General features: G+C 66.0%; 53 protein-coding genes (1 of these 53 only partly in view). 22 read left to right on the top strand and 31 right to left on the bottom strand.

Translation table 11 applies throughout. From position 1 onward, the window contains the following. From tssF to tssA, 5 genes are all read right to left on the bottom strand, one after another. Positions 1-1,072, bottom strand: the 5' portion of a protein-coding gene (tssF, locus tag IB232_RS11705) for a type VI secretion system baseplate subunit TssF (RefSeq protein WP_192398822.1). 719 nt of this gene lie to the left of the window's left edge; the window shows 1,072 of its 1,791 coding nt (coding positions 1-1,072); its start codon is at positions 1,070-1,072; its stop codon lies off the left edge, out of view. Between the two features lie 88 nt (positions 1,073-1,160). Beyond that, on the bottom strand, positions 1,161-1,568 hold the full coding sequence (tssE, locus tag IB232_RS11700; protein WP_021702434.1) for a type VI secretion system baseplate subunit TssE: 408 nt from the start codon (positions 1,566-1,568) through the stop codon (positions 1,161-1,163). A gap of 6 nt (positions 1,569-1,574) precedes the next feature. Next, positions 1,575-3,050, bottom strand: a complete 1,476-nt coding sequence (gene tssC / locus IB232_RS11695; RefSeq protein WP_192398821.1) for a type VI secretion system contractile sheath large subunit — start codon at positions 3,048-3,050, stop codon at positions 1,575-1,577. Positions 3,051-3,073: 23 nt separating this feature from the next. After that, on the bottom strand, positions 3,074-3,571 hold the full coding sequence (gene tssB, locus IB232_RS11690) for a type VI secretion system contractile sheath small subunit (protein ID WP_192398820.1): 498 nt from the start codon (positions 3,569-3,571) through the stop codon (positions 3,074-3,076). Between the two features lie 39 nt (positions 3,572-3,610). After that, positions 3,611-5,173, bottom strand: a complete 1,563-nt coding sequence (tssA, locus tag IB232_RS11685) for a type VI secretion system protein TssA (RefSeq protein ID WP_192398819.1) — start codon at positions 5,171-5,173, stop codon at positions 3,611-3,613. A 503-nt stretch (positions 5,174-5,676) separates the two neighbouring features. Here tssA and IB232_RS11680 point away from each other — a divergent pair. From IB232_RS11680 to IB232_RS11670, 3 genes are read left to right on the top strand one after another with little or no spacing between them, the layout of a single operon-like run. Continuing rightward, on the top strand, positions 5,677-6,183 hold the full coding sequence (locus IB232_RS11680) for a DUF3617 domain-containing protein (RefSeq protein ID WP_192398818.1): 507 nt from the start codon (positions 5,677-5,679) through the stop codon (positions 6,181-6,183). Between the two features lie 51 nt (positions 6,184-6,234). Next, positions 6,235-6,801 carry a LemA family protein gene (locus tag IB232_RS11675; RefSeq protein WP_192398817.1) on the top strand — a complete coding sequence of 189 codons (567 nt, stop codon included), beginning with the start codon at positions 6,235-6,237 and terminating at the stop codon, positions 6,799-6,801. 2 nt (positions 6,802-6,803) lie between these two features. Further along, entirely contained in the window at positions 6,804-8,732 is a 1,929-nt protein-coding gene (locus tag IB232_RS11670) for a DUF2207 domain-containing protein (RefSeq protein WP_192398816.1), read from the top strand. Positions 8,733-8,785: 53 nt separating this feature from the next. Here IB232_RS11670 and IB232_RS11665 read toward each other — a convergent pair whose 3' ends face one another. Continuing rightward, entirely contained in the window at positions 8,786-9,139 is a 354-nt protein-coding gene (locus IB232_RS11665; protein ID WP_192398815.1) for an NADH:ubiquinone oxidoreductase, read from the bottom strand. A 70-nt stretch (positions 9,140-9,209) separates the two neighbouring features. Here IB232_RS11665 and IB232_RS11660 point away from each other — a divergent pair, with 70 nt between their 5' ends. Continuing rightward, on the top strand, positions 9,210-10,172 hold the full coding sequence (locus IB232_RS11660) for a CobW family GTP-binding protein (protein ID WP_192398814.1): 963 nt from the start codon (positions 9,210-9,212) through the stop codon (positions 10,170-10,172). Here the strand turns inward: IB232_RS11660 and IB232_RS11655 are convergent. The 3 genes from IB232_RS11655 to IB232_RS11645 form a co-directional block, all read right to left on the bottom strand. Further along, the gene (locus IB232_RS11655; RefSeq protein WP_192398813.1) at positions 10,169-10,522 is read right to left on the bottom strand and encodes a hypothetical protein; all 354 of its coding nucleotides are present in this window, start codon (positions 10,520-10,522) and stop codon (positions 10,169-10,171) included. The genes IB232_RS11660 and IB232_RS11655 overlap by 4 nt on opposite strands. Before the next feature lie 81 nt (positions 10,523-10,603). Continuing rightward, complete coding sequence (locus tag IB232_RS11650; protein WP_192398812.1) at positions 10,604-11,437, bottom strand: plasmid partitioning protein; 834 nt, start codon at positions 11,435-11,437, stop codon at positions 10,604-10,606. Positions 11,438-11,602: 165 nt separating this feature from the next. Beyond that, on the bottom strand, positions 11,603-12,454 hold the full coding sequence (locus IB232_RS11645) for an alpha/beta hydrolase family protein (protein ID WP_192398811.1): 852 nt from the start codon (positions 12,452-12,454) through the stop codon (positions 11,603-11,605). A 226-nt stretch (positions 12,455-12,680) separates the two neighbouring features. Between IB232_RS11645 and IB232_RS11640 the strand changes: the two genes are divergently transcribed. Continuing rightward, on the top strand, positions 12,681-14,441 hold the full coding sequence (locus tag IB232_RS11640; RefSeq protein ID WP_192398810.1) for a DUF1302 domain-containing protein: 1,761 nt from the start codon (positions 12,681-12,683) through the stop codon (positions 14,439-14,441). An 11-nt stretch (positions 14,442-14,452) separates the two neighbouring features. After that, positions 14,453-15,802: a DUF1329 domain-containing protein gene (locus tag IB232_RS11635; protein ID WP_192398809.1), complete on the top strand. Its 1,350-nt coding sequence runs from the start codon at positions 14,453-14,455 to the stop codon at positions 15,800-15,802. Positions 15,803-15,825: 23 nt separating this feature from the next. Here the strand turns inward: IB232_RS11635 and IB232_RS11630 are convergent, their stop codons facing one another. Further along, the gene (locus tag IB232_RS11630) at positions 15,826-16,446 is read right to left on the bottom strand and encodes a TetR/AcrR family transcriptional regulator (RefSeq protein ID WP_192398808.1); all 621 of its coding nucleotides are present in this window, start codon (positions 16,444-16,446) and stop codon (positions 15,826-15,828) included. A gap of 179 nt (positions 16,447-16,625) precedes the next feature. Between IB232_RS11630 and IB232_RS11625 the strand changes: the two genes are divergently transcribed. From IB232_RS11625 to IB232_RS11615, 3 genes are read left to right on the top strand one after another with little or no spacing between them, the layout of a single operon-like run. Next, entirely contained in the window at positions 16,626-17,426 is an 801-nt protein-coding gene (locus IB232_RS11625) for an alpha/beta fold hydrolase (protein WP_192398807.1), read from the top strand. Positions 17,427-17,480: 54 nt separating this feature from the next. Beyond that, positions 17,481-18,362, top strand: a complete 882-nt coding sequence (locus tag IB232_RS11620; protein ID WP_192398806.1) for an alpha/beta fold hydrolase — start codon at positions 17,481-17,483, stop codon at positions 18,360-18,362. Position 18,363: 1 nt separating this feature from the next. Then, positions 18,364-18,750 carry a hypothetical protein gene (locus IB232_RS11615; RefSeq protein ID WP_192398805.1) on the top strand — a complete coding sequence of 129 codons (387 nt, stop codon included), beginning with the start codon at positions 18,364-18,366 and terminating at the stop codon, positions 18,748-18,750. Here the strand turns inward: IB232_RS11615 and IB232_RS11610 are convergent. Next, on the bottom strand, positions 18,732-19,136 hold the full coding sequence (locus IB232_RS11610; RefSeq protein WP_192398804.1) for a DUF3301 domain-containing protein: 405 nt from the start codon (positions 19,134-19,136) through the stop codon (positions 18,732-18,734). The two genes, IB232_RS11615 and IB232_RS11610, sit on opposite strands and share 19 nt — an antisense overlap. Before the next feature lie 132 nt (positions 19,137-19,268). On the opposite strand from IB232_RS11610, the gene IB232_RS11605 reads away from it, so the two are divergent. The 4 genes from IB232_RS11605 (at position 19,269) to IB232_RS11590 (ending at position 22,903) form a co-directional block, all read left to right on the top strand. Then, entirely contained in the window at positions 19,269-19,796 is a 528-nt protein-coding gene (locus IB232_RS11605; protein WP_192398803.1) for a zf-TFIIB domain-containing protein, read from the top strand. An 8-nt stretch (positions 19,797-19,804) separates the two neighbouring features. Continuing rightward, a complete protein-coding gene (locus IB232_RS11600; RefSeq protein ID WP_192398802.1) occupies positions 19,805-21,043 on the top strand; it encodes a hypothetical protein in 1,239 nt (412 codons plus the stop codon). 62 nt (positions 21,044-21,105) lie between these two features. After that, positions 21,106-21,471 carry a DUF2946 family protein gene (locus IB232_RS11595; protein WP_192398801.1) on the top strand — a complete coding sequence of 122 codons (366 nt, stop codon included), beginning with the start codon at positions 21,106-21,108 and terminating at the stop codon, positions 21,469-21,471. A 55-nt stretch (positions 21,472-21,526) separates the two neighbouring features. Further along, complete coding sequence (locus IB232_RS11590) at positions 21,527-22,903, top strand: PepSY domain-containing protein (protein WP_318652259.1); 1,377 nt, start codon at positions 21,527-21,529, stop codon at positions 22,901-22,903. A gap of 41 nt (positions 22,904-22,944) precedes the next feature. Here the strand turns inward: IB232_RS11590 and IB232_RS11585 are convergent, their stop codons facing one another. Further along, on the bottom strand, positions 22,945-23,427 hold the full coding sequence (locus IB232_RS11585) for an acyl-CoA thioesterase (protein WP_192398799.1): 483 nt from the start codon (positions 23,425-23,427) through the stop codon (positions 22,945-22,947). Positions 23,428-23,610: 183 nt separating this feature from the next. On the opposite strand from IB232_RS11585, the gene IB232_RS11580 reads away from it, so the two are divergent. After that, a complete protein-coding gene (locus IB232_RS11580; RefSeq protein ID WP_192398798.1) occupies positions 23,611-24,333 on the top strand; it encodes a tetratricopeptide repeat protein in 723 nt (240 codons plus the stop codon). 4 nt (positions 24,334-24,337) lie between these two features. Here the strand turns inward: IB232_RS11580 and IB232_RS11575 are convergent, their stop codons facing one another. Further along, positions 24,338-25,318: an AraC family transcriptional regulator ligand-binding domain-containing protein gene (locus IB232_RS11575; protein WP_192398797.1), complete on the bottom strand. Its 981-nt coding sequence runs from the start codon at positions 25,316-25,318 to the stop codon at positions 24,338-24,340. A gap of 70 nt (positions 25,319-25,388) precedes the next feature. On the opposite strand from IB232_RS11575, the gene IB232_RS11570 reads away from it, so the two are divergent. After that, complete coding sequence (locus IB232_RS11570; protein WP_192398796.1) at positions 25,389-26,246, top strand: sterol desaturase family protein; 858 nt, start codon at positions 25,389-25,391, stop codon at positions 26,244-26,246. Next, positions 26,243-26,833 (top strand): NADPH-dependent FMN reductase, encoded by a 591-nt coding sequence (locus IB232_RS11565; protein ID WP_192398795.1) that lies wholly within the window; start codon positions 26,243-26,245, stop codon positions 26,831-26,833. Before IB232_RS11570 ends, IB232_RS11565 begins: the two co-directional genes overlap by 4 nt. Before the next feature lie 162 nt (positions 26,834-26,995). Here the strand turns inward: IB232_RS11565 and IB232_RS11560 are convergent, their stop codons facing one another. Beyond that, positions 26,996-28,363: a glutamine synthetase family protein gene (locus tag IB232_RS11560; RefSeq protein WP_192398794.1), complete on the bottom strand. Its 1,368-nt coding sequence runs from the start codon at positions 28,361-28,363 to the stop codon at positions 26,996-26,998. A gap of 13 nt (positions 28,364-28,376) precedes the next feature. Next, entirely contained in the window at positions 28,377-29,768 is a 1,392-nt protein-coding gene (locus IB232_RS11555; protein WP_192398793.1) for an aspartate aminotransferase family protein, read from the bottom strand. A gap of 121 nt (positions 29,769-29,889) precedes the next feature. Here IB232_RS11555 and IB232_RS11550 point away from each other — a divergent pair, with 121 nt between their 5' ends. From IB232_RS11550 to IB232_RS11530, 5 genes are all read left to right on the top strand, one after another. After that, complete coding sequence (locus tag IB232_RS11550; protein WP_192398792.1) at positions 29,890-30,660, top strand: SDR family NAD(P)-dependent oxidoreductase; 771 nt, start codon at positions 29,890-29,892, stop codon at positions 30,658-30,660. Positions 30,661-30,854: 194 nt separating this feature from the next. Further along, entirely contained in the window at positions 30,855-31,517 is a 663-nt protein-coding gene (locus IB232_RS11545; protein ID WP_192398791.1) for a GntR family transcriptional regulator, read from the top strand. Positions 31,518-31,621: 104 nt separating this feature from the next. Then, entirely contained in the window at positions 31,622-33,220 is a 1,599-nt protein-coding gene (locus IB232_RS11540; RefSeq protein ID WP_192398789.1) for a tetratricopeptide repeat-containing response regulator, read from the top strand. Next, a complete protein-coding gene (locus IB232_RS11535) occupies positions 33,217-33,897 on the top strand; it encodes a sensor histidine kinase (protein WP_192398787.1) in 681 nt (226 codons plus the stop codon). Before IB232_RS11540 ends, IB232_RS11535 begins: the two co-directional genes overlap by 4 nt. Positions 33,898-34,105: 208 nt before the next feature. Further along, positions 34,106-35,491, top strand: a complete 1,386-nt coding sequence (locus IB232_RS11530; protein ID WP_225592279.1) for a pectinacetylesterase family protein — start codon at positions 34,106-34,108, stop codon at positions 35,489-35,491. A gap of 2 nt (positions 35,492-35,493) precedes the next feature. Here the strand turns inward: IB232_RS11530 and IB232_RS11525 are convergent, their stop codons facing one another. From IB232_RS11525 to uvrD, 10 genes are all read right to left on the bottom strand, one after another. Beyond that, positions 35,494-36,135, bottom strand: coding sequence for a hypothetical protein (locus IB232_RS11525; protein ID WP_192398785.1), 642 nt, complete (start codon positions 36,133-36,135; stop codon positions 35,494-35,496). A 74-nt stretch (positions 36,136-36,209) separates the two neighbouring features. Then, complete coding sequence (locus IB232_RS11520; RefSeq protein ID WP_192398783.1) at positions 36,210-36,617, bottom strand: SMI1/KNR4 family protein; 408 nt, start codon at positions 36,615-36,617, stop codon at positions 36,210-36,212. 233 nt (positions 36,618-36,850) lie between these two features. Further along, the gene (locus IB232_RS11515) at positions 36,851-38,848 is read right to left on the bottom strand and encodes a PhoX family protein (protein WP_192398781.1); all 1,998 of its coding nucleotides are present in this window, start codon (positions 38,846-38,848) and stop codon (positions 36,851-36,853) included. Between the two features lie 105 nt (positions 38,849-38,953). Further along, entirely contained in the window at positions 38,954-39,400 is a 447-nt protein-coding gene (locus tag IB232_RS11510; RefSeq protein WP_192398779.1) for a hypothetical protein, read from the bottom strand. Between the two features lie 93 nt (positions 39,401-39,493). Further along, on the bottom strand, positions 39,494-40,336 hold the full coding sequence (locus IB232_RS11505) for a Tim44 domain-containing protein (RefSeq protein WP_192398777.1): 843 nt from the start codon (positions 40,334-40,336) through the stop codon (positions 39,494-39,496). A gap of 119 nt (positions 40,337-40,455) precedes the next feature. Further along, the gene (locus IB232_RS11500; RefSeq protein WP_192398775.1) at positions 40,456-40,671 is read right to left on the bottom strand and encodes a hypothetical protein; all 216 of its coding nucleotides are present in this window, start codon (positions 40,669-40,671) and stop codon (positions 40,456-40,458) included. Continuing rightward, positions 40,632-41,402: an alpha/beta hydrolase fold domain-containing protein gene (locus IB232_RS11495; protein ID WP_192398773.1), complete on the bottom strand. Its 771-nt coding sequence runs from the start codon at positions 41,400-41,402 to the stop codon at positions 40,632-40,634. The genes IB232_RS11500 and IB232_RS11495 overlap by 40 nt, the downstream gene beginning before the upstream one ends. Before the next feature lie 103 nt (positions 41,403-41,505). After that, the gene (locus IB232_RS11490; protein ID WP_192398771.1) at positions 41,506-42,081 is read right to left on the bottom strand and encodes a TetR/AcrR family transcriptional regulator; all 576 of its coding nucleotides are present in this window, start codon (positions 42,079-42,081) and stop codon (positions 41,506-41,508) included. A gap of 72 nt (positions 42,082-42,153) precedes the next feature. Beyond that, positions 42,154-42,612: a hypothetical protein gene (locus tag IB232_RS11485; protein ID WP_192398769.1), complete on the bottom strand. Its 459-nt coding sequence runs from the start codon at positions 42,610-42,612 to the stop codon at positions 42,154-42,156. 27 nt (positions 42,613-42,639) lie between these two features. Continuing rightward, entirely contained in the window at positions 42,640-44,841 is a 2,202-nt protein-coding gene (uvrD, locus tag IB232_RS11480) for a DNA helicase II (protein ID WP_192398767.1), read from the bottom strand. 228 nt (positions 44,842-45,069) lie between these two features. On the opposite strand from uvrD, the gene IB232_RS11475 reads away from it, so the two are divergent. After that, positions 45,070-47,949: a putative bifunctional diguanylate cyclase/phosphodiesterase gene (locus tag IB232_RS11475; RefSeq protein WP_225592276.1), complete on the top strand. Its 2,880-nt coding sequence runs from the start codon at positions 45,070-45,072 to the stop codon at positions 47,947-47,949. On the opposite strand, the gene yegQ is transcribed toward IB232_RS11475, so the two are convergent. The 6 genes from yegQ to IB232_RS11445 form a co-directional block, all read right to left on the bottom strand. Beyond that, positions 47,924-49,255: a tRNA 5-hydroxyuridine modification protein YegQ gene (yegQ, locus tag IB232_RS11470; protein WP_192398763.1), complete on the bottom strand. Its 1,332-nt coding sequence runs from the start codon at positions 49,253-49,255 to the stop codon at positions 47,924-47,926. The two genes, IB232_RS11475 and yegQ, sit on opposite strands and share 26 nt — an antisense overlap. 81 nt (positions 49,256-49,336) lie before the next feature. Further along, positions 49,337-49,546 carry a hypothetical protein gene (locus tag IB232_RS11465; protein WP_192398762.1) on the bottom strand — a complete coding sequence of 70 codons (210 nt, stop codon included), beginning with the start codon at positions 49,544-49,546 and terminating at the stop codon, positions 49,337-49,339. Positions 49,547-49,607: 61 nt separating this feature from the next. Continuing rightward, positions 49,608-50,036, bottom strand: coding sequence for a hypothetical protein (locus tag IB232_RS11460; protein ID WP_192398760.1), 429 nt, complete (start codon positions 50,034-50,036; stop codon positions 49,608-49,610). After that, on the bottom strand, positions 50,033-54,997 hold the full coding sequence (locus IB232_RS11455) for an RHS repeat-associated core domain-containing protein (protein WP_192398758.1): 4,965 nt from the start codon (positions 54,995-54,997) through the stop codon (positions 50,033-50,035). The genes IB232_RS11460 and IB232_RS11455 overlap by 4 nt, the downstream gene beginning before the upstream one ends. Beyond that, positions 54,994-55,734, bottom strand: a complete 741-nt coding sequence (locus tag IB232_RS11450) for a DUF4123 domain-containing protein (RefSeq protein WP_192398756.1) — start codon at positions 55,732-55,734, stop codon at positions 54,994-54,996. Before IB232_RS11450 ends, IB232_RS11455 begins: the two co-directional genes overlap by 4 nt. Further along, on the bottom strand, positions 55,724-56,232 hold a 509-nt coding region (locus IB232_RS11445; protein WP_412547731.1), incomplete at its 5' end, for a bacteriophage T4 gp5 trimerisation domain-containing protein. The genes IB232_RS11445 and IB232_RS11450, both read right to left, overlap by 11 nt.

Raw genomic sequence — 56,232 nt, 5'->3', positions numbered from 1 at the left:
TGCCGCCCGGTTTCCAGCCGGTCACCCGGTCCACCGAGAACACCCCGCAGTGCTGCGGATCGAGCTCGGCCGGCAGCAGCAGGTACTGGTCCTGCTTGCCGTCCAGGCGGATCGGGATGGCGTCGTGGGCGAACAGGTTGACCACCGGCGTGCAGTACAGGCGCACGTTGTCCAGGGTCGGGCGGATGCGCTGCAGGCCGGTCTTGCGGATGTCGAAGCGCAGCTCCAGGCCGCGGGCACGCTCCAGCACCTCTTGCGGTTGGCGCTGCAGCGCGTCGAGGCCGTTGAGGTCGACGAACAGGAACTTGTCCTGGAAGGCGAAGTATTCCTGCAGGTGGCGATAGCCGCGGAAGGTGTTGTGCGGGTAGGGGATCAGCGCGTGGTCTTCGCTGAAGCCAACCGCCTCGACCTGGTTCGCCGGCAGAGCTATGGCTGGCAACGGCAGGCCGTGTTCACCGGTCAGCGGTTGACCTTCGCCATCCAGCAATACCAGCTGCAGCCCGCCGAGGTGACGCAGCAGGCCGAGGTAAAGCAGCTGGGCGATATAGCGCTCGCCGGCCAGGTGCAGGCGCAGGGTGCTCAGGCCGATTTCGCCTAGATGGCCATCGGCGCTCATCGCCAGGCGCAGGCTGAGCAGCGCACCATCGCCCTTCACCGAGTAGTCCAGACCGTTCAGCGCCAGCGGCAGCACTTCGGTGGCGTAGGCGGTGCGGAAGCGACAGGTCACGCCCTCGACGGCCTTCGCCTCCACCGGCGTATGCCGCGGTACCGGCAGCGCCGGACCGGGGCGCTTGAGCGGATCGAACTGCAGCATGCTGAAGGCCGGCAGCGGGCGCATGTAGTTGGGCCACAGCAGGTGCATCAGCGAATGGGTCAGCTCCGGCAGCTCGTCATCGAGCTTCTGCCGCAGACGCCCGGTGAGGAAGGCGAAGCCCTCCAGCAGCCGCTCCACGTCCGGATCCCGCCCGGCCTGGCCGAGGAACGGCGCCAGCGCCGGGCTGCGCTCGGAGAAGCGCTTGCCCAGCTGGCGCAGGGCGGAGAGTTCGCTCTGGTAATGGTGGTTGAAGGACATATTTCAGCGCCTCATCCCTGGCACCGGCCAAAAGCCGGGCTGGCAGCATCCAGGCTGCCGATAGCGGTCATGCGCATCCCTGTGACTCCTACCTGACCTTCACTTGCCCGCTGCCATCCAGCTGCGCGGCGAAACTGACCTGGCGCTTGATGCCATCGACCTGCAGCAGCCCTTCGATGGCGAAGTTGAGGCTGAGGGGGTCGTGCTCGCGCGGCAGGGAAATGACCCGCACCTGTTTCAGGCGCGGCTCGTATTGTTCGATGAAGCGTTCGATCGCCATGCGTGCCTGCTGCAACGCGTCGTGCAGCGACAGGCGCATGTCATTGAGATCGGGCAACCCGTAGTCGGGCAGCGTCTGCACGCTGCCCGCCCGGGTGCTGAGCATCTTGGCCAGATGGGCAGCCACCGAGGCCATCACGCTCACCTCGTGGTCGAGGCGGGCGCGGCCGACGGTGTCACCGCCGAGGCGCTCGAACAGGCTGCCGTATCCGGTCATTCGCCCTTACTCCTTGTCCAGCTTGCCGACCAAGGACAGGGTGAAGTCGGCACCCATGTACTTGAAGTGCGGGCGCACGTTGAGGCTGACGCGGTACCAGCCCGGCTCGCCTTCCACGTCGCTGACGATCACTTGGGCGGCGCGCAGCGGACGGCGGCTGCGCACTTCCGAGCTGGGGTTTTCCTGGTCGGCGACGAACTGGCGGATCCACTTGTTCAGCTCCAGCTCCAGGTCGGTGCGCTCTTTCCAGGCGCCGATCTGCTCGCGCTGCAGCACCTTCAGGTAGTGCGCCAGGCGGTTGACGATGAACAGGTAGGGCAGCTGGGTGCCGAGCTTGTAGTTCAGCTCGGCGGTCTTGCCTTCCTCGCTGATGCCGAAGAACTTCGGCTTCTGCGTCGAGTTGGCGGAGAAGAACGCGGCGTTGTCGCTGCCTTTGCGCATGGTCAGGGCGATAAAGCCTTCCTCGGCCAGCTCGTACTCGCGACGGTCGGAGACCAGCACCTCGGTGGGGATCTTGGTCTCGATCTCGCCCATGCTTTCGAAGTGGTGCAGCGGCAGGTCTTCCACCGCGCCGCCGCTCTGCGGGCCGATGATGTTCGGGCACCAGCGGAACTTGGCGAAGCTGTCGGTCAGCTTGGAGGCGAAGGTGTAGGCGGTGTTGCCCCACAGGTAGTGCTCGTGGTCGCCGGCGACGTTCTCCTTGTAGACGAAGCTCTTCACCGGGTTCTCCTCCGGATCGTAGGGGTTGCGCAGCAGGAAACGCGGCAGGGTCAGGCCGACGTAGCGCGCGTCTTCGCGCTCGCGGAAGCTCTGCCACTTGGCGAACTGCGGGCCCTCGAAGTGATCCTTGAGATCCTTCAGGTTGGGCAGGCCGGTGAAGCTTTCCAGGCCGAAGAATTTCGGGCCGGCGGCGGCAATGAACGGCGCGTGGGCCATGCAGGCCACCGAGGCGACGTGCTGCATGCACTTGATGTCCGGCGAGCTGGGGTCGAAGAAGTAGTTGGCGACGATGGCGCCCACCGGCTGGCCGCCGAACTGGCCGTACTCGGCGGTGTAGATGTGCTTGTACAGGCCGGACTGGGTGATTTCCGGGCTGTCCTCGAAGTCGTCCAGCAGGTCCTGCTTGGAGGCGTTGAGGATTTCCAGCTTGGTGTTCTCGCGGAAGTTGGTGCGATCGACCAGCAGCTTGAGGCCGCGCCAGGACGATTCCAGGGCCTGGAAGTCGGCGTGGTGGAGGATCTCGTCCATCTGCCGGCTGAGTTTGGCGTCGATCTCCGCGATCATGCGGTCGACCATGGCCTTCTTCACCGGCTCGTTCTGGTTGTGCGGCTTCAGCAGCTCTTCGATAAAGGCCGACACGCCACGCTTGGCGATGTCATAGGCCTCGTCGTCCGGGGTCAGTCGGGTTTCCGCGATGATGCGGTCGAGAATGCCGGCTTCGGCGACATTCCGGGTGGTTTCCACTACTGCACTGGTGCTCATGCTCGGGCTTCCTTGTCGAGGGTTCAGGCGTCTTGCTGGGTCAGGCCCAGTTCGCTCAGCACGCGGTCACGCGAGTCGTCGTCGGCGAGCACGCTTTCGATCGCCTTGCGGAAGGCCGGGGCGTTGCCCAGCGGACCTTTCAGGGCGACCAGAGCGTCGCGCAGTTCCATCAGCTTCTTCAGCTCGGGAACCTGGTCGACCACGGCGGCGGGGTTGAAGTCCTTCATCGAGTTGATGCGCAGCTGCACCGGCAGTTCGTCGGCGCCCTGCTCATCCTGCAGGCGGTTGGCCACGCTGAAGGTCAGGTTGAGTTCCTGCTTGCCCAGCACTTCGTCGAAGTTGTTCTTGTCGATGCTGATCGGCTTGCGGTCCTCGATCTTGCGGTCGTCGGCGCGCTGGGTGAAATCACCCAGAACCATCAACTTGAGGGGCAGTTCGATCTCTTCCTGAGCACCACCGGTCGCCGGTTTGAAGGTGACGTTGATGCGTTCCTTGGGTGCTACCGAGCCTTCTTTGGCCATGGTTGTTCTCCTTTACTGTTAAGCGGAGGCCTTGCGGCCTCAATCCAGCACCACTTCGAGATCGAGGTGGCACAGCCTGCGGTGGATCTCTTCCTTGCGCTCGCGGATCGCATGGTTCTGCGGCAGCAGCTCGTAGCAGTTGTGCAGCAGACGCAGCACTTCCAGGGCGAGATCGGGTTCCCACTCGCCGAGGCCGGAGGCCTGCAGCGTCTGGTCGAGGGATTCGAGTTGGGTCTTGGCCAGTTCGTGCTTCTTCGCCGCGCTGCACAGGCGCGCCAGGGCGAGCTGCCAGAAGAACCGCGCGCGGCCGCCCTGGGCCTGGGCCATGCCCTGCTTGAGCTGTTGCACGGCGGGCTTCAGGCCGTCCTTGCGCAGGCGTGGCAGGGCGGCTTGCAGGGCGATTTCCCAGGCCGGCAGTTCGCCGCTGGCACCGACCTGTACGGTTGGCTCGGCGCTCGGCGGCTGCAGGTGTGGCATCACGCTGGAACCGATCCAGGCGCGGGTCTCGGCATCGGCGAAAGGTACGCCGTCATGGAAGCGCAGCTCGTCCAGGCCGGGCACGCGCTGCAGGAACAGCGCCAGCTGCATCTCCACCTCGACCATGGCGGCTTCGGCGTTCAGCTCCTGCAGGCATTCCCAGACCAGGCGCTGGCCGTCCAGCCAGAAGGGCGCGCGAGCGATGCTGGCTTCCACTTCCACCAGCAGATCGGCGTACTGGCCGGCGGCGAAGCGCTCGGCGAAGCTGGCCAGCTTGTCGGCGGGCAGGCCGCGCAGGGTGGTGATCTGTTCGGCATTGCTCTGCGGCAGGCCGTCGATCGGCAGCCACAGCAGGGTGCGCGCCAGACGCAGGGCGCGCAGGTCGCTGGCCTTCTGCTTCAGCCACCAGGCGCACAGCGGCCGGGCACCGTCCTGCAGGGCGCGCAGCGACTTGTGCGCGTCGCGCTCGTTGTCCAATGGTGCGGTGGGATTGATCACCTGGGCGGCGGCCTGCTTGACCTGGGCCAGGGCGGCGCCGACCACGCCGGGTTCGGCCTGGCCCTGGGTGGCGCGGGCGATCTGTTCGTCCAGGCGGCGGCACAGTGGCAGCAGCAGTGGCGCCTGTTCGCCCAGCTGTGCGGCCAGGCAGGTTTCCAGGCCGCGCAGCAGTTCGGCCAGATTGCGGAACAGCGGCAGCTGGCTGGCGACGGGGATGTCTTCGCCCAGGACTTTTTCCAGACGCGGGGTGAGCCAGGTAAAGGCCGCGGCACGGGTGCGATCCTTGAGCGGATGCAGAGTGCCCCAGTGCTGCTGGCAGAGTTCGAGCAGCAGGCCCAGGCCGGCCTGCAGACCATTCAGGCCTTCGCGCTGGTGCAGGCTCCAGACCAGCCAGCAGGCCACGCGCAGATCCTTGGACTGGTGGCGCAGCAGCGCCTCGCTCTGGTCACGCACCTTGTGCCAGTCGATGGCCTCGGTCTGGTGCATGGCGGCAGCCTTTTCCAGTTCGCCTTCCAAGGCTTCGAATTCGCCGGAATAACGCATGTCTTCACCGGCGAAATTCCCATCGTTAATGGGTGTTTTCGCCAGTTGCAGATAATGCTCGGCCAGGGGTGAAAGTGCAGTCATTCCATTGACTCTATATATACGTCCAGCAACTTGGAAAAACTTCCCATATATATGAGAAGCAAGCGGTTGCTTGGTCCATGTGTGCAACTTTCTGCGCAGCTCTTTGCGCAACTACTTGCACAGCGTCCTTATGCGGTGGGCATCCTAGCCCCAGGATGGGAGGTGGGCAAGGCGGAAAATGTGAAGCGTTAGACAAGCGGGAAGATTGCTGGAAGTTGTTCGTCGGCAGAGCGGCTAGCAGTTTTGGCGCCAATTAAAAGTTGTTATGAGTACGTATTCATATATATGGGAAAGTGCAACTTTCGGTGTAAGAAAATGCTTACCGGTAACTTTGCTCTGCTTCACACTTGGCAGGGTTTATAAGTTCGCTTCTGTGAACTAGCTCGGCAAATCCCGGCCCCTTTTGGCGAAAACGTGACCCGCTTCCGCCTGCCGAACCGGCGCCGAGGCGGTCGAGCTGACCTAAGCTGGCTGGGTCAGTTACCATCCTGAGGAGCCGCACCATGACCATCATCCGCACCCTGTTACTGGGCACATGCCTGCTGCCGGCGCTGGCCGTGGCCGAGCTGCGCCCGGGCCTGTGGGAGTTCACCAACCAGGTACAGAGTGGCGGCCAGGCCATGCCGGACATGCAGGAACTGCTGGCGCAGATGCAGAACATGCCGGCCGAGCAGCGCCAGATGATGGAGCAGATGCTCAAGCAGAAGGGCGTGCAGATGGGCAGTGGCGGCGGTGTGCAGCTGTGCCTCAGCGAGGCCAGCGCTAAGGGGCAGAACATTCCGCTACAGGACCCCAACTCGGGCTGTACCCACGAGATCACCGAGCGCAGCGCCGAGCTGTGGAAGTTCCGCTTCACCTGTCCCAACGGCCAGGGCGAGGGAGAGACCCGCTTCGCCAGCGACACCGCCTTTACTACCACGGTGAAGGGCGTCTATGACGGCCGCGACAGCACCATGAACAGCCAGGCGCGCTGGGTTGGCGAAGATTGCGGAGGCCTGCCCGCGCGCTGACCGGGTCTGCGGTTACACTGCCGCTTCAGTCAGAGGGCCGAGGGCGAAGGAATGCAGGTAATCGGATGGTGGTTGTTCGCTGCGGCCAGCGTGCTGGTGCTGCTAGTCGGCATCCATCTCTACAACCGTCTGGTATTCAACCGGGCGCGGGTGGCCGAGGCCTGGAGCGGCATTGATGTGCAGCTCAAGCGCCGCTCCAGCCTGATTCCGGCCCTGGTCGCCTGTCTGCGCGCCTACATGACCCACGAGAGCGACACCTTGGAGGAGCTGACCAGCCGCCGCGGTGCAGCCCAGGCCCACGAGGACGACACCGCCGCCAACCGCGCTGCGTTCGAGGGCCAGCTGTCTTCCTCGCTGCTGCGCGTGTTCGCCGTCGCCGAGCACTATCCCGAGCTGAAGGCAGACGCGGTGTTCCTCGATCTGCAGCGCAACCTCAGCGAGGTCGAGGACCATATCCAGATGGCCCGCCGTTACTACAACGGCGCCGTGCGTGAACTCAACGTGCTGGTCGAGTCAGTGCCGAGCAACCTGCTAGCCGGCGCCTTCGGCTTTCGCTGCGCCGACTACTTCACCCTGGAAGACCCGCGCGACGGCCAGTCGCCGAAGATGGAGTTCTGACCATGCCGGGACGGCTCAAGCTGCTCTTGCTGTTGTGCTGCCTGTTGCCCGGCATGAGCCTGGCGCAGGAGGTGATCGTGGATTTCGCCGTGGAGCTGCGGGTCGGCAGCGACGGCATGCTCGACGTGGTCGAGCGCATCGTGGTGCAGGCCGAGGGCGACAAGATCCAGCGTGGCATCTACCGCGATATCCCAGTGATCTATCGCCTGCCTGGCGGCCTGCTACGCAAGACGCCGATCGACAGCTTCAGCGCCACCCGCGACGGCGTGCCCGAGCAGGTGCATCGCGAAAGCATCGGCGCCTACCAGCGCTTCTATCTGGGCTCGGCCGATCACTACTTAGAGCCAGGACGTTACCGCTACGAGCTGAGCTATCGCATCGATCCGCAGCTGCTGCAACGACCAGACGAGGACGAGCTGTACTGGAACGTCACCGGCAACGCCTGGGCCTTCCCCATCCTGCATGCCTCGGTGAAGGTGCAGCTGCCGCCCGGGGCGCGTGTCGATAGCGTGTACGGCTACACCGGCGCCAGTGGCGAGCAGGGCCAGGGCTACCGGGAAGTGGCGCGTGTCGATGGTTTCCTGCATCTGGAAACCACTGCGGCACTGCCTCCGCAGCAGGGTTTCACCCTGGCCGTCGACTGGCCGAGTGGCCTGGTCGAGCGGCCGAGCCTGATGAAACGCACCCTGCGCCTGCTGTACGACAACGCCGGCGTAACCTTAGGCGGGCTGCTCTGGATCGCGCTGCTGGTCTACTACCTGCGCACCTGGCGGCGCGTTGGCCGCGACCCGCGCAAGGGCCTGCACATGGTGCATTTCGAGGCGCCGGACGACCTCAGCCCGACCAAGGTCGGCTACCTCTGGCACCGCGGCTTCCGCGGTGCTTTCGACGAGGCGCGCGCCCTGGGCGTGTGCTTCACCGACTGGGCGATCCGTGGGCTGATTCGCCTGGAGGATCGTCCGCGTGCCGATGGCTTCATCCTGCAGCGCGGCAAGACGCCGATCGAGTCGGCACGCGTTGGCGAGATCGAGTGGCTGCGCCTGCTATTTCCGGTCAGCAAGGGTGATGCGCCGCTGGAGCTGGGTAGCAAGTACCAGCCGCGCCTGGCCGAGATGAAGGCGCGCATGGTCGACGGTCTGGACACCCACGGCCGCCTGTGGCACGCCAACAACCGCGGCGCCTGGGCCACCGGTCTGGCCCTGGCCCTGCCGGGCATCCTGCTCAGCGTGCTGACCGGGCTGCAGGGCGAAGATCAGTGGGGCTTGGCCATCGGGGGCCTGATGTTCAGCCTGGGCTTCGGTATCCCTACGGCCGTGATCCTGGTCATGGCGACGCGCCAGTCGAGCTGGGGCAAGAAGATCGGCCTGGGGCTGGTCGCGCTGATGTTCGGCTGGCCGGTGCCGATCGGCCTGTGGATGCTGCTGTCCACCACGTCGGTGCCGGTGGCGATTCTGCTGTTTGCCTATGTGCTGGTGGTGGCGCTGTTCTATCGCTGGCTGGAGGCGCCCTCGGTGAAGGGCCAGCAGCTGCTGGATGTGCTGGTCGGGTATCGCGACTACCTGCAGCTGGCCGAGCGCGAGGTGCTGGAACGTGCCAGTGGGGCGCCGGCCATGAACATCGAGCTGTACGAGCTGCATCTGCCCTACGCCATGGCACTGGGTGTCGAGGAGCAGTGGAGCGCGCGCTTCGCCAGCGCCCTGGAGGCCGGCCTGGTCGACCCGAGCCTGCGCGAGTACCAGCCGGACTGGTACCAGGCGCGCAACAGCTTCAGCTCGCCGTCCACCTTCGGCAGCGCCCTGGCGTCCAGCCTGGTCAGCGCCAGTGCCAGCGCGTCAACGCCGCCGGCCAGCTCATCGTCGTCCAGCGGTGGATCTTCGGGGGGTGGTTCGTCGGGAGGCGGCAGTGGTGGAGGAGGCGGTGGCGGCTGGTAGAACTATCCGCATGTTGCGGAGGATTCCACGTTAAAACCATTCATGTCGCGGACTCAGCGCGCCATCCACACGCCCTTGCTCTGCTGTTCGCAGGCCGGCTTGAGGTAGCGGGCGTCGCTGGCCACGCCGTAGTAGTGGATGTCCTGCTGGTAGGGCGTGCCCTGGACCTTGGCGTTGCGGCATTCGCCGAAGGCGCCGCTGGGGCACTGCTCGACGAAGCTCACTTCGACCTTCTGCCCCTGCAGCTGCGGGGCGCAGAAGCCGGTGCGGAACAGGTTGGTCGGGATGCTGCGGTTCTGCTGGCAGAGCTTCACTTCCACCTGCTTGCCTTCGCTGTGCACCACGCAGGCTTGGGCCCAGGCCTGGCCGGTCAGGCCCAGCAGCAACAGGGCGGCAATCACGCGCATCGTCTCTCTCCTCGAACAAAGCGGCGACTTTAGCCTTTCCCGGCGCCGCGTGAAACCGCACCATAGGCCCATGCTCGCCAATATCCCCACCCACCTGATCGCCGGCCCACTGGGCGCCGGCAAGACCAGCCTGATCCGCCACCTGCTGGCCCACAAGCCGGCGGCCGAACGCTGGGCGGTGCTGATCAACGAATTCGGCCAGATCGGCCTGGACCAGGCCCTGCTGACCAGCGACCAAGACGGCGTCAGCTTGGCCGAGATCCCCGGTGGCTGCCTGTGTTGCGTGGGCGGTGCGCCCTTCCAGGTCGGCCTCGGCCGTCTGCTGCGCCAGGCCAGGCCGGATCGGCTGCTGATCGAACCCTCCGGCCTCGGTCATCCCGCCGAGCTGTTACGCCAGCTGGGCGAGACGCCCTGGCGCGGGGTGCTGGCGCTGCAGCCGGCGGTGCTGGTGCTGGACGCGGCGGCCCTGGCGGCAGGCCAGCCGCTGCCGGAGAGCCAGCGGGAAGCGTTGGAACTGGCTGGCCTGCTGCTGCTGAACAAGGCCGAGGCAGTGGACGCGTCGATGCGCGCGCGCCTGCAGGCGCAGTTGCCGGCGAGGACGCTGCGCTGGACCAGCCAGGGCGTGCTGGACTTCGCCGAGTTGCCTGGCAGCGCTGCGCAGGCGGGGCCGGCGAGGGAGGACTTGGGCGTGCCGCAGGGCAGGGCGCCGCTGGCGAAGGTGTGGAGCGACCAGAGCCAGCCGATCTGCCAGGTGCAGGAGCAGGCCGAGGGCTGGAGCATCGGCTGGCGCTTCCATCCGTCCCAGGTGTTCGAGCTGATGCGCGTGCAAACCTGGCTGGCCGGGTTGCCCTGGCGTCGCGCCAAGCTGGTGCTGCACAGCAATGCCGGCTGGCTGTCGGCCAATGCGCTGGATGGCGAGGCGCCGCACTGGCAGGTCAGCGAGTGGCGCAGGGATTCGCGGTTGGAGCTGATCTTCGCCGCGCCGCAGGACGGGGCGGCGCTGGCGGCGGCATTGGCGGAGTGTCGGCTCTAGCCGGCGAGCAGCGCCTCCACCCCCGCGCCGACCAGCACCAGGAGCAGCAGGCCGACGCTGCAGCGGCGCACGGCGGGCGAGCGGCAGAAGGCGATCAGGCGGTTGTCCCGCGCTTCGCCGAGCTGCAGATGATGATCGTATTCGCTGGGCGCCTCGATGAGCGCCTGCCAGGCCCGCGGGGCGTCGCCGTCATGCGGCAGCAGCAGGGCGTAGCGGTGTCCGCGCGCTTCATCGCCCAGGTCGCAGGCGATGGCCTCGATGCCCTGTGCGTTGAGCCGGTCGCGGAGAAAGTCGATGTAGATGCCGTTGTCGGAGGTACGCAGGTTCTGCAAGACGTGGTCCTTGTCCACGATTGATCGGTCCGGCCGCCGGGCGGCCGGGCTCGATGGTAGCAGAACGCCAGTGTGTGATGCGGTAGGCATTTTTCCCGGTCAGGGGTGAGCGTTGAACCAGGTGAGGATCTTGCCAGGCGAGGCTGCGAACCACTCGTGGCCGCCTAGCGCCTCGGTGTGCCGTGCGGTCTCTACGCCTTGCTGGAGCAGGCGGTCGTAGTACAGGTCCATGCTCCACCAGGGCACCACTACATCGACGAAGCCATGCAGGAACAGGGTCGGCGGATGATCGCTCGGCAGCTCAGGTATCACGCACAGCGGGCCGCTACAGGTGGCGTAGGAGCCGGACTGTATGGCCAGGGCGCGGAACTGGCCGGAGAAGGACACGGCCATTCGGCTGGTGTTGTAGCCGCCGCTGGAGATGCCGGTGGCGTACTGGCGCTGCGCATTGAGCGGGCCGAAGTGCCCGGCGGCGATGGCTGCCAGCACGTTGCCGAGGAAGTCATAGTCGGTGCTCAGCTCGTAGGCCTGGGCCAGGCCGGGGATGTTGGTCTGCCAGAACAGGTCGGCCGGCGCGCTGGGGGCGATCACCGCGTAGCCGTTGTCCAGCAGTGTGCGTACCAGTTTGCCCTCGTAGAAGCCGCCAAACGGCTGGTTGCTGTAGTAGGTGAAGTTGTCCAGCGGGAAGAACGAGCCCTGGTAGATCAGCACCACCGGCCAACCACCGCTCGGCGGTGTGCCCAGGGGCGTCTGGTAGATCACCTGGCGGGCGCCGACCGCGCCGGAGTCGATCCAGGTTGTCTGGTGGCTACAGCTGATCTTAGCGGGCAGTAGCAGAGACTTGGGTCGTTCACTGCAGCGCGAATCGGCCATCGCGGCAGGCAATGTGAAGCACAGGAGCAGGCAGCAGAGCAGGGTGCGGAAAGCGATCATGGGAGTGATCTCCGTCGTTGTTGTTAGGGGCATTGCCTTTCAAATAGAAACAGGAATTCCGATTCCGTCAAGCTATTGAAAGCCGCGTCTGGCGTGGCGTTGGCTCGGGAATGGGTTCGACTCTGCGTGCTAGAGCGGCCCCGCCGTTCGGCGGGGCCGGATCGATCAGGGATGGCGCTTGAACCAGTCGAGGATCTTGCCGGGAGAGGCGGCGAACCACTCATGGCCGCCGTTGGCTTCGCTGTGCATGGCCGTCTCGATGCCCTGGTAGAGCAGGCGATCGTGGTAGGGCTGCATGCTGCTCCAGGGCACTACGCGGTCGGCCATGCCGTGCATGAACAGGGTCGGCGGGTGATCGGCCGGTAGCGACTGGGGGATCTGGCAGCGGGCACCGACGCAAGTGGCGTACGAGGCCGACTGGATGGCCAGGGCCTTGAAGCGACCGGGAAAGGACACGGCCATGCGGCTGGTGTTGTAGCCACCGCTGGAGATGCCGGTGGCGTACCAGCGAGCCGGGTTCAGTTTGCCGAAGCGGCCGGCATTCATGGCGGCGAACAGGTTGTTGAAGAACAGCTGATCGTTGCTCTGCGCGTAATTGTCGGCGTATTCAGGCGCGTTGGTTTGCCAGGCATCGGCGGCGGTCAGGGCGTTGGGCGCTATCACCGCGTAGCCATTGTCCAGCAGCGCGCGGATCAGCAGGCCTTGGTAGTAGCCGCCGAAGGGCATGTCGGCGCTGTAGCTGAAGCTGGTGACCCGCACCATCGAGCCATGGAACAGCAGCGCCACCGGCCAGCCGCCTGCCGGAGCGGTACCGTTCGGTACCTGGAACACAACCCTGCGTTGGCCTTCAGCACCCGAGGCGATCCATGCCGTCTGGGCGCTGCAGGTGACGCTGGCTTCTTGAGTGGCGCTGGCGCTTACGGAAGTGCAGCGCGAGGCTGCCTGGGTCTGGGTGGTAAGGCTGGCAGCTGCCAGGAGGATGGTGCCGAGGATGAGAGAGGTTTTCGCAGTAGGCATGGACTACTCCTGCTATCGATAGAACGCAGGGGAGTAGACGCCCAGGTATCCGGAATATCACGACTAATTGGCGCCATATTCCCGGCAATCGATAGGTGGCGGAGCTAAATGAAAAGGCTAGCGGCAGAAAAATATCGCCGTGTGCCTTGCCAGATTGTGGGTTGGGGTCTATCTTGCATCGGAACCGATGTTCCGATTCCGATAAAAACAACAGCTGGAGGTCATCGTGGCATATCAAGGAAGAGGCCTGGCGGTCGCCGGCCTGGTATTGCTCGGCGCGCTACCCGTCGGGGTGGCGCAGGCGTTTCAGGTGCGTTCCGGGGACTGGACCACCTCGCTCGACACCACCATCTCCTATGGCGTCAGCTATCGCATGGAGGGCCAGGACGACAAGCTGATCGCCCGCGCCAATGGCGGCAGCGGCAGCAACTCGGGGCTGATCAACTCCGACGACGGCAACCTGAACTTCCGCAAGGGCGACCTGTTCTCCGAGATGATCAAGGTCGTCTCGGAGATGGACCTGCGCTATCAGGAGCGCCACGGCGTGTTCATCCGCGGCCGCGCCTTCTACGACTTCGAGCTGGAAGACGACTCGCGCCGGCATCGCGAAATCAGCGACGGCGGCCTGGACGAGGCCGGCTCCAGCATCGATCTGCTGGATGCCTTCGTCTACGGCAGCTGGACGGTCAATGATCGCGACCTCAACGCCCGCCTGGGGCGCCAGGTGATCAACTGGGGCGAGGGACTGTTCTATCAGAACGGCATCGGCGCGACCAACCCGGTGGACATCAACGCCCTGCGTGCACCCGGCTCGGAAGTGAAGGAGGCCTACATGCCGACCTTCATGGTCTACGGCTCCTACGAGCTGCGCGACAACCTCACGGTGGAAGGCTACTGGCAACCCGGCAAGGCCTGGGAGGCCTCGAAGATCGACCCTTGCGGCACCTACTTCTCCACCCTCGATCCGCTCGGCGAGGATTGCGAATACCTGTCCGCCTCGCCGTTGCAGGAGCAGGCCACCGGGCTGGCCGGTCCGGCCATGGCCTTCGACAGCCCGGAGGCGGCCCAGGCCTACGTCGACAGTCTCGGTCCCGGGCTGGTCAATGGCCTGCTGCGCTCCTATATCCCCACCACCTTCATCCCGCGAGCCCAGGACATCGACGGCGACGACTCGGCCCAGTACGGCCTGGCCCTGCGCTGGTTCGTGCCGGAACTGAACGACACCGAGCTGGGCTTCTACTACCTGCGCTACAACATGCAGGTGCCGATGATCGGCCTGACCGTCGGCCAGCCGGTGATCCTGCCGGTGGTGGGCGCGCTGCCCAACGCCAGCAGCTCGCGCTACTACGCCGAATACCTGGAAAAGCGCGACCTGTTCGGCATCAGTTTCAACACCTCGATCGGCGGCGACAGCATCTTCAACGGCCTGTCGCTGGCCGGCGAGCTGAGCTACCGGCCGGACACGCCGATTGCCCTCGGCCTCAACGAGTACTTGCCGATCGCCCTGCTCAATCCCCAGGGCTTGCCGACCGGAACCCACATCGACGGCTACCGCGAGAAGGACATGTTCCAGGCCTCGCTGGCCGCCATCTACAACTTCAACGGCCTGCTCGGCTCGGACTCGGCCGCGCTGTTCTCCGAGCTGGTGGCCAGCCGCGTGCAGGGCCTGGAGTCGGACGTCGACTACTACGAGGCCACCAGCAGCGCCTATGGCGCCCAGGCCAGCCTGCAGCTGACCTACACCAACGTGTTCAACCTGGTGAACCTGGTGCCCAGCCTCGGCTACCAGTACAGCATCAACGGCGTGGCGCCCCAGCTCACCAACGGCCTGGACGAGGAGGCGCAGAGCTGGTCGGTGGGCCTGGACGCGATCTACCAGGAGTCCCTGACGGTCGGCGCCAAGTACGTCGGCTACAGCGGCGGCGGCATCTCCAACAAGCGCACCGACCGCGACTACCTGACCTTCAACGTTAAATACAGCTTCTGAGAGGGAACGCCATGCGTCTGCGAATCACCCTGCTGGCCGCTGCCCTGCTGGCCGCCACCCCGGCCCTGGCCCAGGTTGGCGCCGACCAGGCCGCTCGCCTCGGCCAGGACCTCACCCCGCTGGGCGCGGAGAAGGCCGGCAATGCGGCAGGCACCATCCCCGCCTGGGACGGCGGCCTGGCCCGCGACAGCGCCGCCTTCGATGCCAAGGCCGGCTACAAGGACCCCTACGCCGCCGACCAGCCGCTGTTCAGTATCAGCGCCGCCAACGCCGAGCAATACCGCGCCAACCTCAGCCCCGGCCAGCTGGCCATGCTCAAGCGCTATTCCGCGAGCTGGAAGCTCAACGTCTACCCGAGCCGCCGCTCCGCCTCCTACCCGGACAAGGTGTACGCGGCGATCAAGGGCAATGCCACCAGCGCCAAGCTGATCGAGAACGGCAACGGCATCGCCGACTTCAAGCTGGCCACGCCCTTCCCGATGCCGCAGTCGGCCCTGGAAGTGTTGTGGAACCACCTGGTGCGCTACCGCGGCGACAGCGTGAAGCGCTACTACGCCCAGGCGGTGCCGCATGCCAGCGGCGACTACTTCATGACCCAGATCGAGGACCTGTTCCTGTTCAACCAGGACGCCGGCGACTACGCCAAGGACAACGGCAACGTGCTGTTCTACTTCCGCCAGTCGGTGCTGGCACCGGCGCGCCTGGCCGGCACCGAGTTGCTGGTCCACGAGACCGTCAACCAGGTCAAGGAACCGCGCCTGGCCTGGCTCTATGCCGCCGGCCAGCGCCGCGTGCGGCGTACGCCGAATGTCGCCTACGACTCGCCCGGCACCGCCTCCGAGGGCATGCGCACCACCGACAACTTCGACATGTTCTCCGGCGCGCCGGACAAGTACGACTGGCAGTTGGTGGGCAAGGAAGAGCTTTACGTGCCCTACAACAGCTACCGCTTCGCGGCCAAGACCAACAAGTACAGCGACATCGTCAAACCCGGCCACGTCAATCCGGACCTGCTGCGCTACGAACTGCACCGCGTCTGGCACGTGCGCGCCACCCTCAAGGCCGGCCAGCGCCACCAGTACAAGCAGCGCGACATGTACTTCGACGAGGACAGCTACCAGATCCTGGTGGTGGACCACTACGACAACCGCGACAACCTGTGGCGCCTCGGCGAGTCCTACACCATCAACCTGTACGACCAGCCGCTGGTATGGACCAAGGGCGACGCCGTATATGACCTGATCGGCGGCCGCTATGTGATCGGCATATTGTCCAATGAAGAACCGGCGGATCAGTTCGATATCGCCCTGCGCCCGACCGACTTCACCCCGGCGCAATTACGCCGCGACAGTCGTCGCTAAGTTAGACGGATATATAAGCGAGTTTAACTTTGCGCAACTTGCAGGTAGTTGCAGACCAGCCGGGAAAGTTCTGCAGGAAGAACTTCCCGGGGCGTCACGCCGAGGCTGCCGACCATGGTGAAGTAGTTCAGTCCGGAGAGCAGCAGATGGGCGCTGAGGTCGGCGGCCTGTTCCGCGGCGGGGTGCTGCAGGCTGTCGCGATGGCCCAGCACGATACGACCGAAGGCCTGGCCGATGTAGGCATTGAGCTGGTGGAAACGCTCGCGGAACTGCGGGTCCATGGAGCTGCGGCGGATCAGTGCGCGGAGCAGGCCTTCGCTGCCCTCGAACAGGCGCACCACGCCACGGATGAAGGCCTCCACCTGGGCATCCAGCGGCAGCGCCTGGCGTGTCAGGTCCGCCACCAGGGCGTCGACGGCGGCGCGGCTCTGTTCGACGAAGCGCTCGTGCACGGCGTACAGCAGTACGTCCTTGTCACCGAGCAGACGGTAGAAGGTGCCGACCGAGGACTCGGCCAACTGGGCGATCTGGGAGATGCCGGTCTCTTCGAAATGATTGTTGGCCAGCAGATCGGCAGCGACGTTCAGGAAGCGTTCCAGAGCCTTCTTGCTGCGTGCCTGGGTGGGACTGGCAATGCTGTACATGATCAATTCTCGATACGGCGCAGGTCGATTCTAGGGGGTTTGCCAGAGCAAGGCAAATAACGCAAGAGTGCAATAAGCAGGCGCCAGAAAGTTATTCGGCCGAGCAACTTATTTAATTGCCTAAGTGTATGTGGCAAGGGTCGATTATTGTCAGTGAATAATGCAGGGAAGAACTTTTCATGAACTATCTGAACTTGCCCAATGGCCGCTTCGCCTACATCCGCCAGGGCCGAGGTGCGGCGGTGTTGCTGTTGCATGGGCTGGGCTCTTCGCTGCTCGACTGGCAACCGCAGATCGAGCACCTGACGCAGCATTGCGAGGTGGTCGCCGTGGACGTGCGCGGCCATGGCCAGAGCGAGCCGCTGCGTGCCCCGGTGAGCATGGCCGAGCTGGCCGGCGATATCGCCGACTTCATCCGCGCCTTGCAGATCGCGCCATGCATCCTGGTGGGTATCTCCATGGGCGGCATGCTGACCTTCCAGCTGCTGGCCGAGCAGCCCGAGCTGGTGCGCGCCGCAGTGGTGATCAACAGCGCGCCGAGCTTTCCGGTGGACTCCTGGAAGGTGCGCGGGCAGATCTGGCTGCGCCTGGGCCTGGTGCGCCTGCTTGGGTTGCCGACGCTGGCGAAGGTGCTGGCCGGCAAGCTGTTCCCCAAGCCCGAGCAGCAGGCATTGCGCGAGCTGATCGCCGAGCGCATCGCCAGCAACGACCGCACCTCCTACCTGCATGCCATGCGCGCCATCCCCGGCTGGTCGGCGCTGCCGGCCGCGGGCAGGGCGCAGGTGCCGCTGCTGGTGATCAGCGGCGACCGCGATTACACCCCGCTGGACTACAAGCGCGCCTACCTGGGCCAGCTGCACAACGCGCGTTTGGAAGTGATCGGGGATTCCGGCCACGCCACGCCGCTGGATCAGCCGCAGCAGCTGAACCGGCTATTGCAGGCCTTTATCGCCGAGCATTCGGCACCTTTGCCGACCTGACTCGCCCTCGCCGCGCCGCTACACTGGCCGCAGTTTTCCGCTGCGACTTTTTCTATGCAATTGCTCCCCTGGTCCCACGTCACCTCCGCCGGCTTCACCCTCACCGGCTGGCACAGCCCGCCCTCCGGCAAGCCGTTGCTGCACTTCCTGCATGGCAATGGCTTCTGCGGGCGCACCTACGAGCCGATGCTGGCCGACCTGGCCGAGCACTTCGACCTGTGGCTGTGCGATGTGCAGGGCCATGGCGACACCGAACACGGCGGTCGCTTCCACGGCTGGAACCGCAGCGCCGAGCTGGCGGTGGAAGCCTTCGAGGCCGGGCGCGGGATCTTCGGCGAAGTGCCGCGCTTCGCCCTCGGCCACAGCTTCGGCGGGGTGCTGACCAGCCTGATCCTGGCGCGCCATCCGCAGCTGTTCCAGCGCGCCGCGCTGCTCGACCCGGTGCTGTTCAGCAAGGCGATGATGGGCGTGATGGCGCTGTCCGAGCTGGTCGGCTTGCACCGGCGCAACGTCATGGCGCAGAAGTCGGCGGCGCGCCGTCGTCACTGGCCGGACCGCGCCAATGCCTTCGCCCTGCTGCAGGGCCGCGGCATCTTCCGTGGCTGGACCGATGCCGCGCTGCAGGCCTATGTCGATCATGCGCTGAAGGAGGCGGCGGATGGCGGGGTGGAATTGAAGTGCCGGCCGAGTCGCGAAGTGGACATCTTCAGTTCCTTCCCCAGGCGCCTGTGGCCGTCTCTTGGCAAGATCGGCACACCGACCCTGCTGCTGTACGGCAGCAAGACCTATCCCTTCGTCGGCCAGTCGGCCAAGCGGCTCAGCGGGCTGAACCCGGCGGTGGGCATCGCCGAGGTGCCCGGTGGACACTGCTTCATGCAGGAGCATCCCGCCGACACCGCCGCTCGGGTGCTGGCCTTCCTGCAGTCCGAGGCCTGAGATGGGCGCCAGCCGCGAGGATGTGTGGCTGGCGCTGTCGGAGCTGTGGCTGGACAACCAGCTGGACCAAAACGACCACCGCCATATCGCCCGCGTACTGTACGCCAGCGCCCTGCCACTGGCAGAGCTGCAGGCCATCTATCTGGAGGAAGTCGCGCCGTTGCTGTGGGGCAACCATTGGGTGACGGCGGGCGTCTGGAGCGGCTTCGACCCCACATGGCTGGGTGCCGGTTGCCGGGTCAACCAGGCGCGCCGCGCGAGTCGCTGGCATCGCTGGCGCTGCCGCCTGCTGCGCAAGCCGATGACCTACGCGGCCGAGCCGGAGTGGCGACAGGTGTTGCTGTGCCTTCAGGAGCTGCAGGGCTCGGCTCAGTCGACCCGGCGCTGATCGTCCGGGCGCGGGTGGCTGCGGCGCCAGTCGTCGAGCTGGATCACCTTGTCGTCCAGCTGGGGCGGGGCCCGGAAGGGATGTGCCTGCAGCTCGATACCGCCGAACTGGCGGCCATACATGCTGATGCTGCCGGTCAGGCGCTGCTCGCCGGTGACGGTGAACTCGAAATCGTAAATGCGCGCCACCCGGCGCTGGCCGCGGGCATCGCGCACCAGGGCCAGGCGACGGAAGGCGACGTTGCCGTCGAGCAGCTCGACATCCAGCTTGGCGCAGTGCTGCTTGGCCAGGGCCAGCGCGCGCTCGCGAATGCCATGGCCGCGCCACAGCCAGGCGCAGGCGGTGGCGAACAGCATCAGCAACAGCACATCCAGCAGATCGATCATGGGGGCTCCGGCAGTCACAGCCCAAGCTTAACCGATCCGTGACTCCCCGCTCAGCCCGCGCTTGAGCCGGCCGGGCTTCTTGGCTAGGGTCGCGCCCAGTGCTTCATCACCGAGAAAAGGACTTTCCATGCATTGCCCCCCTGCCGCGACTCGCAACTCAAACCGACCAAGCTCGACGATGGCCTGCTGGCCCATGGCTGCGAGCAGTGCTCCGGCGCCCTGGTGGCGCTACTCTACTACCGCGACTGGGCCGAACGTGCCCTGCACACCGAGGTGGCCGAAGCCGGGCTGCATGCCGAGCCGGCCAGCGAAACGCCGCAGGCGCTGACCTGCCCGAAGTGCGCCAAGCTGATGAGCAAGTTCCAGATCAGCGGTACCCGCGGCAATCGCCTGGACCTGTGTACCTCCTGCGACGAGGCCTGGCTGGATGGCGGCGAGTGGCAGCTGCTCAAGGCCCTGGAGCTGAGCCGCAAGATGCCGGCGATCTTCGGCGAGGCCTGGCAGCGCCGGGTGCGCCAGGAAAGCGCCGAGCAGGCCCGCCGCGAACGCTTCACCCGCCTGGCCGGCGCCGAGGCCGTAGCCCGCGCCGACGAGGTCCGCGCCTGGCTCAAGGACCATCCGCAGCGCCGCGAGTTGCTGCACTACATCGGTCACGAGTGAGGCTGGCGATGAAGAGGTGGCAGAAAGTCCTGCTCGGCACCGTGCTCGTGCTGGGCGGGGGCGCCTGGCTGTGGTGGCAGGACGAGCCGCTGCACCCGCAGGCCAAGGCGTGGCTGGACGAGCCGGCGCCCACCGATAGCACCGCCTACTACCAGTTGCTGGGCCTGGATGCGCCCGCCGGCCAGGACCCGCAGAAGGTCGGTCGTCAGCTGGTGCAGGTGCACCGGCAGCGGCGAGCGGCGCATAGCCTCAGCGATCCGATGCCTGCCGCCGCCGCCGACCGTATCGAGCTGCCTGGCAATGAGCTCTGCGCCCTCGGCGAGGCGGGCTGCCTGGAACAACTGCGTCAGGATCGTGCTGCGCTGGCCGAGCTGCTGAACCGTCACGGTGAGCTGCTGCGGCGCTACGAGAACCTCCTGGCGCTGAACGACTACCGCAGCCTCAGCCAGCCGAGCATGGACGAGCCACTGACCAATTTCACCACCCTGGACCGCGCCAACCGGTTGCGTGGCGCCCAGGCTCTGGCGCTGGCCTTGGACGGTCGCGGTGACGAGGCATTGGCCATCCTGCAGCAGGACGTGCGCCAGCTGCGCGCATGGCTGGCGCGGGCCGACAACCTGGTCCTCAAGATGATGCTGGTGAATCAGCTGGGCCGCGACCTGGACACCATCGCCGCGCTACACCATGTCGGCCTGGTGCCGGCGCCCGCCGCCCAGGCGCCGCTGAGCGAGGCGGAGCGCTCACTGGAGGCGCCCATGCAGCGCGAGTTCGCCCTGGTGGGCTCCGGGCTATTGACCCTGGTGGACAGTCCGGAAACTGCTGCCGTACCCAAATGGCGGCTGCTCTTGATGTACAAGCCGCATATGACGGTCAACGACATGCTGTCGGACTACCAGCGGGTGGCCGCCAATTCACGCCTGGAGACCGCGGCCTTCGCTCGTACGCTGGGCACGCCAACGCGGACGGAGCTATCCATCTGGCGCCGCATGCGCAATCCGGTCGGCGCGATTCTCGGCGCCGTCGCCATGCCCGACTTCAACAAGCACCTGGCGCGCCTGCATGACCTGGACGCCAAGCTGGCGCTGTTCAATGCCCTCGGCCAGGCCGTGCCGGAGGCGGACAACCCCTACCGACCCGGCCAGCGCGCGAAGTGGGACGCCAAGCGCCAGGCCTACTGTTTCACCGGCCCACTGAAGGACGAGCAGGGCGTGCGCTGCCTGCCCTGGTCTGCGCCGGCGGCGCAATAGCGGCTATGCTTGCACCCGGGGCGCGTTGGCGCCCCTTCCTTTGCCGAAACGGATAGCCGTCCTTGCCGTCGACCCGCCACCTACAGAGCACCGCGCGCCTGGCCTTGCTGGCCATGTTCCTGCTGCTGGCCGCGCCGTTGCTCTCGCAGGGGCTGGCCAGCGCCGCGCCGACGCCGGCCTGGCTGAGCGAGATGGCCTGCGGCGAGGGTGGCCACGACCAGCTGCCGCATGACCAGCCTCTATGGGCCCAGTGCGGCTACTGCACCCTGCTGCTGTCCAGCCCGGCGCTGACCGGCACCCTACTGGGGCTGGATGGCGCGGCGATCTTCGTTGCAATGGTTCCCGTCACGGCGCTGTCCACAGTGCTGGGCGAATCGGTCACCCCTCACGACGCGCCGCCGCGCGCACCGCCGCAGCGCTCCGTCTGATCCTTTCCACAGGGGCCGCAGAGCCCTTCGATTCGACCATAGCGGAGCATCCCTCGTGAGCAAGCCCAAGGTTTCCTTCTACAACCTGGCCTGGCGCTGGCACTTCTACGCCGGCCTGTTCGTCATTCCCTTCATGATCCTGCTGGCGCTGACCGGCATCGTCTATCTGTTCAAACCGCAGCTGGACCAGCTGATGTACGCCGAGCTGCTCCAGGTACAGCCAGCGGGCACCGCGCTGTCCGCCGACCAGCAGCTGGGACATCTGCAGCAGGCGCTGCCGCAGGCCCAGGTCAGCCAGTACCTGCCGCCGGCATCCGCCGAGAGCAGCGCGCAGTTCGTCGCCCAGCTCGACGGGCGCAAGACCAACCTGTTCCTCGATCCCTACAGCGGCGCGCTGCTCGGCCGGCAGGACGCAGAGAACAACCTGCAGGCCATCGCCCGTTCCCTGCACGGCGAACTGATGATCGGCCCGCTCGGCGATCGCCTGATCGAGCTGGCGGCCGGCTGGGGCATTGTCCTGGTGGTGTCCGGCCTGTACCTCTGGTGGCCGCGCGGGCAGGGCGGCGCCGGTGTGCTGTGGCCACGCCTGTCCGCGCGCGGGCGTCTGCTGTGGCGCGACCTGCATGCGGTGACCGGCTTCTGGGGCAGCGCCGTGCTGCTGTTCATGCTGCTTACCGGCATGACCTGGACCGGCTTCTGGGGCGCGCAGTTCGCTGGTGCCTGGAACCACTTCCCGGCGGCCATGTGGGACGCGGTGCCGCAGTCCGATCTGCAGGCGCGCAGCCTCAACACCGCAGCCGACCAGACCGTGGCCTGGGCGGTGGAAAACACCCCGCTGCCGCAATCCGACCCGCACGCCGCGCACAACGGCCATGCTCCGGCCGCCGCGCCAGCCGCGGCTGCGCGCATCGGTCTGCAGCAGGTGGTCGACAGCGCCAGCCGCCTCGCCGTGCAGCCGGGTTACAGCATCAGCTTCCCGGCGGACGACAAGGGCGTGTTCACCGTCGCCATCTTCGCCGATGACCCGCGCAACGACGCCACCCTGCACCTGGACCAATACAGCGGCAAGGTCCTGGCGGATCTGCGCTGGGCCGATTACGGCCTGGTGGCGCGAATGGTGGAGAGCGGCGCGATGCTGCACGAGGGCAAGATGTTTGGCCTGGCCAACCAGCTGCTGATGCTAGCCGTGTGCCTGCTGATCCTGCTCGGCTCGATCAGCGGTCTGGTGATGTGGTGGAAGCGCCGGCCGCAGGGTCGCATCGGCGTGCCGCCGCTGCGTCACGACCTGCCGCTGTGGAAGGGCGGGGTGGCGATCATGTTCGGCCTCGGCCTGCTGTTCCCGCTGGTGGGAGCCTCGCTGCTGCTGGCGCTGCTGCTGGACTGGCTCGGCCAGCGCCTGACCCGGCGCGGCGCCGAGGCAGTCGCCGGCTGAGACCGGGCACACCCGCCATCGCGGCGGGTGCGCCCGTGTGGTCAGCCCTCGCTGTCCAGGGACTGGTAGCGCTGCTCCAGTTCCTGGCGTATCGCCCGGCGCTTCTGCGCCAGGGCGTAGCGGCGGCGGTCGTCGGGGCTCTCCGGTTGCAGGGGCGGAACCGGGGTCGGCTGGCCCTGGTCGTCCACCGCCACCATGTTGAAGAAGCAGCTGTTGGTGTGGCGCACCGACTTCTCGCGAATGTTCTCGGTGATCACCTTGATGCCGATCTCCATCGAGGTGCGCCCGGTGTAGTTGACCGAGGCGAGGAAGGTGACCAGCTCGCCGACGTGAATCGGCTGGCGGAAGATCACCTGGTCCACCGACAGGGTCACCACGTAGCAGCCGGCGTAACGGGCGGCGCAGGCATAGGCCACCTCGTCGAGGTATTTGAGCAGGGTGCCTCCGTGTACGTTGCCGGAAAAGTTGGCCATGTCCGGCGTCATCAGCACGGTCATGGAGAGTTTGCTGGTTGCGAGTTCCATCGTGTTTCTCATAGGCAGTTTTAAGGTGCTGGCGATGCAGTCCTGCGGGGTCTGCTTGTTGTTATAGGTGCTGCCTGTGTACTTCGCTGTGCCAGCCCGGGGCGCCATGCAAGTTCGCGGCCGCTGCCCGGCAAAACGGCCGGCGGGGCGCTAAGCTTGGGCCTTTGCGCAAGGAGACCGAACATGCGAAGCCACCTGTTGCCCTTGTTGCTGCTCCCTTTCGGCGCACTCTGCACCGCCGAGCAGCAGGCCTGCGACAGCGCCAACGCCTGCAACCAGGCCGGTACCGCCGCCTACAAGGCCGGCCTATATCCACAGGCAATCGAGGCCTTCGAGCGCCAGTTGCGCCGTACCGAGCAGAGCAACGGCGACGCCGGCGGCACCGAGGAGCTGGCACTGAACAACCTGATGCTGGCCAACCTCAAGGCCGGCGATGCGGGCATGGCCCGCGCCTGGCTGGAGGTGGCGCTGGACCGTGGCTTCGGCGGCTCGGCTACCCGCCACAACCTGGGCAAGGTAGCGCAGGCGCTGGATCTGCCGGCGCTGGCTGCCAGCGTCGAGGGCCACTACCTGCGCTACGCCGGCATGGGCATGTGGAGCAGCCTGGACATCCGCCGCAAGGATGGCGGCTACGAGGTGATGTTCGCCCCGCTGCGGGTCGGTCCGCAGGTCGAGGAGTACGGCCCGGCGGCCATTGGCGAGCTGAGTGGCACCATCGCCGGCGCCGGTCCGCACTTCAGCCTGCAGAACACCGGGCTGGATCAGGGCTGCGCCGTGGAGCTGCTGTGGACCGGCGTCGACTTGCGCGTGCTGGAGGCCCATGGCGAAGGCTGCCAGACCTACGGCGGTGCCGGCACCAGTGTCGGTGGGCGTTACTACAAGACCAGCGGCACGGCGCAGTTCTAAGGGCTTAGTGCGGCTCCGCTGGCTGCCAGCGTTTGCGGGCATGCAGGTAGGCGGCGCTGTCGGCATAGCCGAGCTGTTCGGCGATCCGGCTGCGAGTCAGGCCCTGCAGCTCCAGGCTTTGTTCCAGCTCGGCGCGCACCGCGTCGAGTACTTCGCGAAAGCCCAGGCCTTCTTCCTGCAGACGCCGACGCAAGGTGCGCGGGCTCTGGTGCAGGGCTTCGGCGGCGGCCTCCAGGCTCGGCGGTTGCGCGCGGCGCAGATCGCCGCGCACCTGTTCGGCGACCTTGGCCGCCCAGCCGTTGAGTTGCTGCAGGCGCACCAGGCGCCGATCCAGGCTGTCGCAGAGCAGCTCCACCAGCACCGGGTGATGCAGGTGCATGGGCAGTTCCAGGCACGCGGCATCCAGGTACAGGCGATTGTACGGGGCATCGAACTGCACCTGGCCGAACCACGGCTTGTACTGCGCGTGATAGGCCGGGCGGGCGTGGCGGAAATCGGCGCCGAGCAGCTGGAAGGCCTCGCCGGCGCCCAGGCGCAGCATGCTCACGGCCATCACCGAATAGTGCTCGGCGAGGAAGCGCGCCAGGGCATCCGGCGCATCGATCTGCAGCTCGATGACCAGGCGCTCGCCGTCACGCTGCAGGCGTACCTGCTCCATGTCCGAGGCCAGCCGTGCATAGCGCTGCCAGTGTTGCAGCGCCTCGGCGACGCTGGCACTGAACTGCGCCAGGTGCAGCAGTACATGCCAGTCGCCGGGACTGAACTGGGCGAACAGATTGAGGCCTATGGCCGGGTCGAGTTCGGCAGCCTGCAGCCATAGCTGCTCCAGGTGCACCAGGCTGTATTCCTGCTGCGGGTGGTGCTGGCTGAGGAAGCGCTGCAGCACACGCCCCAGCGGGCCACGGTGAAAGCGCAGGGGGCTGGGGCGGGGCGAGTCCGCCGGCGGATTGGCCACTTCGGGCAGATTGTTGTCCGTTTCGCGCATGGTGGCGGCTGTCGACCTGGCATCTGATACAGGCAACCCGGCAGGCCGGGATTTCCAACAAGAGGTTGCCATGAACCCCAGTTCCATCGCCAACAATCCCATCGCCGTGGTCAGTCTGATCTTCCTCGGCTTTATCCTGCTCGAGGTCGTGCTGGGCTGCTTCCGCCAGCCGCGCGGCCAGCGCCGTGATGTGCTGATCGAGATTATCGGCTCCAGCCTGCTGCTGGGCGCGACCTTCCCGTTGATCATGTTCCTCTCTAACTTCGCCCTCGGCGAGCTGGCACCGCAGTGGCGTGGCGCGCTTGCGGGGATTCCCTTCGTCGCCGGCTTCGCCCTGTTCCTGCTGTTCGACGACATGACCCAGTACTGGTGGCATCGCCTCAGCCACAAGGTGCCGTTCCTCTACAACCTGCACCGCGCGCACCACTCGGCGCCGTACATGAGCATCCGCATCGTCTACCGCAACAACAGCTTCTACTACCTGCTGATGCCCGGCATCTGGCTGTCCGCCGCGTTGATCTACCTGGGCCTGGCGCCGGTCTATTACGTCTACCTGATCCTCAAGATGTGCGTGATCTTCGGCGCCCACAGCAGCGTGGCCTGGGACGACAAGCTGTACCGCATCCCGGCCCTGCGCCCGCTGATGTGGCTGCTCGAGCGCACCATCTCCACGCCCGCCACCCATTCCGCCCACCACGGCCTGAACGCCGCCGACGGGGTGACCAACTACAAGGGCAACTTCGGCAACCTGCTGTTCTTCTGGGACGTGCTGTTCGGCAGCGCCAAGATCACCCGCCGTCGCCCCGAGCAGTACGGCATCGAGGACATGGCCCCGGTGAGCTGGCAGAGCGAGCTGTTTTGGCCGCTGGTGCAGGCGCCCAAGGCCGAGCCGGTGACGAACGATGAACTGAAGGAGCTGGCCCGATGAGCTTGAATGTCGTCTTGATCGCCGGCTCCAGCCGTGCCGACAGCCAGACCGCCAAGGTCGCCCATTATCTGGCAGCGCGCCTGCAGCAGAATGATGTGCAGACCCAGGTGCTGGACCTAGGCCACAGCGCCCTGCCGCTATGGCCGGCGGAGGATGTGCAGGGTCACTGGCCGAACATGGCCGAGCAGCTCAGGCGCGCCGATGCGCTGATCGTGCTCAGCCCGGAATGGAACGGCATGGCCAGCCCGGCGCTGAAGAACTTCTTCCTCTACGCCGGCCGCAACGAGCTGGCGCACAAGCCGGCGTTGCTGGTGGGGGTGTCGTCGGGGCAGGGCGGCGTCTATCCACTGTCCGAGCTGCGCGCCTCCAGCTACAAGAACTGCCGCGTCTGCTTCATTCCCGAGCAGCTGATCGTGCGCCAGGTGGAGGCGGTGCTGAATGGCGCGCGTGCGGCGGATGCCGACGATCAGCGCATTCGCGCGCGGGCCGATTGGGCGCTGGACGTGCTGCTGGAGTACGCCGAGGCACTGCGCGGCCTGCCGCAGCGCATCGACTGGAGCGAGCCGCAGTTCGGCAATGGCATGTGAGCGGGGCGGCGCTGCGCCGCTGAACTCAGTCGCCCAGAGCCTCCTGAGCCCATCGGTGGAAGATACTTCGCAGTTTTCCACGGGGTGGCCACCCACCCTACCCGAGCCAACAAGCCCCGTAGGGTGGATAACGCTCCGCTTATCCGCCGCGGCTGCGGAGGCTCAGGCGTGGGTCAGATACCAGCGCCAATCCTGTTCACCAACCTCGCCGACAAACTGGCGGAATTCTTCCCACTTGATCGCCAGGAAGATCTTCAGGAAGTCCTCGCCCAACGCTTCCCTGGCCCAGCTCGACTGCTCCAGGTTGCGCAGCGCGGTCAGCCAGTCGGTGGGCAGCGTCTCGCGGGCCTGCTCATAGCCATTACCGACAATCGCCTCGCCCGGATCGATCTGGTTGCGGATACCGTGGTGGATGCCGGCCAGGATCGCCGCGGCCGCCAGGTACGGGTTGGCATCGGCGCCGCAGATGCGGTGCTCGACATGCCGGCTCTTGGCCGGGCCGCCCGGTACGCGGAACGACACGGTGCGGTTGTTCACCCCCCAGCTCTTGGCCAGCGGCGCGTAGCTGTTGGCCTGGAAGCGCCGGTAGGAGTTGGCGTTGGGGCAGAAGATCGCCAGGGCGTCGTTGAGCGTGGCCATCATGCCGCCAATCGCATACTTCAGCAGCGGCGTGCCATGCGGATCTTCGGACGCCATCAGGTTGTTGCCTTCGGCGTCGGCCAGCGACACGTGCATATGCAGGCCGCTGCCGGCCAGGTCGCCAAACGGCTTGGCCATAAAGCAGGCCTGCAGGCCGTGCTTGTTGGCCACGCCCTTGACCAGGCGCTTGTAGCGCACGCCCTCGTCGACTGCCTGCAGCGCGTCGAAGCGGTGCTCCAGGGTCAGCTCGACCTGGCCCGGGGCGTATTCGGAGATCGCCGTGCGTACCGGCAGCCCCTGCACCTCGCAAGCGGCGTAGAGGTCGTCGAGGAACGGCTGCAGCTGCTCCAGCTCGTACACGCCGTACACCTGTGGCGCGTGCGGGCGTACGCCGTTCATCTGCAGCGCCGGCTGCGGACGGCCGTCGGCGTCACGCTGTTTATCCAGCAGGTAGAACTCCAGCTCCACCGCCATCACCGGGTGGTAGCCGTCGGCCTTGAGCGCGTCGATGGCGCGCGCCAGCACATGGCGTGGGTCGCCGGGGGTGGCCGGCAGGCCCTGGGTGGGGTGCATGCTCACCTGCAGCTGGCCGGTGGGCACGGCGCGCCAGGGTTGCAGGGTCAGGCTGCCGGGGATCGGGTAGGTCCAGCAGTCGGCGTCGGCCACTTCCCAGACCAGGCCGCTGGCTTCCACGTCTTCGCCCTGGATGGTCAGCGAGAGGATCGAGCTGGGCAGCGGCCGGCCGTTCTCGTAGATGGCCAGCAGCTCGTCGCGGTGCAGCAGTTTCCCGCGCGGGATGCCGTTGGCATCGATCAGCATCAGCTCGATGCTGCGCACTTCCGGATGCTTGGCGAGGAAGTCGCGGGCTTCCTGAATATTGGCGAAGTTCATGGAGTCGTCTCGGTTATTCGCGGGCGCCGGGGATAGCCAGCAGCTCGGTCAGGGCCTGGTCGAGCATGCCGATCAGGCTGTCCACATCGTCCGCCGTGGTGCTCGGACAGCACAGGGTCATGTTGTGGAAGGGGGTGATCAGGATGCCGCGGTTGATCAGGTACAGGTGCAGGGCCATCTGCAGCTCGTCGTGGAAAGCCGCCTCGGCCTCGGCGCCGGTCTTCGGCGACACCGGGCAGAACTGGAACTCGCTGCGCGCGCCCAGCTCGGTCACCGACCACTTCAGCTCGTGCTTGCCGATCAGCGAGCGGAAGCCGTCGGCCAGGCGCTTGGCCAGCGGCAGCATGTGCGCGTAGGCGGCCGGGGTCATCACCTGTTCCAGGTTGGCGCGCATGCAATGCATGGCCAGGGCGTTGGCCGAGAGGGTGGTGCCCATGCCGCTGTGGCCGTGGCCATGGCTGCTTTCGCTGGCGCGCTGGCGCGCCTCGGTCATGGCCTCGGCCATTTGCGCGCTGCAGCCGAAGATGCCGCAAGGCACGCCGCCGGCGATCGGCTTGCCGACCACGAAGAAGTCCGGGTCGAGATCCCACAGCTTGGTGCAGCCACCGATATCGGTGGAGATGGTGTGAGTCTCGTCGATGATCAGCAACGAACCATATTTGCGCGTGAGCTCCCGGCACTTCTGCATAAAGCCTGGCTCGGGCAGGACCATGCCGATATTGGTCATCGCCGGCTCGCAGAGCAGGGCGCAAACGTCGCCCTGGGCCAGCGCGGCTTCCAGTGCGGCGACGTCGTTGAACGGGATCGAGCGGCTGTACTGGGTCAGGTCGTAGGCCTGGCCGACTAATCCTGCGCGCGGCACGGTCGCGCCGTCGCGGTAGCGCACCATCACATCGTCGACCGTGCCGTGGTAGCAGCCGTCGAACACCAGCAGGGTCTTGCGCTGGGTGATCGCGCGGGCCCAGCGCAGCACGTAGCGGTTGGAGTCGGTGGCGGTGGCCGTGACCTGCCAGAATGGCAGGCCGAAGCGCTCGGCCAGCAGTTCGCCACAGACCACGGCGTCTTCACCCGGCAGCATGGTGGTCAGGCCGTTGTTACCCTGTTCGGCGATGGCCTTGGCGATCGGATCCGGGGAATGGCCGAACATGGTGCCGGTGTCGCCCAGGCAGAAGTCGATGTACTCGTGACCGTCGACGTCATAGAAGCGCGCGCCCTTGGCCCGCTCGACGAACAGCGGCACCGGGGTCGACCAGTCGGCCATCCAGTGCATCGGCACGCCGCCGTACAGGGAGTTGCGCGCCCGCTCGGCCAGGGCCACCGACTTGGGATTGCGGGCGATGAAGCGCTCGCGCTCGCGAGCGGTGAAAGTCTCCACGGCGGACGGGCTGATACCGCTGGCAGTCATGTTGCACACCTCGTTCGAATTTCCGCACATGCTATTTTGTGATCACAGAAATGGCAATATTTCGTTTAAAACGCACTATAAGCTAGAGTTCCAATAAATTTGTGATCACAAAGACGTACTCATGAGCATGCAAGGGCAGGTGGCGCTGGTCAGCGGTGCCGGTAGCGAGTGGGGCATCGGCATGGCCATCGCCCGCCGTCTCGGTAAAGCGGGTGTACGGCTGCTGATGACCGCCAGTAGCGCGCGTATCGAGCAGCGTGCCGCCGAGCTGCGTCAGGAAGGTATTGAAGCACGCGCCTGGGTGGCCGACCTCACCGACGAGCGTCAGGTCGCCGAGCTGAGCGCATGGGCCGAGTCCCAGTGGGGGCGGGTGGATATCCTGGTGAACAACGCCGGCATGGCCATGCAGGGCAGCCCAGAACCGTTCGCCGAGCTGGCGCAGATGGATCTGGCCACCTGGCAGCTGTCGCTCACGCGCAACCTGACCAGCGCCTTCCTGCTCACCCGCGCCGTGCTGCCGGGGATGCAGGCGCGTGGCTACGGGCGCATCGTCAATATCAGCTCCACCACCGGGACCCGTGGCAGCAATGTCGGCGAGTCCGCCTACGGTGCGGCCAAGGCCGGCATGCTCGGCCTGTCGATGGGGCTGGCGCTGGAAGTGGCCAGGCAGGGCATCACGGTCAACAGCGTGGCGCCGGGCTGGATCGGCACCGGCTCTTCCACCGAGGAGGAGCGCCATGCCGCCGCCTACACGCCGGTCGGTCGGGCCGGGCGCCCCGAGGAAGTGGCCGCGGCGGTGGCCTTCCTGGCGTCACCGGAGGCCAGCTACATCACGGGCGAGGTGCTGGTGGTCGACGGCGGCAACTGCCTGATCGAGAACAAGGCTCCCTGAATGCTACTGCGTCGGCCGGTAGATGCCAGAAAATGCCCATTGGCGGCGGCCAACCCGCGTTCTTGGCACTTCCGCGCCCCGCTCGCCTGCAGCAGAATCGCCCCGTTCAATTCCAGTACCCCCGGAGAATCCCATGCGCAACTGTCTGCTCACCCTGTCCCAGCTTCCCGCACCGCCACGGGGCCGCTGAAATCATGGCCGATAATCTGCAGGAAAGACTGTACCAACGAATCCGTGAAGGGCTGCTCGCGGGACGCTTCCAGCCCGGCGAGCGCCTGAAGATCCGCGACCTCGCCGCCCAGTGGGGCACCAGCCCGATGCCGGTGCGCGCCGCGCTGCAACGCCTGGTCGCCGAGGGCGCGCTGGAGGGCGAGCCGCAGCGCTCGGTGCGGGTGCCGCTGATGACCCGCGAACGCTACCAGAACATCTTCCAGGTGCGCCTGGGCCTCGAAGGCCTGGCCGTGGAGCTGGCCACGCCGCACCTGCCCCCCGCCGACATGGCCGAGCTGCGCGACTGCGTGCAGCGCATGGACCTGGCCATCGAGCAACGCCAGGTGCAGGACTACCTGGAGGCGAACAGCCGCTTCCATCTGCATCTCTACGGTGCTTGCGGCAATCCGGTACTGCTGCGCAGCATCGAGTCGCTGTGGCTGCAGATCGGCCCATTCTTCAATCGCCTGTTCACCGGCGCCGACCTGTCGCTGCGGCTCAACGACTTCCATGAGGAGGCCTTCGCCGCCATCGAGGCCGGCGACGCCAAGGCCGCGCGCAAGGCCATCGAGCAGGACCTGATCTACTTCGCCCGCTTCCTCCTCAACCTCCTTGAGCTGGAAGGCACGCAGCCGCGCGGCCGCTGAGCACGGGGTCCCTGGCGCCTGTCTCGACTGGGCAATAGTCTTGGTCGAGACAGGCCCGATTCCTGGCTTACACTGAATCTCCCCGGCCCAAGGAATGCCCCTCGATGCAGGACTACAGCCAGCAGCGCTTTCTGATCGTCGACGACTTCAACGACTTCCTCAGCTCGGTCAAGGCCATGCTGCGCGAGATGGGCGCGCGCGACGTGGACACCGCCAACCGCGGCGAGGAAGCCATCGCCATGTGCCGGCAGAAGCGCTACGACATCATCCTCCACGACTACAACCTGGGCGCCGGCAAGAACGGCCAGCAGGTGCTGGAGGAGCTGATCGCCGCGCGCCTGATCAGCCACCAATGCATCTTCGTCATGGTCACCGCCGAGAGCAGCCAGGCCATGGTGCTCAGCGCCCTGGAACACGAGCCGGACGCCTACCTGACCAAGCCGTTCAACCGCGCCAGCCTGGCCCAGCGCCTGGACAAGCTGATGGAGCGCAAGGCGCTGCTCAAGCCGGTGCTGCAGGCGCTGGACAAGCAGGCCCCGGCCGAAGTGCTGGCCGCCTGCGACCGCCTCAGCCAGCAGGACAAGCGCCTGCTGCCGCTGTGCCAGCGCTACAAGGCCGGCGCCCTGCGCGAGCTGGGCCGCAGCGAGGAGCTGGAGCGCCTGCTCAATGCGGTGCTGGCCGACCGCGCCATCCCCTGGGCCTATCAGGGGCTGGGTGCGCTGCTGCTGGCGCGCGGCGAGCACCTGCATGCGCGGCAGATCTACGAGAAGGCGCTGCAGACCTTTCCCATGCAGCCAGGCCTGTACGACGGCCTGGCCGCCGTGCTCGACGCCGAGGGGGAGGCCAAGCGCGCCCAGGAAATACTCGAGGACGCCGTGCGCCTGTCGCCCCTGGCCATCCGCCGCCAGGCCCAGCTGGGCAAGCTCGCCCTGCGCAACGAGGATTTCGCCAGCGCTTCCAAGGCCTATCGCAGCGCCATGGAGCAGGGCCGCCACTCGCGTTTCAAGAGCCCGGAAAATTATCTGGGCCTGAGCCAGGCGCTGATCGCCGGCGCCAGCGAGGAGGGCCTCGACAAGCGCGCCCAGGCCGAGATCAACCAGACCCTGGCCGAGCTGGACAACCAGTACGCCAACGACCCGGCGCTCAAGGTCCGTTCGCGCCTGATGCAGGCCAGCAGCCTGCACAAATCCGGTGATCCGGTACGGGCCGCGCAGCTGGCCGAACAGGCGGTGGCCAGTATCGGCCAGCTCGGCGAGTTCTTCTCCGCCGAGGCGGCGCTGACCCTGGCCAGCCAGCTCAAGCAACTGGGCCAGGCCGAGGCCGGCGAAGGCCTGCTGAAGAGTTGCGTGGAGATCTATGGCGACGACCCGGCCGTGCTGCAGGGCGTGGCCCGGTTGACCAGCGATCCGTCCATTCTCAGCAGCGCCAAGGAGGCGGTCGAGCTCAACCGCCAGGGCGTGCGCGCCTACCAGCTGAGCCGCTTCGGCGACGCCTTGGAGCTGTTCCGCCGAGCCCTGGCGTTGCAGCCGAAGAACATCAGCATCGCCCTCAACGCCGCCCAATCGCTGTTGCGCGCGGGCGGTGAACAGGCGGAGCTCGCCGAGGAATGCCGCGCCTGCCTCGATGCGGTGCGCATGATTCCGCCCAGCGACCCGCGCTACGAGCGCTACCAGCAGCTGCGCCGTCGGGTGTTCGGCGAATGAGCGGGCTGGACTTCTCCACGGTGATCGCCTCCACCGTGCACGACATGAAGAACTCCCTGGCCATGCTTGGCCAGGCCCACGCCCATTGGCTGGCGCAGTTGCCGGAAGAGCTGCGTGGCGGCAGCGAGCGCGGGGTGATCGAGTACGAGTTCGCCCGCCTCAACGGCATGCTGGTGCAGTTGCTCGGCCTGTACAAGCTGGGGGTCAACCAGCTGCCGCTACGCCCCGGCTACCAGGAGGTGGAGGACTTCATCTGCGCCCAGCTGGCGCGCCACGACGAAGTACTGCACAGCCGCAGCATCGCCGCCCGCTGCGAGGTGGAGGAGTTCGACCTGATGGGCTTCTTCGACCAGGAACTGCTCGGCTCGGTGGTGGCCAACGTCATCGCCAACTCCATCCGTTACGCGCGCAGCGCCCTGCTGATCAGCGCCCGTGAGGAGGACGGCCAGCTGCTGCTGAGCATCAACGACGACGGTGTCGGCTACCCGACGGCCATGCTCGACCAGCAGGCCGACTACGTGCTCGGCCTCAACCAGAGCAGCGGCAGCACCGGCCTTGGCCTGTACTTCGCCGCGCGCATCGCCGAGCTGCACGAGCGCAACGGCGTGCGCGGGCGCATCGAGCTGCGCAACGGCGGGCCGCTGGGCGGCGGCGAATTCCGCATCTATCTGCCCTGACAGATGGCCGGCGATGCCGGCGCTATCGCGGCGGTTTGCATCTTTTCCCGCTCTATCCCGAATCAATATAAAAGCGTTTTTGGCCTTCACCGCGCCATGTACTAGCGTGCCTCTTGTACCCCGTCCCGCCAGAGGGACCATCGCGCAGCATGGAGGCGTCCGGCAGTAGTCCGTGCTCGTACAACAAGAACAAGACGAGGACACGCTGATGAAGTCTGCCTTGCTGACCTGCTGCCTGTGCGTCATGGCCCTGCTGGCCACCCCGGCCCACGCCGAACTGGGTGACTACAGCGCCTGGAAGACCCTGCTCAACCTGACCATGCCGCCGCCGGCGGACAACAAGGTCACCCCCGAACAGGGCCTCGGCCCCTATCCCCTACTGAACAACCCCGGCGGCTTCAACTCCGGCTTCAAGCCCGGCAACTACTACGGCTGGCAGACCGTGCAGCTGGCGCCGCAGACCGGCGCGGTGTGCGGCAACGGCTCGCCCTACAAGTTCTTCGTCAACCGCGTGCCCAACACCACCAACACCATCATCTACCTCGAAGGTGGCGGCGCCTGCTGGGACTACGCCAGCTGCACCGGGCAGAGCGGCATTCGCGGGGCGCGCAACCCCGACGGCATCCCCGACGACTACATGAGCCTGCTCAACCCCGGCGCCAGCCTGGTCAGCCCGCTGGTAGTACGCCTGCACCCGTGGACGCGGACCAAGCCGCAGAACTGGAACATGATCTACGTGCCCTACTGCACCGGCGACATCTACTCCGGCGACAAGGTGGCGGTGTACGAGGACCCGCAGAACCAGAAGCCGCCGCTGATCTGGCACCACAACGGCCTGCGCAACACCCGCGCCGTGGTGGCCTGGCTGAAGAACAACCTGCCGCGCCCGGCGCAGCTGCTCACCACCGGCTGCAGCGCTGGCGGTGCCGGTAGCCTGACCAACTACGTGAACATCCGCCAGGACATGGCGCCGACCCGCGGTTTCCTGCTCGACGACTCCGGACCGGTGTTCAGCGCGCCGCCGGGTAGCGATATCGCCCAGTACCCGTCGCGGCCGCTGCAGGACTATATCCGTGCGGCCTGGGGCCTCAACGAGGGGCCGGTGCCCTACCTGCAGAGCCGCCTGCCGGGGCTCGATGGCGCCAACCTGGGCAGCCTCTACTCGGCGCTGTCGGCCAACCTGCCGGGTGATCGCCTGGGCCACACCCACTTCTGGCAGGACCTCAACTACTCGTCATACTCCTACGAGCGCTTCCATCCGGACATCATCAACGCGCCGGACGCCGCCACCAAGGAGGCGCTGATCCACGCCAAGTGGGCGGTGGACACCGAGCGCCTGCGCGGCCAGCTGAGCAACCTGGGCAACTTCGGCGGTTATTTCCCGCAGTATCGCGCGGTGAACGAGAGCCACTGCACCAGCATCATCGAGTTCGCCAACTCGGATATCCAGGAACAGAACCTGCAGCTCGACCACTTCGTCAACAACCTGCTGGAGGGCAGCGGCACTGTGCTGTCGGCCTCGGAGAGCAGCGATGCGGCGGACAAGGCCAAGCCGTTCAATCTGCTCTACTACATTCTCGACCAGCTCCTGTAGACCTACTGATACGCCTGCTCCCGCGCCTCCTGCAGGCGCTGGCGCAGGTACTGGTCGCGGCTCAGGCCGTCGGGAATGCTGTCCAGGTTCAGCACCTCGTCGACGATGCGTTTCTCGTCGGACTTGTACTGGGTGAAGCGTGCATCGGAGGTCTTGTTGCGGGCTTCGCGCGCCTGGCTGAGCGCCTGGTAGCGGGCGACCAGGGCATCGGCCCGGGCCTTCTGCGCGTCCTCGTCGCCACCCTCGGCCTGGGCCAGACCGACCTGCAGCAACAACGCCTCGCTCAGTGCCAGTTCGCCGGCGGCCTCGCGCCGGTCGATCTCCTTGGCCAGGGCCGCCGCGCGCTGGCGTCGTTCGGCTTCGCTCAGTCCGGCGGCGGACTTGATAAAGCTCTGGTAGTCGGCGCCGAACTGCAGGCGAGCCTGATAGCCCTGCACGGCGGGATCGTTCAGCAGCGCCTGCCGGGTGGCGGGGTCGATTGGAGCGCTGGCGCTGTTTCCTGCCGTGGCGTCCGACGCCGGCGCGGCTGGTCGCGGTGTATCGCCAGGGTTGCTCTCGGAGCCGGCCAGGCCCAGCCATAACCCACCGCCGATGGCGAGGGCGGCGAGGCCGCTGATAAGCAGGCGGGTCTTGATGCTGGCCATGTTCCGGTCTTGTGCAGAGATGTCGTCTGCCAGTTAAGTCCAGGACCGGGAGAGCAGCCAGCGTGGCGCCAGGCTCAGCTCTCCAGCCACACGTCGCGGCACCAGTGCCACACCGAGTCCCAGCTCTCGTCGGTCAACTCGCCTTCGCTGCCGTCCCACAGCCAGACGGTGCCTTCCACGTCCACCGCGTAATAGTCGCGGCCGTCCTGGCACAGCGGCACCAGGTCGCGCGGCAGGCCGCGGTCCCAGGCCACCGAGGCGACTTCCGGCAGGTAGGTGTGCGAGTGCGGGTCGCTGGCGGTCACCGGCTCCAGGCGGCCGTAGACCACGTCACTGACCTTGAGCAGGTACTCGCGCAGCTCGAACGGCAGGTGGATGAGCAGCTGTTCCTGGATATCCACCAGGGTCTCCTCTTCCGGCAGCTCCAGCGGTACCGGCACCGGCTCGTTGAGTTCGCGCAGCTGATCGATGACTTCTTCCACGGTGCGTCTCCTGGCAAGCGGCATTCGGCTAGAGGGTAGCCGATTGGAGGCGCGTTTTACCCTGTGTGGCGGCCAAGGGGAAGTAGCCGGATGCAATCCGGGGCGGAGTTGCCGGCTTTCCCGGATTGCATCCGGGCTACGACCTGGAGCTGACTGGCTGTAGAAGCGCAGCCATGCCCGTCTTCAAACAGAAAACCCGGGCAAGCCCGGGTTCGCTGACTGGAGCGAAGGCCTTACATCAGCCGCTTGCCGTCCTCGCGGGTGATCACCACGGTGGCCGAGCGCGGCCGCCGTCCCGGGCCGTCCGGCCAGGTGCTGAGCAGGTTGCCGGCGGTGGAGCCTTCGCCCGGGTGCTGGATGTTGACGAACAGCGTGCGGAAGTCCGGCGTGGCGCTGATGCCGGTGACCTCGGCGCCGATCGGGCCGATCAGGAAGCGCTTGATCTCGCCCGTGCGCGGGTCGGCCACCAGCATCTGGTTGTGGCCGAACGGGCCGCTGGCCAGCTGGCTGCCGCTCATGTCGGTCTGAATCCACAGGCGCCCGTCCGGGTCGAACCACAGGCCGTCCGGGCTGGCCAGGATGTTTGTGTCGTCCAGCGCCGCACCGTTCGGGCCACGGCTGTCGGACTGCGGTCCGGCGAGCAGGAAGATGTCCCAGTTGAAGCGCTTGCCGGCGTGGTCGCGGCGGTCTTCGCGCCAGCGGATGATGTGCCCGTAGGGGTTGGCCGCGCGCGGGTTGGCGGCGTCCGCCACGGTGCGCGAGCTGTTGTTGGTGAGGGTGAAGTAGACCTCGCCGTTGTCCGGGTTGACCGCGCCCCACTCGGGACGGTCCATCTTGGTGGCGCCGGCGATGTCGGCGGCCAGGCGGGTGTTGATCAGCACTTCGCCCTGGTCGGCGAAGCTCACACCGGCGGCGGCACAGGCGGCCTGGAAGGCCTTGTCCTTGAGGTCCAGGGCCAGCCAGTCGCCGCTACCGTCGACATTGAAGCGCGCCACGTAGAGGGTGCCTTCGTCGAGCAGGCGGCCGGGCTGGCGCAGCAGCGGCAGGTACTTGCCGCGGCTGACGTACTTGTAGATGTACTCGTTCTGCGAGTCGTCGCCGGAGTAGCACACCAGCGGGCGTCCGGCCTGTACCGGGGCGAAGATCAGGCCCTCGTGGGCGAAGCGGCCGAGGGCGCTGTGCTTGACCGGGGTGGAGTCCGGGTCGAAGGGGTCGATCTCGACGATCCAGCCGAAGTGGTTGGGCTCGTTGCGGTAGTCGCCCGTGGCGTCTGCCGCCTTGCGGGTGGCGTCGAAGCGCTGGAACTCGTCGCCGGGCAGGGTCTCCCAGCCGAAGCGGCTAGTGCTGCGCAGGCCGTAGCGCTTGAGCTCGCGTGGCAGCTCGGCATCGCGCGTGGCGAAGTAGCCGGCCCAGTTTTCCTCGCAGGTGAGGTAGGTGCCCCAGGGCGTGTAGCCGTTGGCACAGTTGTTCTGGGTGCCGCGGCTGGCGGTGCCGTTGGGGCTGTGCAGGGTCTTGAGCAGGGTGTGGCCGCGCGCCGGGCCGACCATCTGCATCGGCGTGGCGGCGGTGACGCGACGGTTGTAGCGGCCGGGCACCACCTGCCAGTCGCCGAAGCGGTCGCGGCGGATCTCGACGATGGTCACGCCATGCGCGTTGATTTCCTTGCGCACTTCCTCGGCCACGGTACGCAGGCCGTTGACCGTGGTCGGGCCGTTGGGGTGCAGCAGCGGCGCGTCGATGTACTCGTTGTTGAACACCAGCAGGCCGTGGTTGGAACGGCGGCCACCACCATGACGGCCGTCGATGGGAAAGAAGTGCATGCCGTCGTGGTGCATGCCAACCTGCTCGGCCTGGTCCTGGGCGCTGTTGCTGGCGTCCTCGAGGAAGGCCGGGAAGCGTCCGCTGATCGGCGTGCCCCAGGGCACGCAGACGCTGGCGAGGTAGCCGGCGGGCACCGTGATGCTGTCTGCGCGGCCCACCGGCAGGGCGTCGAAGGGCAGACGATTGCGCTTGCCCCAGCCGTGCCTGGCGCCCTTGGCGCTCTGTTCGGCGGCCTCGACTGCCTGTGGCAGCACGCCGAGGAAGCCCAGTGCACCGACGGCCACGCCACCGGCGAGGATCTGCCGGCGGCGCTGGTCGATCAGCTCGCTCATGTGCGGGTTGGCGGAGTGGTTGCTGGGGAGTTCATCGCCGCTGCCAAACAGCACGGCGTTCTGGTCATCGAGGCTCACGGGTCGGTTCCTTCTGCTGAGGAGTTGCGGCGGAGCCATGACGCTAGCGAGCAAAGAAGACGGAACGATGACGCTGTTGTGGCGAATCGACGGGGTGCGTGCTGGTTAACGTTTCTGCCGGCGGCGCTCGGCACCGCTCATCAGCCGCGCGTCGAGCAGGGCGTGATGGGGGATGGCGGCCTCGGCCAGATCGCTGAGCAGCTCGGCGTCTTCGCGGCAGCAGACCTGCTCGGGCAGGTCGTCCGCGCCGAGCAGTTCGAGCAGCAACGGCCAGTCCCAGGCCAGGGCGTCGCTGACGATTTCCACCGCGCCATAGCCGGCGAGAAAGGCGCGCAGCTCGCTGGCGGCCTCGGCGCGGCTGCGGCCATGGCAGGCCAGGTCCAGCTGCGGCAGGACGATCTCATGGACGAAGCTGGAGCAGTCGGCCGGGCTCCAGCCATCGATGAGTTCCACGTAGAACTCGGCGCTACCCGGGTCGACCAGGGCCAGGCTGATCAGCCGGTAGTCGGCCGTGAGGTTGGTGAATTCGGTATCGAGGAACAGGGTGCGCATCGTCGCTTTCTTGCCGGGGCCTGGCGGCACTCTAGCAGCCGTGCGGGCAGAAAAAACCCGGGACTGGCCCGGGTTCTTCACAGCGCGCTGGGATCAGCCGTTCTGGCGGATACCGGCGACCAGCCACGGCTGGTTGTCGCCAGTGGCGCGCTCCATGCGCCAGCTTTCGCTGAACGCCTCGCCCTGGTCGAAGCGCGAGGTCTTGGCCACGCCACGGAAGGTCAGGGTGGCCACGGTCTTGTCGGCCAGCTCGTCGATGCCGTCCAGCTGCACGCTGAGATCATCGACATATGTGGACTGGTAGCCGTCGCCCATGCTGGCGCGCTCTTCCTTGAGGAAGCTGAGCATCTGCGGGGTGACGAACTCGGCGATCTTGTCCATTTCCGCGGCGTCCCAGTGCTGCTGCAGGGCCAGGAAGTGGGTGCGGCCGGCTTCGACGAAGCGCTGCTCGTCGAACCAGGCTGGCGCGTTGATGGTCACTGGCGCGGCGCTCGGAGCAGAGCTGCCGAAGATCGGCGCCTGCTGCTGCGGCATCTCGCGCTGCATGCCACCGGCCATGGCTGGGCGGCCCTGCTGCTGACGACGGGCGGCGAACAGCTTGAAGATGACGAAGGCGATCAGCCCGAGGATCAGGAAGTCGAACAGCTGGAAGCCTTCGAAGCCGTCACCCATGAACATGGAGGCGAGCAGGCCGCCGGCGGCGATGCCGGCCAGCGGACCGAGCCAGCGCGAGGCGCCACTGGCCGGGCGTCCGGCAGCCGTTGTGCTGTTGGTGGCGGCAGGCTGGCTGGCCTTGGGCGCATCCGCCTGGCGGGTCTGGTGGGTCGGCGCGGAGCCGAACGATTTGCCGCCGCCCATGCGCTTGGCGGCGCTGGCGTCGAGGCTGAGGGTCAGACCCAGGCACAGGGCCAGGGTGATGCTGAGAAAACGCTGCATGAGGGGTAATCCCGCTGAGGTTGTGATTCGCGCGCCATGCTGCCGCAGTGTTGGGACCCTGGCCAGCCGCAGAATGTTTCCGGATTTATGCGCGCCCATCCAACAGGGGCGCGCGTGGCTCAGCGCAGGTGTTGCTGGAAGAACTGGGCGTAGCCGTCGAAGGCGTGGCTCACCGGCACATTGTCTTCGGCGCTGCAGTGCTGGTCGTCGCCGAACGCCAGGGTATAGGCGGCGCACAGGGCCGGACCCATGTCGGGGTAGTGCAGCGGGTCATGCGCAGCCATCTCGGCGGCGCTCAGCAGGCGGCCGACGAAGGGTTCGGCGTAGCGCAGCATGACGGGCGGATCGTCGTCGCTGACGCTCTTGATGGCGCTGCCGAACAGTGCGTACTGCTCGTGCTCTCTCTTCCACTTGGCCTTGGCCGCGCGCCGGGCCCCTCGACCAGAAAAAGGTCGGCGAACTCGCGGCCGTCGTAGGTGGTCTGGCCCTGGTAGGCAAACACCGCGTTGACCTGGATCGACTGGCGCAGCAGCGGGTCGGCGCTTTCTGGGTCGGCCACGTCGTTCTGCAGCGCCGTCCACAGGCCGAGGCTGCCGCGCGACTGCCCGACCAGGAACAGGTTATCCGGATCGATGTTGAGCGACGCGGCGTTGGCGCGGATGAACTGGATGGCCTGAGCGATATCTCGGTGCGGGGCCGGCACTATGTTTTCGTTGGTCACCGGATGGCGGAACTCCAGGGAGGCGAAGGCGAAGCCCCGGTCATGGGCCTGCTGCACCAGGGCTTGGTAGTTCTCGTTGCCGGCCTTGAGCCATTTGGTCTTGCCATTGGGGTGGGCCCAGATCACCAGTGGCGCGGCCGAGCCGCCAGGCAGCGGGAAGTAGTCGAATACCTGCTCCAGCAAGGGTTCGCCCTCCAGCGTCGGTTCGTTCCAGGTGGCGGCGCCGTAGCAGAGGTTGCGGCGCACGGCGTCGTCGGGTGCGACATCCAGTGGCTGCGGGGTGCAGGCCAGGGCCGCGGGACAGCAGATACAGGCAACGAGTAGCGAGAACAGGCGCATGGCCATGGCGAGCCTCCAAGCCGGGGAAGGTCCTGCAGACGGTAGCGCACGCGATTGACCTGCGGTCGTCCGGCGAGCCGTCGTGAGGTCATTTTGCGACGTCCGTCGCCTAGCGCAGCAGCCAGCCCAGCGGACCGCGGCGCAGCTGTTGGCGCAACAGGGCACGCAGCGCGGCGTCGTCGGCCTGCGGCTGGCGCAGCCAGTGGATGAAGGTGCGCAGGAACACCGCACTGAGCAGGCTCTCCTCGGCTACCCGCGACAGATGCAGGTTGTGCCGCCGCGCCGCCTCACGCCACCACTGCACGGTGCGGCTGACCCGCAGCAGGGCCCCGGCCTGCAGGTGGATATGGCCGAGCTCGAACTTGTACAACAGCATCTGCCCGGTCAGCGCGCGGTGCACAGCCATGCCGGCCAGCCAGGCCATCAGCAGTTCTTCCAGACGCTTGTCGGCGTTCAGTGCGGCGAGATCGGCACCCTTGGCGCGCTCGAACAGCGCCTGGTCGGCGCGGTCCAGCCAGGCTTCGACCAGGTCGTCCTTCTGTCGGTAATGACGGGCGATGGCAGCGAGGTCGCAGTGCAGTGCTTCGGCCACGTCATGCAGGTGCAGGCGTTCCCAGCCGCAGGTTTCGGCCAGGTCGAGAGCGGTATCGAGAATCTTGTCGGCGGAAGGCGTCGAGCGGGGCATGCGGAGTACCTCCGCTCGACAGTATGGCCACTCACTCTGCTCGGTTCTGTTGGAGCGACAGACGGCCCCGAGTTACCAGGGCGAAGTCGATTGCAGAGTGATCGAGCCGATGGCCTCTTCATTGGTAGTGAGGTTCATGTCGACGTAGTACCACCGCCCCTTGATGGTGCGGAAGCGCATGCTCAGCTGCATCAGGCCTCCGTCTTCCTTTTCGATCAGATACCACCGCCGCTGATACAGGCCCGCCGCATCCTTACGGGTTATGGGGTGTACCTTGTAGACCCCTTTTGTACCTACCCACCTGCTCAGGAAATCTTCGCCGTCTTTCAGATCGATGGCGTTTTCGCGCCAAGGCAGAACGTGGAGCTTGAATAGCTCGGTCAGGCATCTTTCGGCAAAGGCCTTCTCATCCTCGATACAGGCGATATAGCCCGCCTCGAACTTGTCGAGATCGGCGATCGGCTCACCAGCCTGGGCAGCGTGGCAGAACAGGCCGAGCGACAGCCCGGCCATCAGCTTCCTTGCAATCATCTGTTTCCTCCTTGTGAGTGAATCTGCTTACAGCGCTTCCAGCTTGGCGTAGGCCAGCATCAGCCACTTGCTGCCTTCGCTGGCGAAGTTGACCTGCACCCGCGCCTGGGCGCCGCTGCCCTCGAAGTTGAGGATCACGCCCTCGCCGAACAGGCTGTGGCGCACGGCCTGACCGAGGCTGAAGGGCGTTTCTGGCACGGCCGCGCCGGCAAACATCGAGCCGCCGCTCATGCTGCGGCTGGGCGCCGAATAGGGGCGGCTGACGCTGTTGGAGAGACGCACTTCCTGGATCAGCGTCGGCGGAATTTCGCGGACGAAGCGCGAGACCTTGTTGTAGGTCTCGCTGCCGTACAGGCGGCGGGTCTCGGCGTAGGTCAGCACCAGGTTCTGCATGGCGCGGGTCACGCCGACATAGGCCAGGCGGCGCTCTTCCTCGAGACGGCCGGGCTCTTCCAGGCTCATCTTGTGCGGGAACAGGCCTTCTTCCATGCCGACCAAGAACACCAGGGGGAACTCCAGGCCCTTGGCGCTGTGCAGGGTCATCAGCTGCACGCAGTCCTCGTGCTCCTCGGCCTGGGCGTCGCCGGCCTCCAGGGAAGCGTGGGTGAGGAAGGCCGCCAGCGGCGACAGCTCGTCGTCTTCGTTGTTCTCGAAGTTGCGCGCGGCGCTGACCAGTTCCTCCAGGTTCTCCACTCGGGCCTGGGCTTTCTCGCCTTTCTCGGCCTGGTGCCAGGCAATCAATCCGCTCTGCTCGATGACGGTCTGGGTCATCAGGTGCAGCGGCATGTCGAGCACCTTGGCGGCGAGGTTCTCGACCAGCTCGACGAAGCCGCTCAGCGCCGTGGCCGCGCGGCCGGTCAGGCCCTTGTTGGCGATCAGCTGCTGCATCGCCGCCCACATCGACAGGTCGGCATGGCGCGCATGTTCGCGGATGGCCTCGACGGTCTTCTCGCCAACGCCGCGGGTCGGCACGTTGATCACCCGCTCCAGGGCGGCGTCGTTGTGGCGGCCGTCGAGCAGGCGCAAGTAGGCCACCGCGTTCTTGATCTCGGCGCGCTCGAAGAAGCGCTGGCCACCATAGATGCGGTAGGGGATGCGTTCGCGCAGCAGGGCCTCTTCCAGCACCCGCGACTGGGCGTTGGAGCGGTAGAGGATGGCGATTTCGCTGCGCTTCAGGCCGTCCTTGCGTAGCGCCGACTCGATCGACTCGACCACATAGCGGGCCTCGTCGTGCTCGTTGAAGGCGGCGTACAGGTTGATCGGCTCGCCGTCGCTGCCGTCGGTCCACAGCTCTTTGCCCAGGCGCCCGCTGTTATTGGCGATCAGGGCGTTGGCGGCCTTGAGGATGCCGGCGGTGGAGCGGTAGTTCTGCTCCAGGCGAATCATCTGCGCGTCGGCGAAGTCACTGGAGAACTGCTGGATGTTCTCGATCCGCGCGCCGCGCCAGCCGTAGATCGACTGGTCGTCGTCGCCCACCACCATCAGACTCTCGCCACCCTTGGCCAGCAGGCGCAGCCAGGCGTACTGCACGGCGTTGGTGTCCTGGAACTCGTCGACCAGGATGTGGCGGAAGCGCTTCTGGTAGTGCGCCAGCAGGTCGGGCTTGTCGCGCCACAGGTCGAGTGCGCGCAGCAGCAGCTCGGCGAAGTCGATGACTCCGGCGCGGGCACAGGCGGACTCGTAGGCCTCGTAGATCTTCAGCATGGTGGCGAGGAACAGGTCGCCGCCGGGCTGGATGTTCTTCGGCCGCATGCCCTCGTCTTTCTGCCCGTTGATGAACCACTGCGCCTGCTTGGCCGGCCAGCGCTGCTCGTCCAGGCCCAGCTCGCGGATCACCCGTTTGACCAGGCGCTGCTGGTCGTCGGAGTCGAGGATCTGGAAGTTCTCGGCCAGGCCGGCCTCCTGCCAGTGCGCGCGCAGCAGGCGGTGGGCCAGGCCGTGGAAGGTGCCGACCCACATGCCGGCCGGGCTCATGCCGAGCATCTGCTCGATGCGCTGGCGCATCTCGGCCGCGGCCTTGTTGGTGAAGGTCACCGACAGGATGCTGTACGGCGAGGCACCGAGAAACTGGATGAGGTAGGCGATGCGATGCACCAGCACGCGGGTCTTGCCCGAGCCGGCGCCGGCCAGCACCAGCTGGCGGCCGAGCGGGGCGGCCACGGCCTGGCATTGCGCATCGTTGAGGGAGGCGAGGAGGAGTTCTGGGTCGAAGGCGGGATTGTTCTGCATCGCGGCATTCTACGGGCCGACCCGGGGAGCGGCAAACCGCGGGCGGACGGGCGAGAGCGTGCCTGCGCTCTAGCTCGCGACATCGCCGACAGGTCTTGCCAGATTCAGTGAACAAATGTTCGCCATTTATCGCGGCGAGCTGGTAAAAAGCCATCATCGCACTTGGGCAGCCTCTCTAGCTCGGGTATGCTCGGGAAAAGTCAGGCATCCATTACAAGAAAATCGCCTATGACCCAGCCTCTTCGGGGCGCTTCTGCCAGCGTGGTGGCGGAGGAGTCGCGCGCCATCCATCAGCAGTTCGCCACCGAGATCGCGGTGGAGCGGACTCGTCTGCTTTATCAGGGCTCCCAGGTTCCCACCTTCTTCATGCTGCTCAGCGCCCTGGCCTGCGCCGGTCTGCTCTGGCAGCCCCAGGGCGGTCTGCTGTTGGCCGGCTGGCTGGTGTGGGTGGTATTGCTGGCGGTGCTACGTTTGATCCAGATGACTGCCTTCAATAGCGCGCTGCCGTCGCGCCAGGCCAACCCGCACTGGCGTCGGGTGTTCCTGGTGGGCGCCGGGCTGTCCGGCCTGACCCTGGCCTGTGCAGCAATCTTCCTGGTGCCTGCGGATCGCTTCCTGCTGCAGGCCCTGGTCTACGGCCTGATCGCCGCGGCCATCCTCTCCGCCAGCGTGGCCTATGCGGTCAGCCGCGCCGCCTTCCTGGCGTTCGCCCTGCCGTGCCTGGTGCCTTCCATCGTCTATCTCCTGCTCAGCGACAATACCCGCCAGCAGGCCTGGGGCGCGCTCGGCCTGCTGATGCTGCTGAGCCTCTGTGTGGTGGCCTGGCAGGTCAATCGCCTGGTGCAGGGCAGCCTGCTGCGGCGCTTCCAGAACCAGGCGCTGATCGAGCGTCTGGAGCATGCCCGCGAGAGTGCCGAAGGCCTCAATCAGGAACTGGCCCGCGAAGTGGAACAGCGCCGCCGAGCCGAGCGCGAGCTGCGCAAGGCGCATGGCGATCTGGAGATTCGCGTGGCCCAGCGCACCCTGGAGCTGGACGACGCCAGCCATGCCCTGGGCAAGAGCCAGGCGCGCCTGGCCCTGGCCCTCGAAGCCAGCGAGCTGGGCCTGTGGGACTGGGATCTGCAGACCGACGAGGTGCACCACAGCCACCTGGAGAGCATTTTTGGCATCAGCCAGGACGAGGTGAAGGGCGTGCTCAGCCACCTCAAGCCGCGCCTGCACCCGGACGATCTGCCGCTGCTGCGCCGGGCCCTGGTCGAGCATCTCAAAGGCCGCACCGACGGCTACTGCGTGGAGTACCGCGTGCGTCACGCCGACGGCCGCTGGCTGTGGGTCGAGGACCGTGGCCGCGCCGTCGAGCGCAACGCCCAGGGCCAGGTGACGCGCATGCTCGGCACCCGCCGCGACATCACCGAGCGCAAGCGCCAGGATGAGGAGCATCGCCTGGCCGCCACCGTATTCGAGGCCACCAGCGAAGGCATCGTCATCCTCGATGCCGACTACCTGCTGCTATCGGTCAACCAGGCCTTCAGCGAGGTCACCGGCTACCGCAAGGAAGAAGTGCTCGGGCGCAGCGTGGCGACCCTGATCAGCAGCCGCGATGCGCGGCGCCAATACCAGCTGATCCGCCAGGAGCTGGAGCGCCACGGCAGCTGGCGCGGTGAGCTGACCGAGACGCGCAAGAACGGCGAGCTGTACCCGCAGTGGCTGCAGCTGAACGTGGTGCGCGATGGCCGCGGTCGCGTCAGCCATATCGTCGGCTTCTTCTCCGACCTGTCGCAGCGCCGGCAGACCGAGGAGCGCCTGCGCTACCTGTCGCACTACGACGAACTCACCGGCTTGGCCAACCGCAGCCTGTTCCGCGAGCGCCTGCACGAGGCCGGCGAGCGTTCGCGCCAGGACGAGTCGCGCCTGGCCCTGCTGCACATCGACCTGGATCGCTTCAAGCTTCTCAACGACAGCCTCGGCCATGAAGTGGCCGACCAGCTGCTGCGGCAGATGGCCCGCAGGCTGATCCAGGCCGCCCCGGAGGCCGACACCGTGGCCCGCCTGGCCGGCGATGAGTTCGCCATCCTGCTCGACGACTACGGCAGCCTCTCGGCCCTGGCGCGCACCGCCAGCCGCCTGCTGAGCAAACTGCGCACGCCGATGGACGTGGGCGGCCACGAGCTGGTGATCAGCGCCTCGATCGGCATCAGCCTGCTGCCGGACAACGCGCGGGAAATCTCGGCACTGATCAGCCAGGCCGGCATGGCCATGCAACATGCCAAGCACCTGGGCGGCAACACCTTCCAGTTTTACACCGACAACCTGCAGGCCTGCACCCTGGAGCGCCTGCAGATGGAAACCCAGCTGCGCAAGGGTATCGAGGACGGCCAGCTGGAGGTGTTCTACCAGCCCAAGCTGTGCCTGGTCGACGACAGCCTCAACGCCGCCGAGGCGCTGGTACGCTGGCGCCATCCGGCGCTGGGCCTGGTGCCGCCCGGCGAGTTCATACCGCTGGCCGAGGAGACCGGGCTGATCGCCCCGATCGGCGAGTTCGTCCTGCGCCAGGCCTGTCTGCAGGCGCGTGAATGGCAGCGCCAGGGCCTGGCCGACCTGCGCGTGTCGGTCAATCTGTCGGTCCACCAGCTGCGCCAGGGCAACCTGATCGGCCTGGTGCGCCAGGTGCTCGACGAGACCGGCCTGCCGCCGCGCCTGCTGGAGCTGGAGCTGACCGAGAGCCAGCTGCTGGACAACGTGGAGAACGTCATCGCCACCTTCCAGCAACTGCGCGACCTGGGCGTGAAGCTGGCGATCGACGACTTCGGCACCGGCTATTCCTCGCTCAGCTACCTCAAGCGCTTCCCGGTGGACTACGTGAAGATCGACCAGACCTTCGTCCGCGACCTGTCGGCTGGCGGCGAGGATGCGGCAATCACCCGCGCGATCATCGCCATGGCCCACGGCCTGGAGCTCAAGGTGGTGGCCGAGGGCGTGGAGACCCAGGCGCAGATGGACTTCCTCAAGGCCCAGCACTGCGACGAGATCCAGGGCTTCCTGATCAGCCCGCCGGTACCTGCCGAGCGCTTCGCCGAGCTGCTCAGGGCGCAGGCGGAGATGTATTGAAGCGCAACAACAGGGCGTGATTCAGGTCGATCTCCGCCACTAGGGGCAGGTAGACGATATGGCCATCGCCCGGCGCGATGTCCGTAGCGGTGCCGTCGGCCTTCTCCAGGCTGTTCAGCCGGAAGCTGCGGTTGCCGCCCGGGGCCATCAGCTCCAGATGGTCGCCGACGGCGAAGCGGTTCTTCACCCGCACCTCCGCCAACTCGCCGCGACGCACGCCGGTGAATTCGCCGACGAACTGCTGGCGTTCGGACAGCGAGTTGCCGCGCTGGTAGTTCTGGTATTCGTCGTGTACGTGGCGGCGCAGGAAGCCTTCCGTGTAGCCACGGTTGGCCAGGGATTCGAGATCTTCCATCAGGCGCAGGTCGAAAGGCCGGCCGGCCACGGCGTCGTCGATGGCACGGCGATACACCTGGGCGGTGCGCGCCACGTAGAAGTGGCTCTTGGTGCGGCCCTCGATCTTCAGCGAGTGCACGCCCATCTGCAGCAGGCGCTGCACGTGCTGCACGGCGCGCAGGTCCTTGGAGTTCATGATGTAGGTGCCGTGCTCGTCCTCGAAGGCCTCCATCAGCTCGCCGGGGCGGCTCTCGTCTTCCAGCAGGAACAGGCGCTCGGTCGCGGCGCCCGCGCCGAGGGTCGGCTGGCAGCCGCGCACGATACCGCCCAGCTCGTTCTCCCGGCCCTCATGGGCTTGGTACTGCCAGCGGCAGGCGTTGGTGCAGGTGCCCTGGTTGGGGTCACGCTTGTTGATGTAGCCGGACAGCAGGCAGCGCCCGGAATAGGCCATGCACAGCGCGCCGTGGACGAACACCTCCAGCTCCATGCCGGGCACCTGCTGGCGGATTTCCTCGATCTCCTCCAGCGCCAGCTCGCGCGACAGGATCACCCGGGAGAGCCCCTGGCGATGCCAGAATTCCACGCTGGCCCAGTTCACCGCATTGGCCTGCACCGACAGATGCACCGGCATCTGCGGGAAGTGCTCGCGCACCAGCATGATCAGACCCGGGTCGGACATGATCAGCGCATTCGGCCCCATTGCCACCACCGGCTCCAAGTCCTTGAGAAAGGTGGTCAGCTTGGCGTTGTGCGGCGCGATGTTGACCACCACGTAGAAGCGCTTGCCCTGGGCATGCGCCTCGGCGATGCCGATGGCCAGGTTGGCGTGGTCAAACTCGTTGTTGCGCACCCGCAGGCTGTAGCGCGGCTGCCCGGCATACACGGCATCGGCGCCATAGGCGAAAGCATGGCGCATGGCCTTGAGGGTGCCGGCTGGGGAGAGCAGCTCTGGGGCGTGGAAGGTGGTCATAGTTGCCCAGTTGGAAAAGCGGGCGCAGAGAATGACAGGAGTTGAGGGGCGCGAAATTGATCCAGAGCAGTCCAGAGAAGCCTAGTAGGCGATTAGCTCGATGGGGCCGAGAGTAGCCAACTTCTCCAGAAAGCTGCTTTCGTCCTGAAAGTCGGTGAGGTGGATGACCCATTCGGCGCCAAGCTCAACAAAGATGTCCTGCCATTTGTCCAGGGCTTCGTCATAACTCACCTCCGCACCCATCAGGCCGTGACCTTCCCCCTCCAGGAAAAGGAATTTCTTGAGAGCCAAGTCATAACCGAAGTATCGCGAACACCTTTGCCTAACCTTCTTGCAATAAGGTGGTAATGCGTCATTTCTTGGTGAAGCCGCTGCCGCTAATAACTATCTCGCCATCCTGAACTTGAACAGATCCGATGTCGTTTATAACGAACGCGGCGTCAACTGGTCTTGCTGTAAAGAGGCAGTTGAGAAGTTCGAAATACAGGTAGTCCTGAATGAGCTCCGACGAGAGTTCTAATTCATCTTTCAAAAGCATTTGGAAAGACGGATATCCCAAGTCGCGAAGCTTGGGTATGTCTGCTTCCGCAAGTCTGAGGTCGTCGAGCCGGCATTGCTCGATAAAGTCGTTAGCCTTCCGCTGAAACGTGTCGGTCAGCTCATCGAAGTCCAATTCAATCCTGTAGGGGGCACCATCGCCTGAGAGGTTTTCTCCAAAGCCCAATTCGCGGAAGGTTATAAGCTCAGGGGCTAAGGGGGATTCATTGACCAAGAATTTCATGGTTCTGCTCCTGGCGGGATTATGACGAGCGAGCCGTCCGGATTTGCAGTTATTGATCCCGATGGTACATAGGGTTCTCCAGCCTTGGGATCTGCAGCTCCACGGGTGCCTGAGCGCTGGAAGAATTCTTCTGGTGACTGGATTCGTGCAATGGAGTTCGTTTCGTTGCCGGGAACAATGCGCGTTTGCTCGAGCTTTAGGAAGTTGAGCTCTAGGCTGAACCTTTTCTCCAGCTTCTTTAGCAACTTTGCGGCCTGGTTGGCGTTGAGCCCGCCGAAGCCGACATCGAGGTCACTGCTATCGGTGTGATTGCCTCGCACTCTGCTGCCACCGAATACAGCCGAAGAGTCTCGTGAATGAGATTCTTCCAAAATGATTTTTGCTTGTGCTTCTGGCAATCCAGGGACATTCTCCGAGAGAAATTTAGCTTGCTCGTCTGCTCCTTTTGTTTGAATAACGGTTTTTTCGGGGTAGCGCTCAAATACGGATTGGTTTTCCCCGTCCGGACAATGCCCTGGTACCCGGTTTAATCCTAGGGGATCCACCCATCCCGTCGGATTGGGCACGTACTGGTAGTTGTTCAGCCCCCCTGCCAGCTTGATCGGATCTGGTGTTAGGAACAATCCCGTGCCGGGGTTGTAATACCGATGCCTGTTGTAATGCAGTCCCGTCTCCACGTCGAAGTACTGACCCTGGAAGCGCAACGGGTTGTCGATTTCCGCGACTTCTACCTTGGCCAGGCTGCCATAGGCTCGGTACTTCACCGACCAGAGGATCTGTCCGCCAGTGCTGGTCAGCTCCTGTGGAGTGCCCAGGTGGTCGAGCTGGTAGTAGAAGGGCTCGGCGGCTTCACCCTCACCCTGCAGCAGTGCCAGGGGACGGAAGGTGCCGGGCTCGTAGACGTAGCTGCGGTAGTGCGTCGGGCCGCTTTCGGCGATCAGGCGTTCGCCCTGCCAGAGGAACTCGGTGGTCTGGCCATCCACTGTCTTGGCGATGCGTCGGCCGAAGGCGTCGTAGCGATACTGGACGCGGCGACCATCCGGCAGGCTGGCGGCGATCAGCCGGTGCTGGCTGTCGTAGTGGTATTCGGTGACCAGTTTCTGCCCGGTGCCGCGCCGCTCGCGCACCAGATTGCCGAAGGCGTCGTAGTCGTAGTGGCTGTCACCCTGCATCAGCAGGCGATTGCCCTTGACGTTGGCTAGGCCTTCCGGTGCAGCGCCGTTCTGCGCCAGCAGGGTGCCGGCAGGGTCATGGGCGAAGCTCTCCGGCAGGTCGCCGCGTACCGCCACCAGGCGATCCAGCGGGTCGTAGTGGAAGCTGCGATTGCCCTTGCGCGAGTCCTCGATGGCAGAGAGGTTGCCGCTGTCGTCATAACGGTACCGGCGTTGCAGCAGTTGGCGATGATCGCTGCGTACCCGATGGGCCTGCAGCCGCCCCTGGTCGTCGTAGTCGTATTCGCTGAGCAGCGCACCCTGGCGCCGGTAGCGCTCGCGCCCCCGCTCGAACTGGTGGCGGGTCAGTGGCTGGCCGTTGAGGTCGATGCCTTCCAGCTCACCGCCCGGACGGTAGCGGTAGTCCACGCGGCTGCCATCGGGTAGGCGGCAGTGGCCGAGCTGGCCGAGGGCGTCGTACTCGTAGCGCAGAGTGGCCCAGCCCTGATGCTCCTCGATCAGGCGGTCACGCAAGTCGTAGGAGTAGGCCAGCGGCCATTGCCCGTCGTCGACACAGACCAGGCGGCCCAGGCCATCGTAGGCGTAGTGGATCTGCTCGCCATCGGGCAGAGTCTTGACCAGCAGGCGTCCCGCGCTGTCGCGCTGGTAGGCGGTGATCCGCTCGCTGCCGTCTTCGGCGAACTCCTTCTTCTCGATCAGGTGGCCGGCCAGGTCGTAGCGGTAGGCCGTCTTGCGCCCGTCGAAGCCGGTTTCCTGGCTGATCAGCCCATTGGGGTGGTAGTCCAGGCGATAGTGTTCGCCGCGCTCGTTCTCGATATCGGTGAGCAGCAGGCGTGCATTGTCATAGCGATAGCGCAGCTGGCTACCGTCGGGGTTGATGCGGCGGCTGACCAGGTGCAGGCCATCAGCATACTCATAGCGGGTGATGCGGCCCTGCTCGTCGCGTTCGCTGGTGACCTTGCCATAGGCGTTGTAGCTGTAGGCGCGGGATGCGCCGCCGGGCAGAGTCACTTGGGTCAGGCGATTGGCCGCGTCCCACTGGTACTGGGTCAGTGCGCCGTGCTCGTCCTGCCGGGTGATCTGGCGGCCGAATGCGTCGTAGCGATAGCGGCGGATGCCTGCACCCGGCAACTGTTCCTCGATCAGCTCGCCCTGGGCGTTCCACACCAGCAGGTGCTGACTGCCGTCCGGGTGGCGGATCTCCAGCAGGCGGCCGCGGGCGTCGTAGCGATAGTGGGTGCTCTGGCCGAGCGGATCGATCTGCTCGGTGATGTCGCCTTGGGCGTTGCGCTCGTACTTCCAGGTTGCCTTGCCGCGCCGCACGCTGCGCACTTGGCCATCGAAGTAGCTGTAATGAACCGCTTCGCCTTCCGCTGGGATTCGCGTTTCCAGGCGACCGGCCTCGTCGTAGCGGTATTCGGTGATTGCACCTAGCGGGCTCTGCTCGGCAACCAGCTGGCCCTTGTCGTCGTATGCCCGGAGAGTCTCGGCACCGTCCGGGTCGACCTGGCGCACCAGGCGTGCGTTCTGGTCGTGGGCGTAGGTTTCTTCGCTGCCATCGGCGTTGACTACAGTGACGCTGCCTTTGTCGTCCCAAACGTAGCGGGCGTCCATCTGACCGAAGTTGGCCCAGTGGTGCACGCAACGCGCCTGCTTGCCCTGGCCTTGCCATTCCCAGTAGAAGGCTGCCCCTCCGGCAAGCTGACGTTCGAGAATTACGTTGTCCTGGTCGTAGCGATAGTGCTCGGTCTCGCCCAGGGCATTGCTGGCCGCGATCATCTGGTCGCGTTCGTTGTACTGATAGCGGACAAGAGTCTGCACGCTCTGCCAGCTGGCTTCCTCGTTCTCGGCCGACCGCTGGATCTGGTAGTCGACAGCGACGATATGACTGCCCTCGTAACGCAGCAGCAGGGCGCGTCCGGCGCCGCTGAGGCGTTGCGGCCGGCCGACCAGGTCGCGACTGAGGCTGAGGCGGTTGCCATAGGCGTCGCTGATGGCGATCAGATAGCCGCCTCGGGCATCGCGGCGGAAGTGATAGAAGCGCGGTGTCTTGCCGGCCTGTGCCAGGATCAGTTCGGCGGGATCTTGGCCTAGGTAGATGGCAGCGCGGGACAGGCGATTGGTGATGGCCGGGCGCTGCTCGCTGGGCATGGGGAAACTGGTGCGGCGATTCTCGTGATCGGTCCAGACCAGTTGTTCGCCATCCAGCTCCAGGCGCTGGGCCAGGCTATGGCTCCAGCCGTAACCCAGGCCGCAATCCAGTTCCGCGGCGCTGCTGCGATACAGCCTGTCCCAGGCGAAGGGCAGCACGCCCTCCAGGGTGCCGTCGGTGAGGGTGAGCAGCTCCTCGCCCGTGACCATCGATACGGGGCATTTGTCGGTGCAGGTCTTGTCAGCCTGGTCCGCGGGCTTGTCACTGGGGGTCTTGGAGGGCGTGGAGACATCGTCGACCGGCTCGACCTGCTTGAGCGAGGTGGCGCTTTTCGGCTTCTTGCGCGGATAGACGGTGGCATCCGGTTCTATCTGCGGGGTGCCTGTCTTCCCGGCGGCGCCGCTGGATGCCGTTTGGCTGCGTGTCTCATCGGCTTTTCCTGCGCTCCGGCGTCTCGCTGGTTTGGCCGGAGGTTGCGCGCTTTGCGCCGGAGTAGGTGGATCGATCTTCAGCGTGGCCTTGCGCGTCGGCTGCATAGCTCCGCTGCCGTGGGCCAGTAGCGGTTTGGACGAGCTGGCATGCGGCGCTGCGTGACCCCGACTGAACTTCATCAGCATTGCGGTGAAGTCTTCGATCAGCTTGAGCACACGCCCGCCGTTCTTGGCCGCGCTCAGAGCTTTGGTGCCAACGCGCACGGCCAGGCCGATGCCACCGGTGAGCACCACGCCGAGCAGGATGTTCAGCAGCACTTCACTGGTCAGTTCGGCCAGCACTTCGGTGCAGGTCTGCGGCGGTAGCATGCTGGCCCAGGCCACGATCGCGGCGACGTAGATCCACAACAAGGGTTCGTCGCTGGCAATCAGCAGGGCGGTTTCCAACCCTTCCTTGGAGGCGTTGTAGATGCGCTTGATTTCTTCTTCGGTGAAGAACTTGCGCAACTTCTGATAGTTCTCGCGGGGATGGGCGACCAGGTCGTAGAGCGACTTGATGTCCTCCCACAGCCCCATGATGACCTTGACCAGTCCCTTCCATGCCGCCTCCAGTTCCTGCAGGAGCTTTCCGGTCATGCTGGCCGAGTCATGCGCGCGCCACAGCGGCAGGAACTGGCTGTCCCATTGGCCTTTCAGCCAGCCTTCCAGCTGGCCGATCACGCCCTGATAGGAGTTGAACAGGGTGTCGATCTGCGCGCGGGTCGGGTTGGGGAAGAAGGTGACCTTGTACTGCTGGTGAGGAATGCAGCCGGTGACCTCCTTGATGCCGCTCGGCCCGATGGTGACGTCGATGGCCTTGGCGATCTCGTTCTTGCCGAAGAAGCGTCCGTCCTCGACCGGCACGACACGGGCCAGGGTGTTGCCGATCGGGACGAAGCGCGCTGCCTCGAAGCTGTGCACCAGGGTCAGCTTGCCGTTCGCCGGGCAAGTGGCGTAGAGGGTCGCTGGGTCCTTGTCGTCCTTGTCCTGGGTATCGACCTCGTCGCCGAACTTGAACTGCTGCTCGGCGTCGAGAACGCCGCCGTACCAGGCTTCGCTGACGTCCCGATAGTCGTTCAGGCAGGTGCGGAACTGCTTGAGAATGTCCTGAACATTGGGTTGCTTGGCGTTCAAGTGGCCGATCAGGGAGCCGATCACAAAGCTCATGGTGTGACCTCGTATTCCAGATGGGCTCGTAGCCGCCCGCTGTAGTTGTCTTCCGTGATTGGGGTGCGGCGCACGAAGCGCTCGACCTTGTGCCGCAGGTTCTTTTGCGGCACGGCGAAATAGAGTTCGGCGTGCTGTTCCAGCAGCCACTGCATCAGGTTGTCGACCAGGGTGGAGGGATTCTCCTCGGTGAGGGCCGATGCCAGTGCCTGCGGAACCTGCCACCAGGGATAGTTGCGCTGTACTGGGAGTGTGCTGGTTGCGATGCTCAGGGCCTGGCCGTTGATCAGCAGTTGATCAAATACCGGCAGCAGCTCACCCGCTGCATCGCTCAGGAAGCGCAGGATCGGCAGCAGATGGCTACCGTCCCAGTGACGGAAGAACACCTCGGTGCCGTCGGGCATCAGCACCTGGGTCAGGCTGCGCAGGTGGTCGAGGACAAGGTCGGGCTCATGAGCGGAGAGCGCCAGCCAGCCCCAGTCCTGGCTGGGGGCTTCATCTACCCAGTCGAAAAAGCTGCTGTCGGGCTGCAGCTCGCCCAGGTAGGGCATGACTTCCTGCCAGCTGGCGTAGGGCGTGTCGCTCCAGATCGGCAGCGGCAGGCTGACGCTGTCCTGTTGGTAATAGGCCTGCAGCGGATTGGCTTCGCTGGCGTTGCCCATCACTACATAGAGACGCTGTCCTTCCCGCCACTCCGCCTCCAGCCAATCTCGAACCGAGATCGCTTCAGATGGCACAGGCGCCTCCCTTGCACTTCTCGCACTCCTCACAGAAAGGCGCGTTGCGCTTGAGTGTCTGGATCTGCGCCGGAGTCAACAGGGCGCCTGCCTTGTCGGCATCGGCCTGCAGCAGTGCACCTGGCCGCAGGATGGCGATCCCGCTGCCCACACCCGGCGCACCGCCGGAGTTCATCTTGATCGTCGCGCCGCTGAGGGTGACGCCGCTGGGGTCGAGTTTGAGCCAGCTGCCGCCGCCTTTGGCGGTCAGCTCCATGCCGGCGTCGATGACTACCTTGCTGCCGGCGTAGTAGTGGATCTCGTTGCCCGCCTCGACAAACTGCCCCGTGCCCAGCTTCACATGCTGGTTGGTGGCCACGGTCAGGTGGTCATTGGCGCGGATCTCGGTCTTGCGGTCTTGGTGGGTGGTGCGGTGCTCCTCGGCCTTGAGCTCGGTGTAGCTATTGGCCTCGACGGTGTCGTGGCGCTCGTGGCCGATGCGGATCTTCTGGTCGTGCT

It is taken from the genome of Pseudomonas sp. PDM15, assembly GCF_014851565.1.
Classification (GTDB): domain Bacteria; phylum Pseudomonadota; class Gammaproteobacteria; order Pseudomonadales; family Pseudomonadaceae; genus Aquipseudomonas.
The sequence above is the reverse complement of the archived record's forward strand: the minus strand, read 5'-3'. Positions and strand labels throughout refer to the sequence as shown.

Bases quoted from the DNA above. Each gene is read 5' to 3' on its own strand.
- IB232_RS11550 (WP_192398792.1), top strand. From the start codon at position 29,890: ATGAGCATGCAAGGGCAGGTGGCGCTGGTCAGCGGTGCCGGTAGCGAG.
- IB232_RS11500 (WP_192398775.1), bottom strand. From the start codon at position 40,671: ATGCTGCGCTACGCCGAACCCTTCGTCGGCCGCCTGCTGAGCGCCGCC.
- IB232_RS11565 (WP_192398795.1), top strand. From the start codon at position 26,243: ATGAGCTTGAATGTCGTCTTGATCGCCGGCTCCAGCCGTGCCGACAGC.
- IB232_RS11650 (WP_192398812.1), bottom strand. From the start codon at position 11,437: ATGATCGCTTTCCGCACCCTGCTCTGCTGCCTGCTCCTGTGCTTCACA.
- tssC (WP_192398821.1), bottom strand. From the start codon at position 3,050: ATGAGCACCAGTGCAGTAGTGGAAACCACCCGGAATGTCGCCGAAGCC.
- tssE (WP_021702434.1), bottom strand. From the start codon at position 1,568: ATGACCGGATACGGCAGCCTGTTCGAGCGCCTCGGCGGTGACACCGTC.
- tssB (WP_192398820.1), bottom strand. From the start codon at position 3,571: ATGGCCAAAGAAGGCTCGGTAGCACCCAAGGAACGCATCAACGTCACC.
- IB232_RS11600 (WP_192398802.1), top strand. From the start codon at position 19,805: ATGAAGAGGTGGCAGAAAGTCCTGCTCGGCACCGTGCTCGTGCTGGGC.
- IB232_RS11615 (WP_192398805.1), top strand. From the start codon at position 18,364: ATGGGCGCCAGCCGCGAGGATGTGTGGCTGGCGCTGTCGGAGCTGTGG.
- IB232_RS11485 (WP_192398769.1), bottom strand. From the start codon at position 42,612: ATGATTGCAAGGAAGCTGATGGCCGGGCTGTCGCTCGGCCTGTTCTGC.
- IB232_RS11665 (WP_192398815.1), bottom strand. From the start codon at position 9,139: ATGCGCGTGATTGCCGCCCTGTTGCTGCTGGGCCTGACCGGCCAGGCC.
- IB232_RS11460 (WP_192398760.1), bottom strand. From the start codon at position 50,036: ATGAAATTCTTGGTCAATGAATCCCCCTTAGCCCCTGAGCTTATAACC.
- IB232_RS11475 (WP_225592276.1), top strand. From the start codon at position 45,070: ATGACCCAGCCTCTTCGGGGCGCTTCTGCCAGCGTGGTGGCGGAGGAG.
- IB232_RS11660 (WP_192398814.1), top strand. From the start codon at position 9,210: ATGCTCGCCAATATCCCCACCCACCTGATCGCCGGCCCACTGGGCGCC.
- IB232_RS11630 (WP_192398808.1), bottom strand. From the start codon at position 16,446: ATGTACAGCATTGCCAGTCCCACCCAGGCACGCAGCAAGAAGGCTCTG.
- IB232_RS11675 (WP_192398817.1), top strand. From the start codon at position 6,235: ATGCAGGTAATCGGATGGTGGTTGTTCGCTGCGGCCAGCGTGCTGGTG.
- IB232_RS11580 (WP_192398798.1), top strand. From the start codon at position 23,611: ATGCGAAGCCACCTGTTGCCCTTGTTGCTGCTCCCTTTCGGCGCACTC.
- IB232_RS11495 (WP_192398773.1), bottom strand. From the start codon at position 41,402: ATGGCCATGCGCCTGTTCTCGCTACTCGTTGCCTGTATCTGCTGTCCC.
- IB232_RS11620 (WP_192398806.1), top strand. From the start codon at position 17,481: ATGCAATTGCTCCCCTGGTCCCACGTCACCTCCGCCGGCTTCACCCTC.
- IB232_RS11610 (WP_192398804.1), bottom strand. From the start codon at position 19,136: ATGATCGATCTGCTGGATGTGCTGTTGCTGATGCTGTTCGCCACCGCC.
- IB232_RS11545 (WP_192398791.1), top strand. From the start codon at position 30,855: ATGGCCGATAATCTGCAGGAAAGACTGTACCAACGAATCCGTGAAGGG.
- IB232_RS11625 (WP_192398807.1), top strand. From the start codon at position 16,626: ATGAACTATCTGAACTTGCCCAATGGCCGCTTCGCCTACATCCGCCAG.
- IB232_RS11455 (WP_192398758.1), bottom strand. From the start codon at position 54,997: ATGAGCTTTGTGATCGGCTCCCTGATCGGCCACTTGAACGCCAAGCAA.
- IB232_RS11585 (WP_192398799.1), bottom strand. From the start codon at position 23,427: ATGGAACTCGCAACCAGCAAACTCTCCATGACCGTGCTGATGACGCCG.
- IB232_RS11530 (WP_225592279.1), top strand. From the start codon at position 34,106: ATGAAGTCTGCCTTGCTGACCTGCTGCCTGTGCGTCATGGCCCTGCTG.
- IB232_RS11570 (WP_192398796.1), top strand. From the start codon at position 25,389: ATGAACCCCAGTTCCATCGCCAACAATCCCATCGCCGTGGTCAGTCTG.
- IB232_RS11670 (WP_192398816.1), top strand. From the start codon at position 6,804: ATGCCGGGACGGCTCAAGCTGCTCTTGCTGTTGTGCTGCCTGTTGCCC.
- IB232_RS11540 (WP_192398789.1), top strand. From the start codon at position 31,622: ATGCAGGACTACAGCCAGCAGCGCTTTCTGATCGTCGACGACTTCAAC.
- IB232_RS11680 (WP_192398818.1), top strand. From the start codon at position 5,677: ATGACCATCATCCGCACCCTGTTACTGGGCACATGCCTGCTGCCGGCG.
- IB232_RS11635 (WP_192398809.1), top strand. From the start codon at position 14,453: ATGCGTCTGCGAATCACCCTGCTGGCCGCTGCCCTGCTGGCCGCCACC.
- IB232_RS11510 (WP_192398779.1), bottom strand. From the start codon at position 39,400: ATGCGCACCCTGTTCCTCGATACCGAATTCACCAACCTCACGGCCGAC.
- IB232_RS11535 (WP_192398787.1), top strand. From the start codon at position 33,217: ATGAGCGGGCTGGACTTCTCCACGGTGATCGCCTCCACCGTGCACGAC.
- IB232_RS11575 (WP_192398797.1), bottom strand. From the start codon at position 25,318: ATGCGCGAAACGGACAACAATCTGCCCGAAGTGGCCAATCCGCCGGCG.
- uvrD (WP_192398767.1), bottom strand. From the start codon at position 44,841: ATGCAGAACAATCCCGCCTTCGACCCAGAACTCCTCCTCGCCTCCCTC.
- IB232_RS11560 (WP_192398794.1), bottom strand. From the start codon at position 28,363: ATGAACTTCGCCAATATTCAGGAAGCCCGCGACTTCCTCGCCAAGCAT.
- yegQ (WP_192398763.1), bottom strand. From the start codon at position 49,255: ATGACCACCTTCCACGCCCCAGAGCTGCTCTCCCCAGCCGGCACCCTC.
- IB232_RS11555 (WP_192398793.1), bottom strand. From the start codon at position 29,768: ATGACTGCCAGCGGTATCAGCCCGTCCGCCGTGGAGACTTTCACCGCT.
- IB232_RS11645 (WP_192398811.1), bottom strand. From the start codon at position 12,454: ATGCCTACTGCGAAAACCTCTCTCATCCTCGGCACCATCCTCCTGGCA.
- tssA (WP_192398819.1), bottom strand. From the start codon at position 5,173: ATGACTGCACTTTCACCCCTGGCCGAGCATTATCTGCAACTGGCGAAA.
- IB232_RS11490 (WP_192398771.1), bottom strand. From the start codon at position 42,081: ATGCCCCGCTCGACGCCTTCCGCCGACAAGATTCTCGATACCGCTCTC.
- IB232_RS11505 (WP_192398777.1), bottom strand. From the start codon at position 40,336: ATGCAGCGTTTTCTCAGCATCACCCTGGCCCTGTGCCTGGGTCTGACC.
- IB232_RS11525 (WP_192398785.1), bottom strand. From the start codon at position 36,135: ATGGCCAGCATCAAGACCCGCCTGCTTATCAGCGGCCTCGCCGCCCTC.